Source organism: Alloalcanivorax profundimaris (assembly GCF_015265435.1).
GTDB classification, from domain to species: Bacteria; Pseudomonadota; Gammaproteobacteria; order Pseudomonadales; family Alcanivoracaceae; genus Alloalcanivorax; species Alloalcanivorax profundimaris.
In genome coordinates this window covers 54,910-102,778 of the sequence record NZ_JABJWH010000015.1, presented here as the reverse complement: position 1 = coordinate 102,778, position 47,869 = coordinate 54,910, and the positions used below count along the sequence as shown (strand labels likewise).

At 68.7% G+C, this 47,869-nt stretch carries 43 protein-coding genes and 1 riboswitch (1 of these 44 cut by a window edge); of the genes, 26 read left to right on the top strand and 17 right to left on the bottom strand.

From position 1 onward, the window contains the following. The first annotated feature begins 309 nt into the window (after positions 1 to 309). From HMJ39_RS09585 to cobU, 4 genes are all read left to right on the top strand, one after another. A complete protein-coding gene (locus tag HMJ39_RS09585) occupies positions 310 to 1,986 on the top strand; it encodes an AMP-binding protein (RefSeq protein WP_194297143.1) in 1,677 nt (558 codons plus the stop codon). Positions 1,987 to 2,331: 345 nt separating this feature from the next. Further along, complete coding sequence (locus HMJ39_RS09580) at positions 2,332 to 4,221, top strand: choice-of-anchor I family protein (RefSeq protein ID WP_194297142.1); 1,890 nt, start codon at positions 2,332 to 2,334, stop codon at positions 4,219 to 4,221. A 294-nt stretch (positions 4,222 to 4,515) separates the two neighbouring features. Further along, on the top strand, positions 4,516 to 4,956 hold the full coding sequence (locus HMJ39_RS09575; RefSeq protein WP_194297141.1) for a MarR family winged helix-turn-helix transcriptional regulator: 441 nt from the start codon (positions 4,516 to 4,518) through the stop codon (positions 4,954 to 4,956). 12 nt (positions 4,957 to 4,968) lie between these two features. Further along, a complete protein-coding gene (cobU, locus tag HMJ39_RS09570; protein ID WP_194297140.1) occupies positions 4,969 to 5,493 on the top strand; it encodes a bifunctional adenosylcobinamide kinase/adenosylcobinamide-phosphate guanylyltransferase in 525 nt (174 codons plus the stop codon). Positions 5,494 to 5,589: 96 nt separating this feature from the next. Here the strand turns inward: cobU and HMJ39_RS09565 are convergent, their stop codons facing one another. Genes HMJ39_RS09565 through cobT form a run of 3 tightly spaced genes read right to left on the bottom strand, consistent with a single transcriptional unit; the run spans position 5,590 to position 7,978 of the window. After that, positions 5,590 to 6,318 (bottom strand): adenosylcobinamide-GDP ribazoletransferase, encoded by a 729-nt coding sequence (locus HMJ39_RS09565; RefSeq protein ID WP_194297139.1) that lies wholly within the window; start codon positions 6,316 to 6,318, stop codon positions 5,590 to 5,592. Further along, positions 6,315 to 6,929, bottom strand: coding sequence for a histidine phosphatase family protein (locus HMJ39_RS09560; RefSeq protein WP_194297138.1), 615 nt, complete (start codon positions 6,927 to 6,929; stop codon positions 6,315 to 6,317). The genes HMJ39_RS09565 and HMJ39_RS09560 overlap by 4 nt, the downstream gene beginning before the upstream one ends. Continuing rightward, positions 6,926 to 7,978 carry a nicotinate-nucleotide--dimethylbenzimidazole phosphoribosyltransferase gene (gene cobT, locus HMJ39_RS09555; RefSeq protein ID WP_256245812.1) on the bottom strand — a complete coding sequence of 351 codons (1,053 nt, stop codon included), beginning with the start codon at positions 7,976 to 7,978 and terminating at the stop codon, positions 6,926 to 6,928. The genes HMJ39_RS09560 and cobT overlap by 4 nt, the downstream gene beginning before the upstream one ends. Before the next feature lie 127 nt (positions 7,979 to 8,105). Between cobT and cbiB the strand changes: the two genes are divergently transcribed. The 9 genes from cbiB to HMJ39_RS09510 all read left to right on the top strand — a co-directional run bounded on the left by cbiB (position 8,106) and on the right by HMJ39_RS09510 (position 18,316). Beyond that, complete coding sequence (gene cbiB / locus HMJ39_RS09550; RefSeq protein ID WP_194297136.1) at positions 8,106 to 9,032, top strand: adenosylcobinamide-phosphate synthase CbiB; 927 nt, start codon at positions 8,106 to 8,108, stop codon at positions 9,030 to 9,032. After that, positions 9,029 to 10,027 carry a threonine-phosphate decarboxylase CobD gene (cobD, locus tag HMJ39_RS09545; RefSeq protein ID WP_194297135.1) on the top strand — a complete coding sequence of 333 codons (999 nt, stop codon included), beginning with the start codon at positions 9,029 to 9,031 and terminating at the stop codon, positions 10,025 to 10,027. The genes cbiB and cobD overlap by 4 nt, the downstream gene beginning before the upstream one ends. A 20-nt stretch (positions 10,028 to 10,047) precedes the next feature. Further along, positions 10,048 to 10,255: riboswitch (cobalamin riboswitch) on the top strand. Between the two features lie 139 nt (positions 10,256 to 10,394). After that, entirely contained in the window at positions 10,395 to 12,257 is a 1,863-nt protein-coding gene (locus HMJ39_RS09540; RefSeq protein ID WP_407645807.1) for a TonB-dependent receptor domain-containing protein, read from the top strand. Between the two features lie 17 nt (positions 12,258 to 12,274). Then, positions 12,275 to 13,168 (top strand): cobalamin-binding protein, encoded by an 894-nt coding sequence (locus HMJ39_RS09535; RefSeq protein ID WP_194297134.1) that lies wholly within the window; start codon positions 12,275 to 12,277, stop codon positions 13,166 to 13,168. Beyond that, positions 13,155 to 14,135 (top strand): FecCD family ABC transporter permease, encoded by a 981-nt coding sequence (locus HMJ39_RS09530; RefSeq protein WP_194297133.1) that lies wholly within the window; start codon positions 13,155 to 13,157, stop codon positions 14,133 to 14,135. The genes HMJ39_RS09535 and HMJ39_RS09530 overlap by 14 nt, the downstream gene beginning before the upstream one ends. Continuing rightward, positions 14,135 to 14,932: an ABC transporter ATP-binding protein gene (locus HMJ39_RS09525; RefSeq protein WP_194297132.1), complete on the top strand. Its 798-nt coding sequence runs from the start codon at positions 14,135 to 14,137 to the stop codon at positions 14,930 to 14,932. Before HMJ39_RS09530 ends, HMJ39_RS09525 begins: the two co-directional genes overlap by 1 nt. Continuing rightward, a complete protein-coding gene (locus tag HMJ39_RS09520; protein ID WP_194297131.1) occupies positions 14,922 to 16,244 on the top strand; it encodes a cobyrinate a,c-diamide synthase in 1,323 nt (440 codons plus the stop codon). Before HMJ39_RS09525 ends, HMJ39_RS09520 begins: the two co-directional genes overlap by 11 nt. Positions 16,245 to 16,256: 12 nt before the next feature. Further along, complete coding sequence (gene cobO / locus HMJ39_RS09515; RefSeq protein ID WP_194297130.1) at positions 16,257 to 16,868, top strand: cob(I)yrinic acid a,c-diamide adenosyltransferase; 612 nt, start codon at positions 16,257 to 16,259, stop codon at positions 16,866 to 16,868. Then, positions 16,865 to 18,316 carry a cobyric acid synthase gene (locus HMJ39_RS09510; protein ID WP_194297129.1) on the top strand — a complete coding sequence of 484 codons (1,452 nt, stop codon included), beginning with the start codon at positions 16,865 to 16,867 and terminating at the stop codon, positions 18,314 to 18,316. The genes cobO and HMJ39_RS09510 overlap by 4 nt, the downstream gene beginning before the upstream one ends. A 315-nt stretch (positions 18,317 to 18,631) precedes the next feature. On the opposite strand, the gene HMJ39_RS09505 is transcribed toward HMJ39_RS09510, so the two are convergent. Next, complete coding sequence (locus HMJ39_RS09505) at positions 18,632 to 20,497, bottom strand: LamG-like jellyroll fold domain-containing protein (protein ID WP_161385267.1); 1,866 nt, start codon at positions 20,495 to 20,497, stop codon at positions 18,632 to 18,634. A gap of 153 nt (positions 20,498 to 20,650) precedes the next feature. Next, positions 20,651 to 21,259, bottom strand: coding sequence for an HD domain-containing protein (locus tag HMJ39_RS09500; protein ID WP_194297128.1), 609 nt, complete (start codon positions 21,257 to 21,259; stop codon positions 20,651 to 20,653). Between the two features lie 113 nt (positions 21,260 to 21,372). Between HMJ39_RS09500 and HMJ39_RS09495 the strand changes: the two genes are divergently transcribed. Both HMJ39_RS09495 and HMJ39_RS09490 read left to right on the top strand, forming a co-directional pair. After that, complete coding sequence (locus HMJ39_RS09495) at positions 21,373 to 22,080, top strand: Crp/Fnr family transcriptional regulator (RefSeq protein WP_194297127.1); 708 nt, start codon at positions 21,373 to 21,375, stop codon at positions 22,078 to 22,080. 140 nt (positions 22,081 to 22,220) lie between these two features. After that, positions 22,221 to 22,487 carry a hypothetical protein gene (locus HMJ39_RS09490; protein WP_194297126.1) on the top strand — a complete coding sequence of 89 codons (267 nt, stop codon included), beginning with the start codon at positions 22,221 to 22,223 and terminating at the stop codon, positions 22,485 to 22,487. 103 nt (positions 22,488 to 22,590) lie between these two features. On the opposite strand, the gene cysQ is transcribed toward HMJ39_RS09490, so the two are convergent. From cysQ to HMJ39_RS09475, 3 genes are all read right to left on the bottom strand, one after another. Further along, entirely contained in the window at positions 22,591 to 23,409 is an 819-nt protein-coding gene (gene cysQ, locus HMJ39_RS09485; RefSeq protein ID WP_161385263.1) for a 3'(2'),5'-bisphosphate nucleotidase CysQ, read from the bottom strand. Then, positions 23,409 to 23,957 carry an ADP compounds hydrolase NudE gene (nudE, locus tag HMJ39_RS09480; RefSeq protein ID WP_194297125.1) on the bottom strand — a complete coding sequence of 183 codons (549 nt, stop codon included), beginning with the start codon at positions 23,955 to 23,957 and terminating at the stop codon, positions 23,409 to 23,411. Before nudE ends, cysQ begins: the two co-directional genes overlap by 1 nt. An 86-nt stretch (positions 23,958 to 24,043) precedes the next feature. Further along, positions 24,044 to 25,573, bottom strand: a complete 1,530-nt coding sequence (locus HMJ39_RS09475; RefSeq protein WP_194297124.1) for a flavin-containing monooxygenase — start codon at positions 25,571 to 25,573, stop codon at positions 24,044 to 24,046. Positions 25,574 to 25,706: 133 nt separating this feature from the next. Between HMJ39_RS09475 and HMJ39_RS09470 the strand changes: the two genes are divergently transcribed. Beyond that, positions 25,707 to 26,714: an AraC family transcriptional regulator gene (locus tag HMJ39_RS09470; protein WP_194297123.1), complete on the top strand. Its 1,008-nt coding sequence runs from the start codon at positions 25,707 to 25,709 to the stop codon at positions 26,712 to 26,714. 416 nt (positions 26,715 to 27,130) lie between these two features. Here the strand turns inward: HMJ39_RS09470 and HMJ39_RS09465 are convergent, their stop codons facing one another. After that, positions 27,131 to 28,357 carry a CaiB/BaiF CoA transferase family protein gene (locus HMJ39_RS09465; protein ID WP_161386219.1) on the bottom strand — a complete coding sequence of 409 codons (1,227 nt, stop codon included), beginning with the start codon at positions 28,355 to 28,357 and terminating at the stop codon, positions 27,131 to 27,133. 18 nt (positions 28,358 to 28,375) lie between these two features. Continuing rightward, positions 28,376 to 29,560 carry an acyl-CoA dehydrogenase gene (locus HMJ39_RS09460; protein WP_194297122.1) on the bottom strand — a complete coding sequence of 395 codons (1,185 nt, stop codon included), beginning with the start codon at positions 29,558 to 29,560 and terminating at the stop codon, positions 28,376 to 28,378. 158 nt (positions 29,561 to 29,718) lie between these two features. On the opposite strand from HMJ39_RS09460, the gene HMJ39_RS09455 reads away from it, so the two are divergent. Next, positions 29,719 to 30,624, top strand: coding sequence for a LysR family transcriptional regulator (locus HMJ39_RS09455; protein ID WP_194297121.1), 906 nt, complete (start codon positions 29,719 to 29,721; stop codon positions 30,622 to 30,624). Positions 30,625 to 30,716: 92 nt separating this feature from the next. Here the strand turns inward: HMJ39_RS09455 and HMJ39_RS09450 are convergent, their stop codons facing one another. Beyond that, positions 30,717 to 31,313 (bottom strand): outer membrane beta-barrel protein, encoded by a 597-nt coding sequence (locus tag HMJ39_RS09450; RefSeq protein ID WP_161386216.1) that lies wholly within the window; start codon positions 31,311 to 31,313, stop codon positions 30,717 to 30,719. Positions 31,314 to 31,525: 212 nt separating this feature from the next. Here HMJ39_RS09450 and HMJ39_RS09445 point away from each other — a divergent pair, with 212 nt between their 5' ends. The 4 genes from HMJ39_RS09445 (at position 31,526) to HMJ39_RS09430 (ending at position 35,613) form a co-directional block, all read left to right on the top strand. After that, positions 31,526 to 34,084, top strand: a complete 2,559-nt coding sequence (locus HMJ39_RS09445; protein WP_194297120.1) for a heavy metal translocating P-type ATPase — start codon at positions 31,526 to 31,528, stop codon at positions 34,082 to 34,084. Beyond that, positions 34,081 to 34,446, top strand: a complete 366-nt coding sequence (locus tag HMJ39_RS09440; RefSeq protein ID WP_161386214.1) for a cupredoxin domain-containing protein — start codon at positions 34,081 to 34,083, stop codon at positions 34,444 to 34,446. Before HMJ39_RS09445 ends, HMJ39_RS09440 begins: the two co-directional genes overlap by 4 nt. A 23-nt stretch (positions 34,447 to 34,469) precedes the next feature. After that, complete coding sequence (locus HMJ39_RS09435) at positions 34,470 to 34,898, top strand: DUF411 domain-containing protein (RefSeq protein ID WP_194297119.1); 429 nt, start codon at positions 34,470 to 34,472, stop codon at positions 34,896 to 34,898. A gap of 112 nt (positions 34,899 to 35,010) precedes the next feature. Further along, positions 35,011 to 35,613, top strand: a complete 603-nt coding sequence (locus HMJ39_RS09430; protein ID WP_194297118.1) for a LysE family translocator — start codon at positions 35,011 to 35,013, stop codon at positions 35,611 to 35,613. Between the two features lie 112 nt (positions 35,614 to 35,725). Here HMJ39_RS09430 and HMJ39_RS09425 read toward each other — a convergent pair whose 3' ends face one another. Beyond that, a complete protein-coding gene (locus tag HMJ39_RS09425; RefSeq protein ID WP_194297117.1) occupies positions 35,726 to 36,928 on the bottom strand; it encodes a class I SAM-dependent rRNA methyltransferase in 1,203 nt (400 codons plus the stop codon). A gap of 68 nt (positions 36,929 to 36,996) precedes the next feature. After that, positions 36,997 to 37,215 (bottom strand): DUF1653 domain-containing protein, encoded by a 219-nt coding sequence (locus HMJ39_RS09420; RefSeq protein WP_161386210.1) that lies wholly within the window; start codon positions 37,213 to 37,215, stop codon positions 36,997 to 36,999. Between the two features lie 165 nt (positions 37,216 to 37,380). On the opposite strand from HMJ39_RS09420, the gene HMJ39_RS09415 reads away from it, so the two are divergent. Then, entirely contained in the window at positions 37,381 to 38,622 is a 1,242-nt protein-coding gene (locus tag HMJ39_RS09415; RefSeq protein ID WP_194297116.1) for an MFS transporter, read from the top strand. Here HMJ39_RS09415 and alkA read toward each other — a convergent pair. Both alkA and HMJ39_RS09405 read right to left on the bottom strand, forming a co-directional pair. Continuing rightward, positions 38,583 to 40,046 carry a DNA-3-methyladenine glycosylase 2 gene (gene alkA / locus HMJ39_RS09410; RefSeq protein ID WP_194297115.1) on the bottom strand — a complete coding sequence of 488 codons (1,464 nt, stop codon included), beginning with the start codon at positions 40,044 to 40,046 and terminating at the stop codon, positions 38,583 to 38,585. The genes HMJ39_RS09415 and alkA overlap by 40 nt on opposite strands. Before the next feature lie 67 nt (positions 40,047 to 40,113). Then, complete coding sequence (locus HMJ39_RS09405; RefSeq protein WP_194297114.1) at positions 40,114 to 40,749, bottom strand: TetR/AcrR family transcriptional regulator; 636 nt, start codon at positions 40,747 to 40,749, stop codon at positions 40,114 to 40,116. Between the two features lie 136 nt (positions 40,750 to 40,885). Between HMJ39_RS09405 and HMJ39_RS09400 the strand changes: the two genes are divergently transcribed. Next, positions 40,886 to 41,992: an efflux RND transporter periplasmic adaptor subunit gene (locus HMJ39_RS09400; protein WP_194297113.1), complete on the top strand. Its 1,107-nt coding sequence runs from the start codon at positions 40,886 to 40,888 to the stop codon at positions 41,990 to 41,992. A gap of 3 nt (positions 41,993 to 41,995) precedes the next feature. Further along, positions 41,996 to 45,052 (top strand): efflux RND transporter permease subunit, encoded by a 3,057-nt coding sequence (locus tag HMJ39_RS09395; protein WP_194297112.1) that lies wholly within the window; start codon positions 41,996 to 41,998, stop codon positions 45,050 to 45,052. Here the strand turns inward: HMJ39_RS09395 and HMJ39_RS09390 are convergent. After that, entirely contained in the window at positions 45,033 to 45,686 is a 654-nt protein-coding gene (locus HMJ39_RS09390; RefSeq protein WP_194297111.1) for a hypothetical protein, read from the bottom strand. The two genes, HMJ39_RS09395 and HMJ39_RS09390, sit on opposite strands and share 20 nt — an antisense overlap. Positions 45,687 to 45,700: 14 nt before the next feature. After that, the gene (locus HMJ39_RS09385) at positions 45,701 to 46,441 is read right to left on the bottom strand and encodes a hypothetical protein (protein ID WP_194297110.1); all 741 of its coding nucleotides are present in this window, start codon (positions 46,439 to 46,441) and stop codon (positions 45,701 to 45,703) included. 180 nt (positions 46,442 to 46,621) lie between these two features. Between HMJ39_RS09385 and HMJ39_RS09380 the strand changes: the two genes are divergently transcribed. Then, positions 46,622 to 47,383, top strand: coding sequence for a TSUP family transporter (locus HMJ39_RS09380; protein ID WP_228462262.1), 762 nt, complete (start codon positions 46,622 to 46,624; stop codon positions 47,381 to 47,383). Between the two features lie 82 nt (positions 47,384 to 47,465). Further along, a protein-coding gene (locus HMJ39_RS09375; RefSeq protein ID WP_194297109.1) for a hypothetical protein crosses the window boundary here: on the top strand, positions 47,466 to 47,869 show its beginning. 988 nt of this gene lie beyond the right edge of the window; the window shows 404 of its 1,392 coding nt (coding positions 1–404); its start codon is at positions 47,466 to 47,468; its stop codon lies off the right edge, out of view.

Here is a 47,869-nt window from a genome sequence, read left to right as displayed (position 1 = left end):
CCGTGAACCCGTCCCTGGGGGCTCCCGGTTTGACATCCTGTCAAACAGGGTCCCGGAAAGGGGGCCACGCCGAGACGCTTCGAGGTGGCGTCACGCGCGGCTTCGTGGATTGGATGGGGTTGTAGGAGCGGCTTCAGCCGCGATCAACGGCGGTGCCAACCGCATCGCGACTGAAGTCGCTCCTACGAGGCGGTGCACTTTCCGGTAGGAGCGGCTGGGCGGCATTCCGCTTCAGTCGCGATGCCGCTGGCGCTACCGGTCATTCGGCGTTCGGCGCCAAAGGTTTTTGAGAGTTTAAGGAGAACAAAGATGTCCACCGTTTCCGCAACCGGGTTCGAGCCGGTGCCGGTGCCCGGTTCCGTCTGGGCCGGCGACAGCGTGTCCTATCTTCGTGGTGAAAAGCCGCTGCACGATTATCTGTTCCAGCACGCCGAGGAGGTGCCGGAGCGGATCGCCTACATTTACTACGGTACCGAGATTACCTGGGCCGAGGCCGGGGACGCGGTGCGGCGGCTGGCGGCGCATTTGCGCGAGAAGGGGGTGGGGCCCGGCGACCGGGTGGCGTTGTTCATGCAGAACTGCCCGCAGTACATTTTCGCCCATTACGCGGTGCAGGCGCTGGGCGCCATGGTCACGCCGGTGAATCCGCAGTACAAAGCCGCCGAGGTGGCTTATCAACTGAGCAACGCGGAAACCAAGGCACTGGTGGTGGCCCGGGATCTTTATCCGATCGTGGCCGGGGTGCGTGACCAGGTGCCGACCCTGGCCACGGTGGTGAGCACCGCCTACGGCGACTACCTGCCGGAGCGGCCCACCCTGGCGGTGCCCAAGGAGCTGCTCGGCGAGCCGTCGGCGCCGCCGGCGGGCACCGACGATTTGAGCGCGATTCTGGAGCACACCGCGCCGCTGGACCGCTTCGAGCCGGTGGACCTGTGGAACGACGTGGGGCTGATGACCTTTACGTCCGGCACCACCGGCCGGCCCAAGGGCGCCATGCTCAGTTACGGGTCCAGCCTGTTCAAGATGGCGGTGTCGTTCAACGCCAACCGTATGACCGAGGACACGGTGAGCCTGGGCATCGCGCCGCTGTGTCATATCGCCGGCATGAACTTCGGCGTCTACCAGCCGGTGTACGCGCGCCAGACCCTGGTGATCCTGGCGCGCTTCGAGCCCGCCACCACCATCGACGCCATCGAGCATTACCGGGTGAGCAACTGGTACGGCATCGCGCCCATGTTGCGGGCGATTCTGGATTTTCCCGGCGTGCGGGATCGTGACCTGACCTCGCTGGCCAACAATCCCTGCACCAGCTTCGGCATTCCCCTCACCGAAAAACTGGCCGAGGAATGGAAGGCGCTCACCGGCTGCCAGACCCACGAGGCCGCCTACGGGTTGAGCGAGACCCACACCTCGGACACCTTCATGCCCAAGGACCGCATCAAGTGGGGCAGCTGCGGCGTGCCCATGGCGGAGAACGAGATCCGCATTGTCGATACCGAAACCGGCGCGGAATGCGCGCCCGGGCAAAGCGGCGAGATCGTGGTGCGCAACAAGGCGGTGTTCAAGGGCTATTGGAAGCGCGACGAGGCCACCGCGGAAACCCTGCGCGACGGTGCCGTGCACACCGGCGACGTGGGCTATTTCGATGAGGAGGGCTATCTGTTCTTCACCGGCCGCATCAAGGAGATGATCAAGTGCTCCGGCTACAGTGTGTTCCCGGAGGACGTGGAAGCGCTGATGCTGGATCACCCGGCCATCGCCCAGTCCGCCGCCATCGGCGTGCCCGATGATCAACGCGGCGAAACGGTGAAGCTGTTCGTGGTGCTCAAGCCGGAGTACCAGGGCAAGGTCAGCGAGAGCGAGCTAATCGACTGGGCCAGGGAACACATGGCGGCGTATAAATACCCGCGCCAGGTCGCCTTTATCGACACGCTGCCGGCCACGCCGGCGGGCAAGGTGTTGCGCCGGTTGCTGAAGGACGATTGAGGCGCTGATCGGAGCGTTGCGCGCGCCGCCTTGAGGCGGCGCCAGCGCCTATTCGTCTTTCTTCTTCTTGCCTTTGTCGTAATGCCACTTGATGGCGAAGAACATGCCCGTGCCGAGCACGACGACCTTGAAGGTAATGAAAACTACCGGGATCCATTCCATTCCGACTCTTTCCAGGCGTGAAATATCAGCCCAAGTCTAGGTCAGGCAAACCGCCATTCACATTGGACATAATGTCCCGGAACTTTTCAGCCCCGCCGTTCTTCAAGAAAACGTCATCCCCCTGTCATGGGTTTGCGGCCCACTACCCGGGTATCCGTGAACGAATAATGACGAGGTGTTTTCATGAAACCCTGGCTTGCCCTTGGCGCCGGCACCGTGATGGCATCCACCCTGCTCGCCGGTTGTGGCGGCGACAGCGACAACGACGGCGGCGCCAATCCGCCGGCGGCGGAACCCACCCCCTCCAGCCTGACGCTCAGCTTCCTGGGCCGTCACGCCAGCGGCCAGTTCGATGAATCGGCGGCGGAGATCCCCGCCTACCACGCCGGCTCCCAGCGCCTGTTCGTGGTCAACGCCAACAAGGGCGCCCTGGACATCATGAGCCTGGCCGACCCGGCCAACCCGACCCTGGAAGACACCCTGCTCACCGGCGACATCTCCGCCGGCTCGGAAGTGAACAGCGTGGCCGTGCACGGCGACCTGGTGGCGGTGGCCGTGCAGGCCGGCACCAAGACCGACACCGGCTTCCTCGCCCTGTACGACGCCAACAGCCTGGAGCGCATCAGCTTCGTGCCGGTAGGCGCCTTGCCGGACATGGTGGCGTTCACCCCGGACGGCGGCTATGTGCTCACCGCCAATGAAGGCGAGCCCAACGACGATTACAGCGTGGATCCGGAAGGCTCGATCAGCGTCATCGACATCAGCGACCCGGAGAACCCGGTGGAAAGCCGCGCCACCTTCACCGCCTTCAACGGCCAGGAAGCGGACCTGAAGGCCGCCGGCGTGCGCATCTATGGCCCCGGTGCCAACGTGGCGCGGGATCTGGAACCCGAGTACATCGCCATCGCCGCCGACGGCGCCACCGCCTGGGTGGCCCTGCAGGAGAACAACGCCCTGGCCAGGCTCGACATCGCCAGCGCCACGGTCACCGACATTCTGCCCCTGGGCGAGAAGGACCTGAGCCAGGACGGCAACGGCATCGACGCCAGCGACGACGATGACGCCATCGACATCCGCACCTTCGACGGCGTGGTCAGCCTTTACCAGCCGGACGCCATCGGCGCCTACAGCGCCGGCGGCAACACCTACCTGGTCACCGCCAACGAAGGCGATGCCCGCGCCTGGGGCGAGGACAACAATGCCTACTGGGGCACCGAGGGCGCCGGTTGCGCCGGCGACCCCAGCCAGGGCTTCGTGGAGGAGTTCCGCGTCAAGCACCTGGTGCACGCGGACGGCTTCGACCGCCGCTGCGGCGACGACCTGCCCCCGCAACTGCGTGACCTGGCCGCCGGCGGCCTGCTCAACCCGGACACCTTCGGCTACTGCGGCGCCACCGCCGGCGACCCCGGCGACTGCCGCGAGGACGACGTGCTCGGCCGCCTCAACATCACCTGGACCGAGGGCTACCGCAAACACGAAAACGGCGACCCGATGCTGTTCACCGCCGCCGGCGTCCAGGACGACGCCAACGGCGACCGCCTGATGTACGACACCCTGTACGCCTACGGCGGCCGCTCCTTCTCGATCTGGGACGAGGACGGCGGCCTGGTGTTCGACTCCGGCGACGCCATCGAACAATTCCTGGCCAGTGACGAGTGCATGCTCGGCACCCAGCGCAGCATTCCCTGCAAGGACTACTTCAACTCCGGCCACGACGAAGGCGACGACTTCGACAGCCGCAGCGATGCCAAGGGCCCGGAGCCGGAGGGCCTGACCCTCGCCGGTCTCGGCGACAAGACCTTCCTGTTCCTGGGGCTGGAGCGCATGGGTGGCGTGCTGGTCTACGACATCACCGACCCCACCGCGCCGGTGCGCGTGGAGTACCTGAACACCCGCGACGACTGGGCCACCGAGGACACCGAGTCGGTGCTCGCCGCCGCCGGTGATCTGGGGCCAGAGGGGCTCGTGTTCATCCCCGCCGAGGACGCGCCGGGGGACACCCCGCTGCTGGTGGTGGGCTACGAAGTCAGCGGCACCACCGCCGTGTACCAGGTGAACCTGCAATATCAGTGATCGCCCACCGGGCGGGCGCTTTCGCGTCCGCCCTTTTCCCGCCCCCGGGTCGTCCGACACCGCGATACATTTTCCCAACCCTTGTTCACGCCTTCAGGCTGTGAATCCGGTACACTCCGCTGTTTTGGATGGGGGGAAAATCCACCGGCGGTGTCACCGTCGGGGACATCGCCCCCCACACGTCCATGCTCGCCAAACACCCGGGTTTCGACTAGGTTAGGAAGGGGTTGCATGGAACATCTTTGAAGGTCAACCTTGGTGACCTATAGCGATAAACAGGGGTGGTGAAACAATATGACCGACGACGCTTCGCGGGAGCGCCTGAATCAGAACCTGGTAACCTTGCACTTCGCCTTCCGGGGGCTGGTCGCCGAACCCGACAGCATTCTCAAAACCCAGGGGCTGTCCCGCATTCACCACCGCCTGTTGTTCTTCATCGGCCACAACGACCACCTCAGCGTCAATGAGCTGGTGGACACCATGCGCCTCACCAAGCAGGCCATCCACAAGCCGCTCAAGACCCTGGTGGAAAAGGAGCTGGTGGAGGTGACCCGGGACGCCACCGACAAGCGCGTCAAGCGCCTGGCGCTCACCGAAGCCGGCAGCGAGCTGGAACAGCGCCTCACCGGCATCCAGCACGACCTGCTGAATCACGCCTTCGAGGAAGTGGGCCCGGAAGGGGCCGAGGCCTGGCGGCGGGTAATGGAGACCATGGCCCGCCGCCTGGGCATCTGATTTTTCCCGGCCATGGCCACGGAACTGATCCTCGGCGGCGTGCGCTCCGGCAAGAGCGCCCTGGCGGAACGGCTTGCCGCCGCCCACTCCCGTGTGCTCTATCTGGCCACCGCCGAACCCGGCGACGGGGAAATGCGCGAGCGCATCCGCCGCCACCGCCAGCGCCGGCCGGCCCACTGGGAACTGCTCGAGGAGCCCCTGGCCCTGGGCGATGCCCTGGCGGCCCGCGCGGACGCCGGGTCCTGCATCCTGATCGACTGCATGAGCCTGTGGGTGAGCAACCTGCTGCACGCCGGCGACGCCGTGTTTGAACGGCAGCGGCGGGCGTTGCTGGAGGCGCTGCCGGCCTGCCCCGGCACGGTGATCATCGTCAGCAACGAGGTGGGGCTGGGGCTGGTGGGCATGGACCCGCTCAGCCGCCGCTTCGCCGACGAGCTGGGCTGGCTCAATCAGGCCCTGGCGGAACGGGCGGAGCGGGTCATCCTCACCGCCGCCGGCCTGCCCCTGGTGCTAAAGGGGGCCGCGCTGTCCCAATAGGCCGCGCCGGGTGATCGCGACTGAAGCGGAGCGCCGCCCGGTCGCTCCTACAACGTACCCTTCCTCGTAGGAGCGACTTCAGTCGCGATTCTCTCCTCAAAGCATTAACGCTGCCACCAGCAGCACCACGGCCTCCACCGTCTCCACCAGCGCCCCGGCGGTATCACCGGTGAAGCCGCCCAGCCGCCGGCGCATCAGCGCCGCGCCGCCGGCGAACACGGCGCCGGCCACCAGCACCGCCGGCCCCTGCCCGAGCAGCACCGCCAGCACCACCGCCGCCAGAATCGCCCCGCTCACCGCGCGCCGCGCCGGGTGCCGGGCGGCACCGCTGCCCAGGCCCTGCTCGCGCACATAGGGCAGCGCCAGGAACAGGCCGGCGCAGGCGGCCCGGGCCAGCAGCGGCGCCGCCAGCAACGCCAGGGGCGCCGCCGGAATCAGCACCGCCAGCGCCGCCGCCTTGGCGAGCAGCACCAGCACCACCACCACCACCCCGGCGGGGCCGCAGTAGGGGTCCTTCATGATCGCCAGGGTGCGGGCCCGGTCGCCGTAGCCGCCCAGCCAGGCGTCGGCGCTGTCCGCCAGGCCATCCAGATGCAGGGCGCCGGTGAGCCCCACCCAGACCGCCAGCACCAGCACCGCCACCGGCCAGGCCGGCGCCGACGCCAGCAGCGCCGCCAGCCCCCACAGCAGCAGCCCGATCAGCAGGCCCACCGCCGGATACCAGGCCACGGAGCGCCCCTGGTCGCGCTCGTCCACCGGCGTGGCCACGCGCACCGGCAGGCGGGTGAGCAGGGACAGGGCCAGCCGCACCGGCTCCCGGTTCATGGCGTTGGCTCCAGGGTGCCGTGTTGCACCAGGCAGGCCAGCGGGCCGTGTTCGGTGCGGTCCAGACGCACCCGGGAGCGGTTGGCGTAGGGCACCAGGAAGGCGCCCAGGGCGCGGCCCGGGGCGAGCCCGGTGACGTGGGCCAGCACCATGCGGATCACGCCACCGTGGCACACCATCAGGACACGCTGGCCGGCCAGTTCCTGATGCCAGTGGCGCCAGGCGGCGCCCACCCGTTCATGGAACGCCTGGATCGGCTCGCCGCCGTCCGGCGAATGCCGCTCCGCGTCCCGCCAGAAACGGGCCTGGCTGTCGCCGAAGCGCTCATCCACCTGCTCCGGGGTGAGCCCTTCCCAGGCGCCGAAGGAGATCTCCTTGAAACCCGGCTCCACGGTGCAGGGCAGGCCGCGCTCGGCGGCCAGGGCCTCGGCGAAGGCCCGGCAGCGGGCCAGGGGCGAGGTGAGGATATGGTCCCAGTGATCGTCGTCGCGGACGGCGGCGCCCATCTGTTCCCAGCCCAGGTCACTGAGCCGGTCGTCCCGGTGGCCCCGGTAACGGGGGCCACCGTCCGGCTCGCCGTGGCGCAGTAGATCGAACCAGGTGGTGGTCATGAACCGGCCTCGACGCCGGCGTCGTCGAAGGTGGCCATCTCGTTGTGCAGAGCGCAGGCCTGGCGCAGCAGCGGCACCGCGGCGGCGGCGCCGCTGCCCTCGCCCAGACGCAGATCCAGGTCGAGCAGGGGCTCCGCCTCCAGGGCCTGCAGCAAACGGGCGTGGCCCGGCTCCCGGGAGCGGTGGCCGAATAGCAGCCAGGGGCGCAGTTCCGGGCGCAGGCGCACCGCCGCCAAGGCCGCCACGGTAACGATGAAGCCGTCCACCAGCACCACCTGGCCGCGGGCGGCGGCGCCGATGAAGGCGCCGGCCAGAGCGGCGATCTCGAAACCGCCCACGGACGCCAGCGCCTGCAACGGATCGCGGGGGTCGGCGTGGCGGCGCAGGGCGCGCTCGATCACCGCCACCTTGCGGCCCACGCCGTAGCGGTCCAGGCCGGTGCCGGGGCCGGTCAGCGAGCGCGCCGGCTTGCCCAGCAGGGCGCAGGCCACGGCGCTGGCGCTGGTGGTGTTGCCGATGCCCATCTCACCGCCGATGAACAGGCGCGCGCCCCGGTCGGCGGCGCGGGCGGCGGCCCGGTCGCCGGCGGCCAGGGCCGCCTCCAGCTGTTCCATGCTCATCGCCGGTCGCACCGCCAGGTTGTCGGTGCCCGGCGCGATGGTCTCGTCCACCACCCCCTCGCAGGCCGGCGGCGGCGTCACCGTGCCCAGGTTGACCACCTCCAGGTGGGCGTCCAACTGGCGGGCCAGCACCGAGATGGCGGCGCCACCGGCCACGAAGTTGGCGATCATCTGCCCGGTCACCGCCTGGGGAAAGGCGGACACGCCCTCGGCGCAGACCCCATGGTCGGCGGCGAACACGGTGATCGCCACCGGGTCCACGCCGGGCCGGTCGTCGCCCTGCAGAGCGGCCAGTTCCACCGCCGCGGTCTCCAACCGGCCCAGGGAGCCCGGCGGCTTGGTGAGGCGGGTCTGGCGGGTCAGGGCCCGGTCACGGTGGGCCTCGCTGGGGGCGGCAATGGGCGCTTGCCAGGCGGCGGTATCGGTCACTCGGGCTCCTTTCGGGGTGATGGCGAAAGCGGGCCAATCCTCTTCCCGGCTCCCGGTACTGTCAAGGTGCCTTCGGTAACCGCTTGCCGCTACACTGCGCCTCTTTTCATTGCCCGGATGCCGCCTCATGTGGAGCCTGACCCTCGCCGCCCTCGCCGCCGTGGCCCTCGACCGGGCCCTGGGCGAGCCCCGTCGCGGGCACCCGCTGGTGGCGCTGGGGCGGGCCGCCGGCCGGTTGGAACGCCACCTCAATCGCCAGGCCGACGGCGACCTGGCCCGGGGCGCCCTGGCGGTGGCCCTGCTGGCCCTGCCGCCGGTGCTGGCCGCCCTGGCCCTGACCCTGTGGCTGCCGGCCTGGCTGCTGTGGCCGCTGCAGGGGCTGGGGCTGTGGCTGGCGCTGGGGGCACGCAGCCTGGCGGAGCATGCCCGGGCGGTGGCCGCGCCCCTGGCCAACGGCGACCTGGCGGCGGCGCGCCGCGCCGTGGGCCTGCTGGTGAGCCGCGACACCGACGCCCTGGACACCGAAGGCGTGGCCCGGGCGGCCACGGAATCGGTGCTGGAGAACGGCGCCGACGCGGTGTTCGCCAGCCTGTTCTGGTTCCTGGTGGCGGGCCTGCCCGGCGTCATCCTGCACCGGGTGGTGAACACCCTGGACGCCCTCTGGGGCTACCGCACGCCCCGCTATGAGCGCTTCGGCAAGGCCGCCGCCCGCCTCGACGACCTGCTCAACTGGGCGCCGGCCCGGCTCACCGCCCTGAGCTATGGCCTGTGCGGCCACCTGACCCCGGCGCTGCGTTGCTGGCGGGTCCAGGCGCCGCGCTGGGACAGCCCCAACGCCGGCCCGGTTATGGCCGCCGGCGCCGGCGCCCTGGGCGTAACCCTGGGCGGCCCGGCGCCCTACCACGGCGCGCTCAAACCCCGCCCCTGGCTGGGCCAGGGCCCGGCGCCGGACGCCGCCGCCATCGACGCGGCCCTGACCCTGGTGCGGCGCACCCTGATCCTGTGGCTGGGGCTGGCGTTGCTGCTTGCCTTGCTATTGGGAGCCGGCCCATGAGCGACCCGCGACCGGAGCACGGCGGCCGACTCAACCAGGCCGCCCGCCAATGGGGCCTTCCCCCGGCGGACTGGCTGGATCTCTCCACCGGCATCAACCCCCGGGGTTACCCGGTGCCGGCGATCCCCGCCCGGGTCTGGCAGCGGCTGCCGGAGGAGGACGACGGCCTGGAGGACATCGCCCGCGCCTGGCTACGCCTGCCCGACCGGGCCGGCTGCCTGCCGGTGGCGGGCAGCCAGGCCGCCCTGCAGAGCCTGCCCCTGCTGCGCGCCCCCGGGCGGGTGGGCGTACCCGCACCCGGCTACCGGGAACACGCCGCCGCCTGGCACCGGGCCGGCCACCGGGTAATCCCGCTGACGGCGGAACAGGTGCCCGCCGCCCTGCCGGACCTGGACGCCCTGGTGTGGATTCACCCCAACAACCCCACCGGCGCCGGCCTGGACACGGACACCCTGCTCCGCTGGCACCGGGCGCTGGCGAAGCGGGACGGCTTGCTGGTGGTGGACGAGGCCTTTATCGAGGCGAGCCCCTTCGCCTCCCTGGCGCCGGCGCTGGGCGCGCCGGGCCTGGTGGTGCTGCGCTCCCTGGGCAAGTTCTTCGGCCTGGCCGGCCTGCGCGCCGGCCTGATGGCCGGGCCTCCGGCCCTGTGCCAGGCGCTGGCGGAGAAACTGGGCCCCTGGGCGCTCAGCCACCCGGCCCGCCACGTGATGGCCACGGCGCTGGCCGACACCGCCTGGCAAGACGCCACCCGGCAACGGCTACGCGCCGACCGCCAACGGCTGGACGCCCTGCTCCGCGACCACGGCCTGAACCCACAAGGCGACAGCGACCTGTTCGCCTGGTGCCCCACCGCCGACGCCGCCCACCGCCACGACGCCCTGGCCCGCCGGGCGGTGCTCACCCGCCTCTGGGACACCCCCGCCGGCCTGCGCCTGGGCCTGCCCGGCGACCAGGCCGGCTGGCGCCGCCTGCATGAAGCGCTGGGTTTCGATTGATTCTTGCCGGGACCCTTGCTAGGTTTCGCGCACCTTTCGGTGCCCCCTGACAGGGGGTTAAACGGGAAGTCGGTGCCGCGCCCCGCGCGCCAGTCCGACGCTGCCCCCGCAACGGTGATTGAGAGTACGACCGTCGAAGTGCCACTGTGCCCCGCGCATGGGAAGGCGACGGTCCCGGAGTCCACTCCGCTCATCAGCCCGGATACCGGCCGCGAGGAAGAGGGTACCGGCCTGGCCGGTCCCGACCTGGCGTCGCGGCGGGCGACGGCGGTCCGACACGTTGTTTCATACCGTGTTCCCCGGCCGCTCTCCCCCGCGATGATGATATCCATGCCGTGCGGGTGAGCCGGCAAGAGGGGATCCTTTGATGACTTTCCGTGTTTCGACGGCACTGGCCGTCCTGCCTGTTTGTGTTTCCGTATTGACGCCGGCGATGACGCTGGCGGCCACGCCCGAAGACCATAAACCTTCGCGAAACGAGCCACTGCAAGTGGCCGCCCTGGACCCGGTGGTGGTAACGCCCACCCGGACCAGCCGCACCGCCGACGCTTCCCTGTCGTCGGTGACCGTGATCGATGAAGAACAATTGCGCCACCAGGATCCGGTGGAACTGCGCGATGCCCTGCAAAGCCAGCCCGGCGTGGACATGACCGGCAACGGCGCCTTCGGTAAAACCACCAGCATGTTCCTGCGCGGCACCGGCAGCAGCTCCACCCTGCTGATGGTGGACGGCGTGCGGCTGCGCTCCGCCACCGCCGGCAGCCCGTCCTGGCAATTTCTGCCGCCGCGTCTGATCGACCGGGTGGAAATCGTGCGCGGCCCGCGCGGCAGCCTGTACGGCGCCGACGCCGTGGGCGGCGTGGTGCAAGTGTTCACCCCGGACGGCAGCGACCCGGGCACCTGGCTGGAAATGGGCGCCGGCAGCTTCAACAGCCGCCGTTTCTCCGCCGGCACCGAGGGAGAGCGCGACGGCACCCGCTATGCCCTGGGCATCGACCGTTTCGACACCGACGGCACCGAGATTCGCGAGGGCAGCGAGGACCGGGGCTACGACAATACCGCCGGCCATATGCGCGTGACCCACCGCTTCGACAACAACGCCGAGGTGGGCGCCTTCGGCTTCCGCGCCAGCGGCACCACCGAGTTCGAAGGCAGCACCCCGGAGCAGGAAAAGAGCACCGATTACGCCATTCAGGTGGCCGGGGTGAACGGCCAGCTGTGGCTCGGCGACAACTGGCTGAGCAAGGTCCAGATCAGCGATGCCCGCGACCAGAACGAAAGCTTCACCGACGGCGATCGGGACAGCATCTTCGACACCCGCAGCCGCGCCGCCCAATGGCAGAACGTGATCGTCACCGACAACATGGAATTCGTGCTGGGCGGCGACTTCCGCCGTGATTCCATCGAAAGCACCACCCAATACGAGGAAACCGAACGGGACAACGCCGGCGGCTTCGCTCAACTGCTGCTCGGCTTCGGCGCCCTGGATGTGCAGGCCAGTGGCCGCTACGACGACAATGAAGCCTACGGCCACAAAACCACCGGCGCCGTGGCGCTGGGCTACAAGCTGGGCCTGCATCACCGTCTGCGCGCCAGCTACGGCACCGCCTTCCGCGCCCCCACCTTCAACGACCTCTACTACCCTGGCTTCGGCAACCCGGACCTGGACCCGGAAAGTTCCGAGACCACCGAGCTGGGCGTCCGCGGCCAGTTCCAGCATTGGTTCTGGGACCTGGCGGTCTACCAGACCGACGTGGAGGACCTGATCGATACCAAGCAGGTAGGCGGCAACTACCTGGCGTTCAACGTCAATGAAGCGCGTATTCGCGGCGCCGAACTGAGCGGCGGGCTGGAGCTGGACCAGTGGCGTCTGGCGGCGGCGTTCACCGCCCAGGACCCGGAGGACCGGCAGACCGACAACGTGCTGCAACGCCGCGCCCAACGCAGCGCCCGCCTGGATCTGGATCGCCGGCTGGGCGACCTGTCCCTGGGCGGTTCCCTGGTGGTCAGCGGCCACCGTTATGACGACGCCGAAAACGAGAACCGCCTGGCCGGCTACGGCCTTCTGGACCTGCGCGCCGGCTGGCGGTTCGCTCCACGCTGGTCCGGGCGCGTGGTGGTGCGTAACGTGCTCGACAAGGAATACGCCACCACCCGTAACTTCTCCGGCTGGGAGTACCTGAACGCCGGCCGTTCGGTGATGGCCAGCCTGCGTTACGATATCGACTGATCCGACCCGGGAGCCCCATGGCCTGTCACCCGCCGAAACCCCGTTTTGTCCTCGCCCTGCTGCTGATGCTGCCGGCCCTGGCCGCCTCCGCCCGGGTCTGCGTGGACGACGACGCGGGCCGGCGGGTGTGCCTGGAGCAACCGGCGGAGCGCATCGTGGCGCTGTCCCCCGGCGCCACGGAACTGCTGTTCAACGCCGGCGCCGGCGAGCGCCTGGTGGGCGCGGTCAGCTTCAGTGACTTCCCGCCGGCGGCCAAGGCGCTGCCCCGGGTGGGCAGCTACAAGCGCCTGGACATGGAAGCGGTGCTGGCCCTGAAACCGGACTTGGTGGTGGCCTGGATCAGCGGCAACCCGGAGACCCAGGTGCAACGGCTGGAGGAACTGGGGCTCACCATCTACCGGAGCGAACCGCTGCGCTTCGCCGACGTGGCCGACACCCTGGAGCGTTTTTCCGTGCTGGCCGGCACCGAACGGACCGGCCGCGCCGCCGCCGACCATTTTCGCGACGGCATCGCCGCCCTGCGCCACCGTTACGCCGACGCCGATCCGGTGCCGGTGTTCTACGAGGTCTGGGAAGAGCCGCTGATGACGGTGAACGGCGAGCATCTGATCAGCGAGGCGATTCGGGTGTGTGGCGGCGTCAATGTGTTCGCCGACCTGCCTACCCTGGCGCCGCGCATCGGCAAGGAAGCGGTGATCGCCAAGGACCCGGAGGCCATCGTCGCCGGCGGCATGGGCGAGGACAATCCGGAGTGGCTGGAACTCTGGAAACGGTTCCCGGCGCTCACCGCGGTGCAACGGGATAACCTGTTCTTCGTGCCGCCCTCCACCCTGCAGCGCCCCACTCCGCAGATGCTGGAAGGCACCCGGCTGCTGTGCCGGCACCTGGAGACCGCCCGTGCCCGGCGTTAGCGGCCGGGGCCTGGCGGCCCTGGCGCTGCTGGCCGGCATCGGCCTGCTGGCGGTGGCCGCCGCCCTGGCGGTGGGCAGCGTGCCGATCACGGTGACGCAGCTGCTGGCGGTGCTCACCGGCGGCGGCGACCCGCTGCACCGGGAGCTGCTGCTGTCCCTGCGCCTGCCCCGGGCGCTGGCGGCCTTCGCCACCGGCGGCCTGCTGTCCCTGGCCGGCGCCCTGATGCAGGTATTGCTGCGCAACCCCCTGGCGGACCCCTACGTGCTGGGCCTGTCCGGCGGCGCGGCGGTGGGTGCCCTGGGCGCCATGCTGCTGGGCGCGGCGACCTTCGGCGTGTCCGGCGCCGCCTTCGCCGGGGCGCTGCTCTCCACCCTGGTGGTGTTCGGCCTGGCCCAGGGCGTGGGCGGCTGGACGCCCACCCGGCTGCTGCTCACCGGCGTGGTGGTGGCCGCCGGCTGGAGCGCCGTGGTCACCTTCCTGCTCACTCTGAGCCCCGCCGACCAACTGCCCGGCATGCTCTACTGGCTGATGGGCGACCTGAGCTATGCCCGCTCGCCGCTGGCCGCCTGGCTGGTGCTGGCGCCGGCCCTGCTGGTCACCCTGCCGCTGGGGCGCGGGCTCAACGTGCTGGCCCGGGGACCGCTGCAGGCGGCGGCGTTGGGGGTGGCGGTGCGGCCCCTGGAAATCACCGTCTACGTGCTGGCCAGCCTGCTCACCGCGGTGGCGGTGACCACCGCCGGCAGCGTCGGCTTCGTGGGGCTGGTGGTGCCGCACATGCTGCGCCTGCTGCTGGGCAACGACCAGCGCCTGATCCTGCCGGCCAGCGTGCTGGCCGGTGGCGCCCTGCTGACCCTGGCGGACACCCTGGCGCGCACCCTGCTGGCCCCGGAGCAGTTGCCGGTGGGCGTGATCACCGCCCTGCTCGGGGTGCCCACCTTCCTGTTCCTGCTGTACCGGAGCCGCTGATGGCGACGCTGGAGACCCGCAACCTGGTGATCGACATTCCTGGCCGCGCCGATGGCCGGCCGCTGTCGCTGTGCCTGGCCCCGGGCCAGCGCTGGGGCATTCTGGGACCCAACGGCGCCGGCAAGACCACCCTGCTGCACACCCTGGCCGGGCTGCACCCGCCCCGCGCCGGCCGGGTCTACCTGGACGGCGCGCCTCTGGCCACCCTCAAACGCAAGGCGGTGGCCCGGCGCCTGGCCCTGGTGTTCCAGGAGCGCCAGGACGGCTTCCCGGCCACGGTGCTGGAAACCGCCTTGATAGGCCGCCACCCATTCCTGGCCCCCTGGCAACGGGAAGGGGCCGAGGACCTGCGTCTGGCCCGGGAGGCCCTGGCCGCCCTGGCGGTGGATCACCTGGCGGACCGGCTGGTGACCACCCTGTCCGGCGGCGAGCGCCAGCGGGTGGCCATCGCCACCGCCCTCACCCAGACCCCGGCCCTGTGGCTGGCCGACGAGCCCACCAACCACCTGGACCTGCACCACCAGGTAGCGGTGATGCGGCTGCTCGCCGGCCAGGCCCGGCGCGGCGCCACCGTGGTGATGGGCCTGCACGATCTGAACCTGGCGGCACGCTGGTGCGACCATCTTCTATTGCTGTTCCCGGACGGCCAGCACTGCGCCGGCCCCGCCGAGGTGATGCTCGAGCCCCGCGCCCTGGAACGGCTGTACGGCCAGCCGCTGACCATGACCCGGGTGGGCGGCGCGCCCGTGTTCGTGCCCACCCCCGACCCTGGAGACCCGGTGGACCATGACCGCTAACGAATCGTTCGCCGGCACCGTGCCGGCCGCCCTGATCAGCGCCCCCGGCTCCGGCCAGGGCAAATCACTGATCACCGCCGCCCTGGCCCGGCTGCACCGCAACGCCGGCCGCCGGGTCCGGGTGTTCAAGTTCGGGCCAGACTACCTGGACCCCATGGTCCTGGAGCGGGCCAGCGGCGCGCCGGTGTACCAGCTTCAACCCTGGATGACCGGCGAAGCGGAATGCCGCTGGCGGCTGGCCGAGGCGGCCACGCAGGCGGATCTGATTCTGGCGGAAGGAGCCATGGGCCTGTTTGACGGCACCCCGTCCAGCGCCGACCTGGCGGTGCTGGCGGGCATCCCGGCGATTCCGGTGATCGACGCCTGGGGCATGGCCCAGACCTTCGGCGCCGTGGCCCTGGGCCTGGCCCGCTACCGGGACGACCTCACGGTGCGAGAGGTGATCGCAAACCGGGTGGCCAGCCCCCGCCACGGCGATCTGCTCGCCGAGGGCCTGCCGGCGGACCTGACCCTGCTGGGCGCGGTGCCGCGCCACGAGGCCATGACGCTGCCCGAGCGCCATCTCGGCCTGGTCCAGGCCGGCGAGCTGGACGATCTGGACCAACGCCTGGACCAGGCCGCCGCCGTGCTCGCCGAGGCCGGCCTCGACCGGCTGCCGGCGCCGGTGACTTTCAACGCTCCACGCCCGGCGCCGCCACCCCGCCTGCTGGAAGGCAAACGGATCGGCGTGGCCCGGGACGCGGCCTTCGCCTTTCTGTACCCGGCCAACCTGGACCTGCTGCGCGACCTGGGCGCCGAGCTCCACTTCTTCTCGCCCCTGGCCGACACCACGCTACCGGCGGTGGATGCGCTCTGGCTGGCCGGCGGCTACCCGGAACTGCACGGCGCCGCCCTGGCCGCCAACACCGCCCTGCGCGAGACGATCCGCGCCCACCATCAGGCCGCCAAACCCATCCTGGCGGAATGCGGCGGCCTGATGAGCTGCCTGGAAACGGTGGTGGACGGCGACGACGAAGCCCACCAAGGCTTCGGGCTGCTGCCCGGCACGGCACGGCTAACGCGGAAACTCCAGGGGCTGGGCATGCACGCCCTGCGCCTGGGCGATCACGAACTGCGCGGCCACACCTTCCACCACGCCACCTTGGAAAACGCGCCGGCCGCCCAACTGTTCAGCGAGAAACAAAGCGGCACCGGTGGCGAGCCGGTATTCGTGAAAAACGGTCTGGTGGCCAGTTTCTTCCACGGCTACTTTCCTTCGTCGCCGACGCTGGTGGCCTCTATCCTCGAAGGCCGCTTTCCCCCTTCCCAGTAACAGGAGACCTCCATGCGCGAAGACGCCAAGACCCCGCGACGCCACGCCGAACGCATGGCGAAAAAGCAACGGATCATGCAGGAGCGCATCGCCCGCGCCGACAAGGACCAGGGCGTGCTGCTGGTACTCACCGGCCCGGGCAAGGGCAAGAGCAGCTCCGGCTTCGGCATGCTGGCCCGGGCCCTGGGCCACGGCTACAAGGTGGGCGTGGTGCAGTTCATCAAGGGCGCCTTCAGCACCGGCGAGGAAGCCTTCTTCCGCGACCTGCCCAACGTGGACTACCACGTGATGGGCGAGGGCTACACCTGGGACACCCAGGACCGGCAGCGGGACGTGGCCGCCGCCGAGGCGGCCTGGGCGGTGGCCCGGAAGATGCTGCGTGACGACAGCTACCATCTGGTGTTGCTGGACGAACTGAACATCGCCCTGCGCTACGACTACCTGGACCTGGACACGGTGCTCGACGACCTGCAGAACCGCCCGCCCCTGCAACACGCCGTGGTCACTGGCCGCTACGCGCCCAAGCAACTGATCGAGCTGGCGGACACGGTCACGGAAATGAAAGTCGTCAAACACGCGTTCAAGGATCAGGGCATCCGCGCGCAGAAAGGCGTGGAGTTGTGACGACGTTGATGGTTCAGGGCACCACCTCCGACGCCGGCAAGACGCTGGTGGTGGCGGCGTTGTGCCGGTGGCTGGCGCGGCGCGGGGTGGGGGTGGCGCCGTTCAAGCCACAGAACATGGCGCTGAACAGCGCGGTCAGCGAGGACGGCGGCGAGGTGGGGCGGTCCACCGCGTTGCAGGCACTGGCGGCGGGAGTGCCGTTGCATTCGGATATGAATCCGGTGCTGCTCAAGCCGCAGACCGACCGGGGCGCCCAGGTGATTCTGCGCGGGCGGGTGCACGGCAACATGGACGCGCTCGATTACCACGCGTTCAAGGCGACCGCCCGGGACGCGGTGCGCGATGCCTGGCAGGCCTTATCGACACGCCATGACGTGGTCATCGCCGAGGGCGCCGGCAGCCCGGCGGAGATCAACCTGCGCGCCAACGACATCGCCAACATGGGCTTCGCCGAGCTGGCCGACTGCCCGGTGATCCTGGTGGCCGACATCGACCGGGGCGGCGTGTTCGCCCAGATCGTCGGCACCCTGGAAGTGCTGCCGCCGGAAGAGCGGGCGCGCATTCAGGGCTTCGTGATCAACCGCTTTCGCGGCGACCCGGCGCTGCTGCAAAGCGGCCTGGACTGGCTGGAACAACGCACCGGCAAGCCGGTGCTCGGCGTGCTGCCCTACCTGCACGGCCTGATGCTGGACGCGGAGGACGCGGTGGCCGGCGGCGGCGAGCACCACCACGGCGCGCTCAAGGTGACCGTGCCGCTGCTGCCGCGTATGAGCAACCACAACGACTTCGACCCCCTGCGCCTGCACCCGGGCGTGGAGCTGCGCTTCGCCGAAACGGGCCGCCCCTGGCCGGCGGCGGACCTGGTGATCCTGCCCGGCAGCAAGGCCACCCGCGCCGACCTGGCGTTCCTGCGCGAACAGGGCTGGGACCGGGAGATCGAGCGGCACCTGCGCTTCGGCGGCAAGGTGCTGGGCATCTGCGGCGGCTTCCAGATGCTGGGCGAGCGCATCGAGGACCCGGACGGTCTGGAGGGCGACCCCGGCGGCGACAATGGCCTGGGCTGGCTGGCCCTGCGCACCACCCTGGTTCGCGGCAAGCAGCTGCGCAACGTGAGCGGCACCCTGCTGCCGGACGGCGTGCCGATCCATGGCTACGAGATCCACAACGGCGTCAGCGAAGGCCCCGCCCTGGGCCGCCCCTTACTGCGGCTGGACGGCCGCGACGACGGCGCCCTCAGCGACGACGACCGCATTCGCGGCACCTATTTGCACGGCCTGTTCGATGACCCGGGCACCACCGACGCCCTGCTGCGCTGGGCCGGCCTGGCCGACAGCGCCGCCGCCATCGATTACCACCACCACCGCCAGCACGACCTGGACCGCCTTGCCAACGCCATCGACCAGCACCTGGACACCGGCGCCCTCCTCGCGCTTCTGAACCCTATGTAGGAGCGACTGGGCGGCGTTCCGCTTCAGTTGCGATCAGCGGCGGTGCCATCTCCATCGCGACTGAAGTCGCTCCTACAGCCTCTCCACCCAAATCTACAAAGCCGCGCGGGACGCCACCTCGTAGCGTCTCGGTGTGGGCCCCCTTCCGGGACCCTTGAGAACAGGACGTTCGAAAGGGAGCCTACAGGGACGTACTTGCGGCGTTCCCGGAAGGGGGCCCACACCGAGACGCGTCCCAACTGGAGGGCACTTCCCCTGCAAAACCCGCGCATAAAAAAAGCGCCCCGCGGGGCGCTTTAAGAGGTGACCGGAACGTTATTGGTTGTACAACCACTCGCTGCGATCCAGCACCCGGTTGTTGATGCGAATCTCGGCGATGTCGCCGGCGAACAGATTGCCCGGGCTACCCTGCCAGCTGTTGATGCCGATGTTCCAGGGCTGGCCCGGCTCCACCAGCAGCCCCTGCTGCGGATCCACGCCGGTACGCATGGTCAGGGAACCGTCCACGTACATTTGCACCCGTTCGCCATCGTTCACCAAAGCGATGTGGTACCAGTAATCGCTGGCCACTTCCCAGGACCAATTGTCCTGACCCTTGCCGTTCTGGGAGGTGCTCACCCACTGAAACTCCTTCAGGGACGACACGTTCAGGCCCAGGGACGCGTCGCTGCCGGAGCAGCCCACCTCGTGGTACTGGCAGACCTGGCTGATGCCCGGCTCGTGGTTGAGGATGCCGGACCACTGGTTCTGGTCGCGCATCCAATCGGACGGCAGGCGGACGATGGCTTCGATGGTGTATTGCGGCAGATAGCCCGGCTTGCCGGCGGCGCTGTTTTCAAAGGTCAGGCCCGGCCCGCCGGTGGTCAGGTAGTAGCCGCCGATGTCGTTGTTGCCGTGGAAGGTGGCGGTGCCGGTGGCGTAGCCGAACGGCGGCGCGTCGTCGCGCAGCTCGAAGAAGTCGCTTTGCGCGCCCTGGGGATCGTTGTAGTCCACCAGCTCCAGGGTGTTGCCGTTGCCGGAGGCGTCCAGGAACTGCACCGAGCCGTCGGCGCGGGTGATGCGGTGGTCGTCGTCGAGAATCCAGTAGGCCTGGGTGCCCTCGATGTTGCCCGGGGCGTCGGCGACGGTGCCCTGGTTGAGGTCGGCGAAACGCCGCTCGAAGTTCATCGGCACGCTGAATTCCCAACGGGACAGTTCATCCTGGGGCTGGCGCTCGGCTTCCGGAATGGCGGCCACCCAGGGTGAGTAGGAGCGGAAGTCCAGTTGCTGGGCCGCCTCGTTGAAGGTCACCAGCTGCATCATGCCGTTGCCGCCCCAGAAACCGGACTGGTAATCCACCACCACCATCACCACGTCGCGGCCGTAGTCGTTCTTGCCGATCAGCGTGGCTTCACCGTGGTTGTGGCCGCTCAGGGTGAGGAAAATCTGGTCATTGGAGCGGATCAGGTCTTCCCACAACTGTTGGCCCAGCGGGGTGAACACGGCGGTTTCGCCATCGGAGCCGATGCCCAGCAATTGATGGGTGGTGAGAATCGTGGGGGTCTCCGGATGCTGGTCGAGCACGTCCTGTACCCAGGCCACGGTTTGCTGGGACGGCAGCCAGTCCAGGGCCAGTACCAGGTACTCACGGCCGTCGGCCTGGAACAGGTGATAGCTGTTGAAGCCGGTGTCGTCGGTGCCCTGGAAGGTGCCGAAGTTGGACGCCTGCAGGGATGCCGGGAAGTGCTGCAGGAAGGGTTCGTTGGCCAGGGTGCGCTGGTCGTCCCACTGGCCGCTGTTCATCACGTCGTGGTTGCCGGCCAGCACGCTGTAGGGGGTGTCCGGATTGGCCTCCAGAATCTGCATGGCGGCGCGGGCTTCCACCCATTCCTCGGGCACGCCGGGCCGGTCCACCACATCCCCCAGGTGCACGGTGAACCTGATGTTTTCTTCCTGGTAATGGTCCGCGATCCATTGCGTCTGAACGGTATAACGCTCCGGCGAATAGCGGGAATACTTCTGGGTATCGGGCAGTACCGCCAGGGTAAAGGCGTTGGCGGCTTCACCGTCATTGCCGTCCGGTGGCGTGGTGTCGCCGCCACCGCCGCCGGAGCTGCTGTCGCCGCCGCAGGCGGAGAGAAAAAGACACAACAAAAACGTCAGCCAGGTGGCGCGCCACCGGGCCGGGTGCAGGGTATTCATGATGAGTCTCCCGAGTAAGGACGAGTTACGCGGGGCTCACCTTAAGGATGATGTATGACTCGGCGATGGCCGAAATATGTCGCTGTTTTTGACAGTAAAGGTGTACACACCCAATCCGCGCGCCGCGAACGCGAGCCCGGCGCGCGGCGTCGCTCAGGCGTTCTGTTCGGCGGGTTGCGGATCCAGGGATTTCTTGTAGAGCGAACGCTTGGGGCTGGCCATGACCCGGCGCAGCATGGGTTCGAAGAACGACAGCGGCAGGGTTTCCTGCTCCGGATCGAAGGCGGCGGCGTCGTACTTGGCGCAGAATTCCACGGTGCGCTCGAAGCAGGGATGGTCGCGGAACTGCTCGCGCAGGTTGCGATCCAGGCCCAGGTGGTTGAAGAAATAGTAGCCCTGGAAGATGGCGTGGTGCTTCACCATCCAGTGGTTTTCCTCGCTGACGAAGGGCTCCAGCAGGCTGGCGGCCACGTCGGCGTGGTTGTACGGGCCCAGGGTATCGCCGATGTCATGCAGCAGGGCGCACACCACGTATTCCTCGTCCTGGCCGTCGCGATAGGCCAGGGTGGCGGTCTGCAGGCAGTGGGTGAGACGGTCCACCGGGAAGCCGCCGCAATCGCCTTCCAGCAGCTTGAGGTGCTCGATGACGCGGTCGGGCAGCTCGCGGGCGAAGCCGCCGAACGCCTGGGAGATGATCTTCCAGTCCTCGGCGGTGCCGTCTTCCATGTGGGTGAACTGGGCGCGGGGTTCGTGCTCGTGCATGATGCTCTCCTGGCTGGGGCCCGGCGGGCCCTGGCTCTGTTATTGGTATCTGGCGGATGCCGTGAGGTCAGTCTAGAACCGGCGGCGGCCACACTGTCAACGGCTTTACAATTATGTCCGATCACCGTCTTGAGGTACTGCGCGGTTGTTCCTTGCTCTCCGGCCTGCCGGAGGCGGCCCTGGCGGAAGCGGCGGTGGCGGCGCGGGTGCGGCCGTTCCACGCCAACGAGGTGCTCTACGAGCGCGGCGAGGTGCAGTCCACGCTGTCCGTGGTGGGCGCCGGCAGCGTGCGCATCGACGCCACCAGCGCCGAGGGCCGGGGCATCATGCTGACCCTGTTCGAGGCCGGCGCCTGGTTCGGCGACACCGTGTTCTCGCCGGGCATGCCGAGGGTGTTCGGCGCCACCGCCCACAGCGACGGCGAGCTGGTGGAGGTGCCCGGCCAGGCCTACCGGGAACTGCTGGCGCGCTACCCGGAGGCCTATCCACGCACCCTGGACATGCTCAGCCGGCGGCTGTGGTCGGCGATTTCCATTATTCAGGACAACGCCCTGCGCGACATGCCCGCGCGGGTGGGCCGCCGGCTGCTGTTCCTGGCCGCCATGCACGACCCGGGCAGCCGCGCCAGCGGCCCGGTGACCTTCAAACTGACCCGGGAACACATCGCCAACATGATGGGCATGACCCGCCAGGGCGTGCACCGGGTGCTCAAGACCCTGGAAGCGGAGGGCCTGATCACCTTCAGCTACGGGCAGGTGACGGTGCCGGATCCGGCGGCCCTGCGCGACCATCTGGACAAGCAGGACCAGCCTCCGTATTAGCACGTATGTACCAGAATAACGGCGCAGACCGACTGATGGCACTTTGACATCAAACCTGTGACGAAGTTCTTAGTATTCACACAGCGTTGCGGCAATACTCGGTAGGATTAATTTCCTACTACCGATGAGCTCCACAGCCCATGTTCGAGTTGCCGCTCCACCTTTCCCCGATGTTGCCCAGCACGCCCGCTTTGCACGAAATTCTGGCGTTGCCCCTGGCGGTGTTCACCGCGCTGGCGCTGTTGCTGTGGAGCGGCCGGATTCGTCAGAAGGTATTAGTGAACGTTCTGGCCCTGGGCATCATGCTGCCCATGGTCCAGCTGTCCATGGTGGCGGTGGGCGCGTATTGGCTGAACCTGCAGTTGCAGCCGGTGCTGATGGGGTTGTTGCCGAGCTGGCTGGGATAGACGGCCTGGCAGCGGTCTGATCCCTTGATCGCGGCTAAAGCGGAACGCCGCCCGGCCGCTCCTACAGCGGCATCATCCCGCTGTAGGAGCCGCGATCCGACCTTTATTCCGCCACGGCGGAATGAATGAAGCGCCAGTCGTCGGCGGGCTGGCCGAACACCAGGAAGTGCGGGTTGAGGATATCTTCCTTGTTGTAAACCAGCGGGTCGAAGTCGGTGTTCACCACTTCGCCGCCGGCGGCACTCACCACGGCGTGGGCGGCGGCGGTGTCCCATTCGCTGGTGGGCGCCAGGCGCGGGTAGATGTCCGCCTTGCCTTCCGCCACCAGGCACAGCTTCAGCGACGAGCCCATGGAGGTTTTCTCCACCGCGCCCAGGCGTTGCTGAATCAGGGCTTCCAGAACGTCCATTTGCGTGCCACCGCCGTGGCTGCGGCTGGCCACCATGATGATCGGCAGGTCCCGCTCCCGGCACTGGATGGCCCGGCGCTGGCCGTTCTCTTCCTTGAAGGCGCCCAGGCCTTCGCCGCCCAGATAGCAAACATCGAGCACCGGCACCTGAACCACGCCCAGCACCGGCCGGTCGCCTTCCACCAGGGCGATGTTGACGGTGAACTCGCCGTTGCGCTTGATGAATTCCTTGGTGCCATCCAGGGGGTCCACCAGCCAGAAGCGTGGCCAGTCCTTGCGATCGGCGTAGTCGATGCCGCCGGATTCCTCGGAGAACACCGGAATCTCCGGGGTCAGTTCCGCGAGCCGGGCGACGATCAGTTCGTGGGCGGCGCGGTCGGCGGCGGTGATCGGGCTGTCGTCGTCCTTGCGGTCCACGTCCACGTCGCCGCGGTTATAGATTTCCAGGATGGCGGCGCCGGCGTCCGCGGCGATGCGGGCCACGGGTTCCAACAGGGCGTGCAGGTCGGTCATTAGCGGGTTTCCAGTATCCGTCGGGTCATGAGCAGAGCGGCGATCACCCGCGCCTCGGTGACATCCTCGCGTTCCAGCAGGCGGTCCAGGTCGGACAGTTTCCAGGTGATCACTTCCAGGGGTTCCGGCTCGTCGCCGGGTAGTTTTTCCTCGTAGAGGTCCTCGCCCAGGGCCACGGTGATGGCGTGGCCCATGTAGCCGGGGGAAAGCGTCATGCGCTTGAGCAGGGTGAGCTTGCGGGCACCGTAGCCGGCCTCTTCCTTGAGTTCACGGTTGGCGGCGTCGCGCCAGTCCTCACCGTGCTCGTAGGCGCCCTTGGGCAGGGTGATCTGATAGTCCTCGACGCCGGCGCCGTACTCGCGGATCAGCACCACGGTGTCGCGGTCCAGCAAGGGCACGCACATGACGCCAGCAATGGGCGGCGTGCGCAAGCGCTCGTAGGTGCGCTCCTCGCCGTTGCTGAAACGCAGGTGCATTTCCTCGATGCCGAACAGGCGGCTTCTGGCGATCAGGCGGGTGTCGATGATCTCCGGTTTGCGGTCGTCCATGGGCGCTCCTGAGCGTGGAGCCTAAGCCTAACCGGATCGCGAAAAGAACCCAAGCCGCCGGCCCCTGGCGCGGGGCCCAGCCGCTCCTACGTATTGGTGGGGATGGCGGCAGTGGGGGTGACGGGCCGCGCGGCTTTTTCCCAATGGTACTTGCCGTCGTCCACCTGGCGGGTCTTGAGCCAGTAGCGCCAGGTGGAGTACGGCCAGATCGCCACGTTCTTGCCGTCCGCCTGCTGGTACCAGCTGCTGCAGCCGCCCTGTTGCCAGACGGTGCCGGCCACGTCCTTCTGCAGCTTCTCGTTGAAGGCGTCCATTTCGGAGCGCTTCACGTCCAGGGCGTCCACGCCCTTGGCGTCGGCCTTCTCGATGGCGTCGACGATGTAACGGGCCTGGCACTCGATCATGAAGACGATGGAGTTGTGCCCCAGGCCAGTGTTCGGGCCCACCATCTGGAACAGGTTCGGGTAACCGGCCACGGTGATGCCCAGATACGCCTCGGAGGCCTCCTTCCAGTCCTCCTGGAGGGTGCGCCCGCCCCGGCCGACGATGGGGAAGCCCTGCATGTAGATACGCGGGTCCACCACGAAGCCGGTGCCCAGCACCAGGCAGTCCATCTCGCGCTCGCTGCCGTCACTGAACACGATGCTGTGTTCACGCACCTCCTTCACGCCTTCGGTGACCAGCTCCACGTTGTCCCGGTTGAAGGTGGGGTAGTAACGGTTGGAGATCATGATGCGCTTGCAGCCCAGGGTGTAGCTGGGGGTGAGGCGACGGGCGGTGTCCTTGTCCTTCACCTGCAGGCGGATGAACTGCTTGACGCCCTTCTCCAGCAACATGGCCAGGCGCGGGTGAAAGATCGGCAGCACCCGGGACTCGTTGCTCCAGTAGAGCCGCGCCCGGTGCAGCTTGCGCAGCGCCGGGAAGCGCCGGAACAGACGCTTGCTTAAAGCGCTGTAGCGGCGTTCGTCGCGGGGGATGATCCAGCCCGGGGTACGCTGCACCACGGTAAGCCGCTCCACCTCCGGAGCAATTTGTGGCACATACTGGATGGCGCTGGCGCCGGTGCCCACGGACACCACTTTCTTGCCGCTCAGATCGTAGTCGTGGTCCCACTGGGAAGAGTGGAACACCTTGCCCTGGAATCGCTCCAGGCCGGGGAAGTTCGGGATTTGCGGCACGTGCAGGGGGCCACTGGCCAGCACCCAGTGCTGGCATTCCACCTGGTCGCCGTCGGTGAGATCCAGGGTCCAGCGGGCGCGGGCTTCGTCGTAGTGGGCGCCGATGACCTCGGCGTGGAAGCGGGTGCGTTCGTGAATGCCATGCTTGCCGGCGGTGGCCAGGATGTAGTCCTGGATTTCCCGCCAGCCGCTGTAGCGGGCGGACCAGTCCGGGTTGCCCTCGAAGGAGTAGGAATACAGGTGCGACTGGACGTCGCAAGCGCAGCCCGGGTAGGTGTTCTCGCGCCAGGTGCCGCCCAGTTCGCCGGCCTTCTCCAGCACCACGAAGTCCTCGATGCCGGCTTCGCGCAGCTTGATGGCCATGCACAGGCCGCCGAAACCGCCACCAACGATGGCGACCTTCACGGCCCGGTTTCGCGGGTTCACTCGACTGTTCATATTGTTCTCCCTGTTCACGGGTGGCGCTGGCCCGGTTGGCCCGGGCGCCTTTTCGATGGGTCTACCCTAACTTGGCGGGGGGCGGAAGAAAGCTGTTAGGCTGACCCGGAAATTGATCATTCCGGCCAATGCCATGTCGCAACGCTCCATCCTTGCCCTGATGTACACCGTGGACCTGCTCCGCCAGCGTGGGGTGGCGTGCGACCCGGTGCTGGCCCGCCACGGGCTGGACCCGGCGCGCCTGGACCCCAACGGCGAGATCGAGCGCGACCGGGAACTGGCGGTGCTCACGGAGCTGCTGCCCCTGGCCGGCGACCCGGCGTTCGGCTTCGAGATGGGCCAGCGATTCGGGCTGGCCGGCTACGGCCCACTGACCATGCTGCTGATGACCAGCCGCACCGCCTTCGAGGGCTTCCAACTGGGGGTGCGCTACCAGGCGCTCACCTATCTGTACGGCGAGCTGTCCCTGGTGCCCGGCGAGGAGGACACGGCGCTGATTCTCAAGCCCATCGCCCTGCCCGCCTCGGTGCGGCGCATGCTCATCGACCGGGACATGACCGGCACCTTTCGCCTGGTCAACGACCTGCAGACCCAGCTGGGCCTGGATCTGGCGCCCCGGGAAATCTGGCTGCCCTACCCGGAACCCCGGGACACGGCTTTCTATGAGGAATATTTCCGGGCGCCGATCCGCTTCGACCAGCCCTGGGCCCAGGCCACCATCCGCAACCGGGACCTGGCCACGCCGCTGCCGTTCCATAATCAGGCCGCCCAGGACCTGTACCGCTCCCAGTGCGACGCCCTGCTGGCGCGTCGGGCCGGGGCCCCGGAAGGGCTGGCGGACCGGGTGGCCACGTACCTGGACCTGTTTCTCGGCGACTTCCCGGACGCGGCCCGTACCGCCGCCACCTTCGACCTGCCGGAGCGCAGCTTCCGGCGCCGGCTGGGGGAGGAGGGGCGCAGCTTCCAGAAAATTCTCGATGACGTGCGGCTGGGCAAGGCCCGCGCCCTGCTGGGGGATTCGTCGCTGAGCGTGGAGCGCATCGCCGACCGGCTCGGCTACAGCGAAACGGCGGCCTTCATCCGCGCCTTCCAGCGCTGGACCGGCCAGACCCCGGCGAAATACCGGAGGTTGGGCTCGTAGCCGCGACGAGGAACAGGATCCCAACCCTCCATTGGGGCCGCCTGTCGTCGTGTGCCCCCTTCCGGGAACGCCGTGAACCCCCGCAAGCGGGTCCGGCCACCCATCACAGATGGGCGGCGTTCGGCGGCGCGCGAAGCAGTGCTTCGCAACACGCTTGCCTCACCCATGGGGGCTCCCGGTCAAACATCCTGTTTGACAGGGTCCCGGAAGGGGGCACACGACGACAGGCTACGAGGTGGCGTCTCGCGCGGCTTTGTAGCATTGCGTTGGCGGTTAAATTGCGCGGTAGGAGCGGCTTTAGCCGCGATGAACCAAAAAAAAGCCGCTCCGGAGGGGACCGGAGCGGCCAAGTCAAGGCAGAGATCTCAGCTGTCAGCGCAGCGCGGCCCGAGATCGAAGGCCGCGCGGATTCTGCCTCAGGCGACCACGCCCTCGGCGAATAGGGTATCCAGGTCCGCGCCCTCCAGGCCCAGCATTTCGCCGAGCACCGCGCGGGTGTGCTCGCCGAGCAGCGGCGGCGGCAGGCGGTATTCCGCCGGCGTCGCCGACAGGCGCAGCGGGCTGGCCACGGTGGGCACGGTGCCGGCGGTGGGGTGATCCATCTCCCGGCGCAGGCCACGGGCCCGGGCCTGGGGATCGGCGAACGCCTGCTCCAGGTTGTTCACCGGGCCGCAGGGCACGCCCACCGCTTCCAGGGCCTCCAGCCACTCGGCGGTGGTCTTCATCACCGTGGTCTGGCGCAGCAACGGCACCAGCACATCGCGATGCTCCACCCGCGAGCGGTTGGTGGCGAAGCGCGGGTCCTGGGCCCATTCCGGGTGACCGGCCACCTCGCAGAAGCGGGCGAACTGGTCGTCGTTGCCCACGGTCAGGATCACGTCGCCGTCGGCGGTGGGGAAATCCTGGTAGGGCACGATGTTCGGGTGGGCGTTGCCGAACCGGCGCGGCGACTGACCGGTGGTCAGGTAATTCATCGCCTGGTTGGCCAGGCAGGCCATCTGCACGTCGAACAGCGCCATGTCCAGGTGCTGCCCCTCGCCGGTGCGGTCCCGATGGGACAGGGCCGCCAGCACCGCGATGGTGGCGTACAGGCCGGTGGTGATGTCGGTGAGCGCCACGCCCACTTTCATCGGCCCGGCACCGGGCTCGCCCTCGGCGTGGCCGGTAAGGCTCATCAGCCCGCCCATGCCCTGGATCAGGAAATCGTAACCGGCGCGGGTGGCGTAGGGGCCGTCCTGGCCGAAGCCGGTGATCGAGCAATAGATCAGCTTCGGGTTCACCGCCTTCAGGCTGTCGTAATCCAGGCCGTAGCGCTTGAGGCCGCCGACCTTGAAGTTCTCCAGCACCACGTCGCATTCCGCCGCCAGCTTGCGCACCAGCTCCTGGCCTTCCGGCCGGGTGATGTCGATGGCCACGGATTCCTTGTTGCGGTTGGCGGTCAGGTAGTAGGCGGCCTGGTCGGTATCACCGCCGTCGCCATCCTTCAGGTAGGGCGGGCCCCAGCCACGGGTATCGTCCCCGCGGCCGGGCCGTTCCACCTTGATCACCCGGGCGCCCAGGTCGCCCAGGATCTGGCCGGCCCAGGGGCCGGCCAGAACGCGGGACAGATCCAGCACGCGCAGGTGGGACAATGCTCCGGACATCAGACTTCTCCGAAGCGCTTAGTTGGCGAAGGCTTGCAGGCCGGTCTGGGCGCGGCCCAGGATCAGCGCGTGCACGTCGTGGGTGCCTTCGTAGGTGTTGACCACTTCCAGGTTCACCAGGTGGCGGGCCACGCCGAACTCATCGGAGATGCCGTTGCCGCCCATCATGTCGCGGGCCATGCGGGCGATGTCCAGGGACTTGCCGCAGGAGTTGCGCTTCATGATGGAGGTGATTTCCACCGCCGCGGTGCCTTCGTCCTTCATGCGGCCCAGGCGCAGGCAGCCCTGCAGGCCCAGAGTGATTTCGGTCTGCATGTCGGCCAGCTTCTTCTGGATCAGCTGGTTGGCGGCCAGCGGGCGGCCGAACTGCTTGCGGTCCAGGGTGTACTGGCGGGCGGTGTGCCAGCAGAACTCGGCGGCACCCAGGGCGCCCCAGGCGATGCCGTAACGGGCGGAGTTCAGGCAGGTGAACGGGCCGCGCAGGCCGGTCACTTCCGGGAACATGTTCTCTTCCGGCACGAACACGTTGTCCATGACGATTTCACCGGTGATGGAGGCGCGCAGGCCGACCTTGCCGTGGATCGCCGGCGCGGACAGGCCTTCCCAGCCTTTCTCCAGGATGAAGCCGCGGATCTTGCCGTCCTCGGTCTTGCCCCACACCACGAACACGTCGGCGATCGGGCTGTTGGTGATCCACATCTTGGCGCCGGTGAGGCGGTAACCGCCGTCCACTTTCTTGGCGCGGGTGGCCATGCTGCCCGGGTCGGAGCCGTGGTCCGGCTCGGTCAGGCCGAAGCAGCCGATCCACTCGCCGCTGGCCAGCTTGGGCAGATACTTCTGTTTCTGCTCTTCGGAGCCGAATTCATTGATCGGCACCATCACCAGGGAGGACTGCACGCTCATCATGGAGCGGTAACCGGAATCCACGCGCTCCACTTCCCGGGCGATCAGGCCGTAGCAGACGTAGTTCATGCCGGCGCCGCCGTAGGCTTCCGGAATGGTGGCGCCGAGCAGGCCCAGCTCGCCCATCTCGCGGAAGATGGCCGGGTCGGTCTGTTCGTTGCGGAAGGCGTCCAGAACGCGGGGAGCCAGCTTGTCCTGGCAGTACTGGCGGGCGGAATCCGCCACCATGCGCTCGTCCTCGGTGAGCTGCTGGTCCAGCAGCAGGGGGCTTTCCCAATTAAACGCGGCCTGATTCGCCATGATGTCACCACCTATGCATTTGTTGATATGGGGCGCCGCGGTGGAGCGGGCCCGTATAAGGGCGTCCATGCTATGGACCTGTCATCCCGCTCCGCAAACGATTAATATTCAACCCATTGTGCGTTTTTCTCACTTCATACCGCCACCCGGGAGCCCCCATGCGCCGCAAGATCCCCAGCACCACCGCCCTGGTGGGCTTCGAGGCCGCCGCCCGCCACCAGAGTTTCACCAAGGCCGCCGAGGAACTGTCCCTCACGCAAAGCGCGATCTGCCGCCAGATCAACGGTCTGGAGGAGTTCCTGGGAGTGAAGCTGTTCCGCCGCGGGCGCCAGGGCGTGCACCTGACACCGGCGGGCCTGCACTACAGCCGCCAGGTCGGCGCCCGCCTCAACGAACTGGAGCGGGACACCCTGGCGGCGATGGGCAAGCACGGCACGAATAACATTTTGGAACTGGCGGTGGTGCCCACCTTCGGCACCCGCTGGCTGCTGCCACGGCTGGCCGGGTTCCGCGAGCAACACCCGGACATCACCGTGAACCTGACCAATCGCACCCGCCCTTTTCTGTTCGCCGACACCCGCTTCGACGCCGCCATCTACTTCGGCGACGGCCAGTGGCCGGGCACCACGGCGGTGCCATTGATGCACGAGGAGCCGGTGCCGGTGTGCCACCCGGACCTGGCCGGCGACGGCCCCCTGGACGGCGAGGCCATCGCCCGGCTGCCGCTGCTGCAGCAAACCACCCGGCCTTATATGTGGCGGGCCTGGTTCGATTCCCTGGGCCTGAAGGTGGACCGGGACATGGCCGGGCCCCGCTACGAGCTGTTCACCATGCTCGCCGAGGCGGCGATCCAGAAGATGGGGGTGGCGCTGATTCCGCCGTTCCTGATCACCAAGGAGCTGGACAGCGGGCAACTGGTGATTCCGTTCCGGCACAGCTTCCGCAGCAACGACGCCTACCAGTTCGTGGTGCCGGACAGCCAGCGCGGCAACGAGACCCTGGCCCATTTCCAGACCTGGCTGGTGGACGCCGCCCGCCGCTTCAGCGACGCCCCGGCGGCCTAGCGACATCCAACCTACGGAGCCGCGCACAAAAAAAAGCCGGCGGGCTGGGGGCCACGCCGGCATTCTCGGGGGGAGACGAGAAGCGAAAACGCTTAGAAGTTGTAGCGACCAAACAGGCCGATGTTGTCGGAGTCGTCGGTGAAGCTCACCCGCGCGCCCACGTCCCAGGCCCGGGTCAGATGCACCAGACCCTGGCCGTAGACACCGAAGTTGCCATCGTAGATGTCCTCATAGAGGGCCCCACCGGACAACTCCAGGCTCTCGGTGGTGCGGTGGCGCAGGCCGCCGCGCACCGCGTAGCCCCATTCGGAATCGTCGAAGTCGTTGTCGTCACGGATCACGTCGGCGGTACCGACCAGATCCAGATTGCGCTGCAGCGGGGTGTGGAAACCAACACCGGCGTAGGCGCGGTTACCGTCCACGTCGTCGCTGCCCGGGCTGTCGTAGTCACCGTCGTAGAAACTCAGACCGCCACGCAGAAAGATGTGCTCGTCCAGGGCGAAGGCGCCTTCGCCGGTGAGCACGTCCACGTCCGGACCATGGTCGTAATCCCACTGGTCATAGCCGAACTGGCCGTAGCTGTAGGAAAAACCATTGTCCCGCACCGGGGTGGTGCTTTGCGCGTGGGCACCGAGGCTGGCCAGGGTACCGGCGGCAATCGCGGAAGCGATCAGGGTCTTCTTCAACATTTCCGTGTCCTCGCTCAAGTTAGCGGCTCAAAACGTGGCGCTATACTCTCGCCACCGGGCCCGCCTGGCCAGGGACTGGATCGCGCAACCGGCCGCTTTTATAAAAGTTTGCATTGTCATCCTATTTTCATGCCGGCGGATTTGACCTTGGGGTTACCCCCAGGTTGGATACTGGGCAGCATCCGCCGAACCAACGGCCAAGGAGGTAAATCATGAGCCGGCAAACCCTTCCCATTCAGGGCGCGTCCTGCCAGCACTGCGTGAAGACCATCCACAAGGCGCTGGAGCCGCTCAACGGCGTGAGCGCCGTGAACGTGGATCTGCAAAACCAGACCGTCACCGTGGACGGCGACGCCGACCGGGGCGCGCTGCGCGCCGCCCTGGTGGAAGCCGGCTACGCCGCCGACGAGGACGACGACCCCGGACCAGCGGCGCCGGCCGACGACGACCCGGCCCGTTACACCACCGCCACCGGCGACGCCCCCGCGAAGAAGGCCGCCCCCGCCGAGCCGCCCCGGGAATTGTCCCTGGCGGTGACCGGCGCCCATTGCGCCTCCTGCGTGCGCACCATCGAAAGCGCCCTGGAGGGCGTGCCCGGCGTCGACACGGCGAGCATGAACCTGGCCAACCACACCGCCCGGGTGAGCGGCTCCGCGCAGCCGGACGACCTGGTGCGAGCGGTGCAGAACGCCGGTTACGACGCCACCCCGGTGCGCGACCCGGCCCGCGCCGAGGACGACCGCGAGGAACAGGAACACCAGCTCTACCGCAAGCTGGTGCGCCAGACCAGCGTGGCCCTGGCGGTGGGCCTGCCGATCATGCTGTGGGGCTGGTTCGGCGGCACCATGACCGTGGAAGCCGGCGGCGCCAGCCAGTGGGGCTGGGGCGCGGTGTCGGTGATCACCTTCCTGATACTGGCTCTGCCCGGGCGGCATTTCTTCGTCGGCGCCTGGAAGGCGTTCCGCCATCATAACGCCAACATGGACACCCTGATCGCGGTGGGCACCGGCGCCGCCTGGGGCTATTCCACCCTGGTGGTGATCGCCCCCAACCTGCTGCCGGAGATGGCCCGCCACGTCTACTTCGAGGCCAGCCCGATGATCATCGGCCTGGTGAACCTGGGCCTGGCCCTGGAGCTGCGCGCCCGGGGCAAGACCGGCGCCGCCGTGAAGCGGCTGCTCAACCTGGGCGCCAAGACCGCCCGCCGCCTGGACGACGACGGCGAGCACGACGTGCCGGTGGAAGACATCCGCGTGGACGACCGCTTGCGGGTGCGCCCCGGTGAAACCATCGCCGTGGACGGCGAGGTGCTGGAAGGCGACAGCGAGGTGGACGAATCCATGCTCACCGGCGAGCCCATGCCGGTGGTGAAAAGCGAGGGCGACACCGTGGCCGCCGGCACCCTGAACGGCAGCGGCACCCTGGTGTACCGCGCCACCCGGGTGGGCACCGACACCGCCCTGGCGCGCATCATCGATCTGGTCAAGAAAGCCCAGGGCGCCAAGCCGCCCATCGGCCGGCTGGCGGACACCGTGGCCAGCGTGTTCGTGCCCACCATTCTGCTGATCGCCGTGGCCACCGCGCTGCTCTGGTACAACTTCGGCCCGCAGCCGGTGGCCGCCTACATGGTGGTGGCCTCGGTGACCGTGTTGATCATTGCCTGCCCCTGCGCCCTGGGCCTGGCCACGCCCATGTCGGTGATGGTGGCGGTGGGCAAGGCGGCGGAGTCCGGCATCCTGATCCGCCAGGACGCCGCCCTGCAGACCGCCGCCGAGCTGGACACCGTGGTGCTCGACAAGACCGGCACCATCACCGAGGGCCGGCCTTCCGTGACCCGGGTGATCGCCGCTCCCGACCAGGACGAGGAAACGGTACTGCGCCTGGCGGCCAGCCTGGAGGCCGGCTCCGAGCACCCGCTGGCGCGGGCGATCCTGGACGCCGCCGAGGAACGCGGCCTGAAGACGGCGCCGGTGAGCGACTTCCGCGCCCTCAACGGCAAGGGCGTCAGCGCCCGCCAGGACGACGCCCTGCTGCGCCTGGGCAACCGCCGCTGGCTGGAGCAGGAAGGCATACGCCTGGGCCTGGAGGACGAGGCCCGGCAGCTCAGTGACGAGGCCGCCACGCCGCTGTTCCTGACCCGCGACGACACCGTGATCGGCGTGCTCGGCGTGGCCGACCGCATCAAGACGGACGCCGCCGAGGCCATCGCCCGGCTGCGCGACCGGGACGTGCGGGTGGTGATGATCACCGGCGACATCCAGGCCACCGCCGACGCCATCGCCAAGCAGGCCGGCGTCGACGAGGTGCTCGCCGAGGTGCTGCCGGAGGACAAGGCCCGCGAAGTGGAAAAACTGCAGAAGGAAGGCCGCAAGGTGGCCATGGTCGGCGACGGCATCAACGACGCCCCGGCCCTGGCCCAGGCGGACGTGGGCTTCGCCATCGGCACCGGCACCGACGTGGCCATCGAGTCCGCCTCCATTACCTTGATGAGCGGCTCCCTGCACGGCGTCGCCGACGCCATGGCGATTTCCCGGGCGACCCTGCGCAACATCAAGCAGAACCTGTTCGGCGCCTTCGTCTACAACAGCCTGGGCGTGCCGGTGGCCGCCGGCCTGCTCTACCCGTTCACCGGCTGGCTGCTCAGCCCGGTGATCGCCGGCGCCGCCATGTCCCTGAGCTCGGTGACCGTGGTCAGCAACGCCAACCGGCTGCGTTTCTTCAAACCCCGCGGTCATCACGGCCCGCGTGCCAAGACGGGAGATCGCTCATGAGCGTATTGATCAATGTAGCGGGCCTGGCGCTGATGGCCCTGATCGTGTGGTGGTTCTGGTTGTCCTCCAAGGGCCGCCCGGCGAAACGGGCCGAGGGCGGCGGCGCCATCGACATCGTCGTGGACGACGGCGTCTACGAACCCTCGGTGATCGAGACCAACGCCGGCGACACCCTGACGCTGCGCTTCGAGCGGCGCGACGCCAGCCCCTGCGCCGAGCAGGTGATCTTCCACAAACTGGACGTCAGCGAGACCCTGCCGGTGGGCGAGAAAACCACCGTCACCCTGACGCCGGAGACCCCGGGTACCTACCGATTCACCTGCCAGATGCAGATGTATCAGGGCACCCTGATCGTTCACTAAAGAAGAGAAAAAAGGAGATTTTCATGACCCGTCTGATGATCGCCGCCGGCCTGCTGCTGACCAGTACCCTGGCCGCCGCCGGCAGCCTGCAAGTCTACAAATCACCGAGCTGCGGCTGCTGCACCGCCTGGGCGGAGCACATGCGCGACAACGGCTTCGAGGTGGAGGTGCACAACACCCAGAACCTGCAATCCATCAAGGAAAAAGCGGGCCTGAAGCCGGGCATGGGCTCCTGCCACACCGCCTTCATCGACGGCTACGCCATCGAGGGCCATGTGCCCGCCGAGGACGTGCGGCGCCTGCTGGAAGAACGCCCGGACGCCCACGGCCTCACCGTGCCGGGCATGCCGGTGGGCTCCCCGGGCATGGAAATGGGCGACCGCCGCGACGCCTACAAGGTGTTCCTCTACGGGGACCAGGGCGTGCGAGTGTTCTCCACCCACAATCAGTAGCCCATACCCAGTAGCCATACCGGCGGCGAAGCGTTTGGTGTTTTTATGTAAGCGTTGACGGGAACGGCGCCCCGGCGTGCAATGCCCGCTTCCTGAACGGACGGTGAACGACATGCTTGCGATCGAGGACTGGTTACTGCTGGCGGGGGTGTGCGCCCTGGGGGCAATGACGCCGGGGGCCAGCCTGGCGGTGGTGCTGCGGCACACCCTGCACGGCTCGGCGCCGGCCGGGGTGCGCGCCGGCCTGGCCCACGCCCTGGGCATCGGCGTGTACGCCGCCGCCACCGTGGCCGGGCTGGCGGTGGTGTTGCACCGCTTCCCGTCCCTGGAAACCGGCATCCGGCTGGCCGGGTCGCTGTTTTTGCTGTGGCTGGCCTGGAACAGCTGGCGGGGCGCCGGCGCGGCGCCCGCCGGGGGAACCGGGGGTGGCGGTGGAAGGCCCGCCCGGGACGGTTTCCTGATCGCCTTTCTCAACCCCAAGGTGGCGCTGTTCTTCCTGGCCTTGTTCAGTCAGTTCATCGACGCCGGCATGAGCACCGCCGCCCGGGTGCAGGTGGCGGCCACGGCGGTGGTCATCGACGGCGCCTGGTATTCGCTGGTGGCGCTGGTTCTGGCCCGGGGGCCGATCCTCGCCGCCCTGCGCCGCCACCACGCCCGCGTGGAGCGAGCCACGGCCGTGGTGCTGGCCCTGGTCGCCGTCGTGGTCTGGGTATAACCCCCCCGGTACGCCGTAGGAGCGACTTCAGTCGCGATCTGGCGTTAGAGGTTGCCGCCATCGCGACTGAAGCGGAGCGCCGCCCGGTCGCTCCTACCACACCGGCCGGGAATCAGAAGCGGAACAATAGCCGGGTGAACCAGCTTTTCAGGTAGGCGGTTTCCGGCATGGCCGGCTGGATCGGGTGGTCCGGGCCCTGGCCTTCCTGGCCGATCACCTGCAGGGCGCGGTCGATGTGGCGGGCGGAGGCGCGCACCACGTCGAGCAGCTTGTCCGCCGGCAGGTGCATGGAGCAGGAGGCGGACACCAGGTAGCCGCCGGGCTTCACCAGCCGCACCGCCAGCTCGTTGATGGCGTGGTAACCGGCCAGGCCGTTCTTGAAGTCCTTGCGGCGCTTGATGAAGGCCGGCGGGTCCAGGATCACCAGATCGAATTTCTCGCCGTCGGCGATCAGTTCCTTCATGGCCGCCACCGCGTCCCCTTCCAGGGTGCGCAGGCGGTCGCCGACGCCGTTCAGTTCCGCGTTGCGGTGCATGAAGTCCAGGGCCAGCCCAGAGCTGTCCACGCCGGTGACTTCCCGGGCGCCGGCCAGGGCCGCCTGCACGCCCCAGCCACCGCAGTAGGCGAACACGTCCAGTACCCGGGCGCCCTTGGCCAGCGGCGCCATGCGCGCGCGGGCGGCGCGGTGGTCGAAGAACCAGCCGGTCTTCTGGCCTTCGCGCAGGGGCGCCACGAAGTGGCCGCCGTTTTCATGCAGGTGCACTTCCTCCGGCACCTCGCCCTTGAGGGTCTTGGTGTAGAGCGGCAGGGCTTCCAGCTCGCGGACGCCGGCTTCGTTGCGCACCACGATGTTGGCCGGGTTGATCACCGCGTCCAGGGCGGAGGCCACGGTGTCCAGGTGGGCTTCCATGCCGGCGGTGCCGGCCTGCATCACCAGGGTGTCGCGGTAGCGGTCCACCACCAGGCCGGGCAGGCCGTCGGCTTCGCCGTGAATCAGCCGGTAGCCCGGTTCCGAAAACAGGGTCTCGCGCAGGGCCAGGGCCTGTTCGATGCGTTTCTTGAAGAAGCTGCGGCTGGGTTCCTGCTCCGGGTCGCGGCTGTAGAGCCGGCCCACGATCAGGGAATGGGGGCTGAGCAGCGCCCGGCCCAGGGATTTGCCACGGGCATCCTGGACCAGGGCGGCGGCGCCGGCGGGCAGGTCCTTCACCGGGGTTTCGCCGGTATCCACCTCGTTGGCGTAGATCCAGTCGTGGCCGGCCTTGAGGCGGCGCTCTTCGTTCTTTCGCAGGCGCAGAATGGGCGTTGGTTCGGGCATGGTGGGTCGCTCGCGCAAAACGGCCATCTTAGGGCCTGTCCGAACCGAACGCGAGCGTCCCGGCGGGCTCAATCGTCGGCGACGAAGGCGAAGCGCGGCTGCTCGCGGCCGTCCCGCTCCACGGTCTCCATGAACATGGCCAGCGGTCGCACCCAGAGGTCGCCGTCGCCGTACAACGGGCGGTACACCACCAGCGCTTCGCCGCTTTCCGAATGGGTGGCGGTGCCCAGCACGCGGTATTCGTTGCCTTTGAAATGCCGGTAGCGGCCGGGTCGGGGCGTATCCATACAAGGTCTCCAGCGATCACGGGGCGCGCCAGAATAGCAGCTCCACCACCGGCCCGGGGAGTCGCCGGAGTCTGGAATTTTCCCACATACTTTCGGGTATGCCCGGTGACCGGGCCGGGCTACACTGACCGGACCCAGCGATCACAACAACAAACCGGGGATTCCATGCGCCTTCTCGCAGCGCGCCTGTTTGGCCGGCGCCCGCCGTTCTTTCTGATGGTCACCACCGGGGCCCTGTGCACCGTGGTGTTGCTGGTGTTCGCCCGGCTCAGCTATGGCCTGGTGCTGCCGGCCATGCGCGATGGTCTGGGGCTGAGCTACCACCAGGCCGCCAACCTGAGCACCGCCAACGCCCTGGGCTACCTGCTGCTGGTGATGGTGGCCGGGGTGTTCGCCGCCCGCTTCGGCGGCAAGACCGCCATCCTGATCGGGCTGGCGCTGGTGATCGCCGGCTTCGTGGGCCTCAGCCGGGCCAGTGACTACCCGCTGCTGATCGTGCTGATGGTGGTGCTGGGCACCGGCACCGCCTTCGGCTACACGCCGCTGATCTCCCTGCTGGCCAATACCTACCCGCACCGGCGCGGCGCGGTGATCGGCTTCACCAACAGCGGCGTGGGCATCGGCATGCTGCTGGCCGGCGCCCTGGTGCCGGCTCTAACGGAGGTGGCCGCCGAGGACGGCTGGCGCCGCGTATGGCTGCTGTTCGCCGCCGGCGGCGTGGCGGTGACCGTGCTGGTGGCCCTGTTCCTGCGTAATCCACCCCGGCCCCTGGCACCGGACACCGCCAGCGCCCTGGGCGAGCCGGACGAACCCATTTTCCGCAATCCCCATGTGACCGTGGTGGGGCTGATCTACGGCGTGCTGGGGCTCACCTTCATCGTCCAGACCACCTTCATGTACAGCTTCGCCCTGGACGCGGGCACGCCACCGATCACCGCCGGCCACCTGGTGTCGGCCATGGGCATGCTGTCGATCTTCGCCGGCCCCGCCTGGGGCTGGCTGTCCGACCGGCTCGGCTACGCCAGCGGGCTGATGCTGTCCATGGGCTTGTCCCTGGTGGCCACGGTGGTGCCGGTGATCCATCCGGGCACCTGGGCGTTCGGCTTCCACTTCGTGCTGATCGGGCTGTGCGCGGCGGGCATGTTCTCCACCGTGCTGGCGGCGGCCACGGAGACCGTTCCGGCCCACCGGGCGCCGGTGGCGGTGAGCTTCGTGACCCTGTTCTACGCGGTGGGCCAGTTGCTGGGGCCGGCCCTGGCCGGCCCGCTGATCGAATGGCGCGACGGCTTCCGGCTGGTGTTCGCGTTCAGTTGCCTGGTGATGGCGGCGGGGGTGGCGCTGAGCGCCTACAGCCGCCGCCACCAGGCCTACCGGCCGGTGTCGTCGGCGGCCTGCGAGGCGGACTGATCCGCCAGCCGCTGCCACAAATGCAACACCGCGTAGGCCCGCCAGGGCCGCCAGGCCTCAGCGCGCCGGCGGGCCCGGGCCGGTGAGCGTTCGCCCAGGGCCTTGAGCACGCCGTAGTCCGCGGCCGGGAAGGCATCCGGCCAGGACAGGGCGCGCAGGGCCAGGTACTGGGCGGTCCAGTCGCCGATGCCGGGCAGCGCCCGCAGCCGCTCCAGGGTGGCGTCCACCGGCGCTCCCGGCGTCAGCACCAGGTCACCGTCGGCGCAGGCCCGGGCCAGGGCCTGAATGGCGCCCACCCGGGCGCGCAGGATGCCCAGCTTGCCGAGCGCTTCCGGATCGCTATCCGCCACCGTGGCCGCCTCCGGGAAGGTGTGGGTGAGCGCGGGGAAAGGGGTTGCCAGGGGCTCGCCAAGGTGGGACGCCACCCGGCCGGCCAGGGTCTGGGCGGCGCGAACCGTGATCTGCTGGCCGAGCACCGCGCGCACCGCCGCCTCGAAGCCGTCGAAGGCGCCGGGAACCCTCAGGCCCGGACGCGCCACCGCCAGCTCACCCAGGGCCTCGGCCACCTCCGCCGGCTGGCAATCCAGATCGAACAACCGCCGCAGCCGGGCCAGCACCTCCGGCACCACCGCCGCCAGGGAGGCGGACAGGGTTACCCGCAACTGGTCCTTGCCGGCCACCGGCGTCACCGACAGCCAGCCACGGTGCAACCGCTCACCACGACGCAGCACCACGGTGCGCCGGTAGACGTCGCCGTCCAGTTCCTCGACCCCGGCGATGGCCCGCTGGCCGAGGAAGTCCGCCAGCGGCGCCCAGGGATAAGGCGGCCGGTAGGCCAGCAGGAAGCCAAGGGTATCGGCGGCGCGGCCGGGCCGGCGGCGCAGGCTGGAGGGCTTGAGCCGGTAGCGCTGCTGGAACAACGCATTGAAGCGGCGCAGGCTGCCAAAGCCGGCGGCCAGGGCCACCTCGGTCACCGGCAGACGGGTGTCGGTGAGCAATCGCTTCGCCAGCAGCAGGCGCTGGGTCTGGGCGTAGGCCACCGGAGTGACACCGAACTGGTCCTGGAAAACGCGCCGCAGGTGGCGGTCGGTAACGCCCAGTTCCGTGGCCAGGGTGGCCAGGCCGCCCTCGTCCAGGGGGCCGGCTTCCAGCCGCGCCGCCGCCGCCCGCGCCAGCCGGCCACGGGCGTCCACGCTGGCGTGGCCGGGGGCCAGTTCCGGGCGGCAGCGCAGACAAGGACGGTAACCGTGCGCCTCGGCGGCGGCGGCACTGGGGTAGAAACGGCAGTTTTCCCGGCGCGGCACCCGGGCCGGGCACACCGGCCGGCAGTACACGCCGGTGGAGGTGACGGCCACGAAGAAGTGGCCGTCAAAGCGGGGGTCCCGGGCGCTCAGGGCGCGGTAGCGGACATCGTCATCGAACATGGTCCGATGATAACCCCGGAGCGAACCACGGCACTCGCCGTTTTCGGACTCCGGGGCCCGCCCCGGCCTAGGGGGCGTAGCCGCGCAGAAAAACGCGCACCACCTCGCGCACATGGGCCTCGGTCTCGGCCTGGCCCGGCGGTTGCGCGCAGCCGATCAGCACCTGCATATGCCGGCAGCTTTGCAGCATGCCGAAGAACAGCTCGGCGGCGCCCCAGGGATCGTCCAGGGCAAGCAGGCCCTGATCCCCGGCGGTGATCAACAAACGCTCCATTTCCTTGAGGGTGCGTTCCGGCCCCGCCTCGAAGAACAGCCGGGCCATTTCCGGATCCTGGCTGGCCAGACTGGTCATGAGCCGCTCAAGGCCAATGGCTTCCTCGCTGTTGATGAGTTCCATGAAGGCATGACCGATGCGCTCCAGCACCCGGGGCAGAGCGTCATCGCTCTCCAGGGAAAACATAGGAAAGGGCATCAGGCCCTGGCACTTGGCCTCCACGGCGGCGGCGAACAGCGTCGCCTTGTCGGAGAAATGGCTGTAAACGGTGAGCTTGGAGACTCCCGCTTCGGCGGCCACGGCATCCATGCTGGTCCCCGAGAAACCCTGGGCAAGGAACAGGGCCTTGGCGGCATCCAGAATCGCCTGGCGTTTGGCCGGGTCCTTGGGCCGGCCGCGCAGGCCAGTCTGGGGGTCATTATCGGACATGTCGCTCCAAATGGCCTTCCAAATACTGGACCAGTAAGTTCAATAAAATTACTATACCGGCGAGTATAGCATTTCCGATGCGCTAACCGGCGCTTTTTTTACGTGATTCCACAATAACGCTCCGAGGGTCCACGCCATGTTCCGTCCTCTCTTGCTTGCCTTGACGCCGCTGGCCTTGACGCTGGCCGCCTGCTCCCCGGCGGAGCCCCAGGGCGAGGTGAAGCCCCGCCCGGCCCTGGTGGTGCAGCCGGAGGGCGCCGACACCCTGATGGATATTTTTCCCGGCGAGGTGCGCGCCCGCTATGAGCCGGAGCTGGCGTTCCGCATCGGCGGCAAGATCAGCCGCCGGCTGGTGACCGTGGGCGACCGGGTCGAGCAGGGCCAGCCCCTGGCGGAGCTGAACGCCGAGGACGTGGGTCTGGAACTGGACGCCGCCCGCGCCCGGCTGGCGTCCGCCCGCGCCGACCACCGTCTGGCCGCCAGCGAGCTGGAGCGCTACCGGCCGCTGGTGGAGCGCGGCGTGGTGAGCCGTTCCCAGTTCGACAGCGTGGAAAGCCGCTTCCAGGCCGCCGAAGCCCAGCTCAAGCAGGCCCGGGCGCAGATGGACGTGGCCCGCAACCAGGCCGGCTACGCGGTGCTGGAGGCTCCGGAGAATGGCGTGATCGCCCGGAGGCTGGCGGAGGCCGGCCAGGTGGTGGCCGCCGGCCAGACGGTGTTCGTGCTGGCCGTGGACGGCGACCGGGAGGTGCGCATCGACCTGCCGGAGCAGGACATCGACCGCTTCCAGGTGGGCGACGAGGTGGCCATCGAACTGTGGTCCCGGCCCGGCGACACCTTCCCCGGCCATATTCGCGAGCTGGCGCCGTCGGCGGACCCGGCATCACGCACCTTCGAGGCAAGGGTCGCTTTCGACAACGACGAAGTCGGCGCCGATCTGGGCCAGAGCGCCCGGGTGCTGGTGCACGGCGGCAACGGCGAGGCGCTCAGTCTGCCGCTGTCGGCGGTCACCGCCGACGACGGTGACGCCTACGTGTGGGTGGTGAACCCGGACGACCTGACCCTGACCAAAACCCCGGTGGAAACCGGTGCCTACCACGCCGAGCGGGTGCCGGTGCTGGCCGGCCTGGGCACGGACGCCTGGGTGGTGGCGGCCGGCACCCAGGTGCTGCGCGACGGCCAGACCGTGAAGCCGGTGGACCGGCAGAACCGGCCGCTGCACCTGAACCGCACGGACGGGGAGTAAGCGATGCGCTTCAACCTTTCCGAATGGGCGCTGCGCAACCGCACCCTGGTGCTCTACGCCATGATCGTGCTGGGTGCCCTGGGGGCCCTCTCCTACAGCCAGCTCGGCCAGAGCGAGGACCCGCCCTTCACCTTCAAGGTGATGGTGGTGAATACGGTCTGGCCCGGGGCCAGCGCCAAGGAAGTGTCGCGGCAGGTCACCGAACGCATCGAGAAGAAGCTGATGGAGACCGGGGATTACGACCGCATTACCTCGTTCTCGCGACCGGGCCAGTCCCAGGTGCTGTTCATGGCCCGCGACGACATGCACTCCCGGGAAATCCCGGATCTCTGGTACCAGGTGCGCAAGAAGGTGGGCGACATCCGCCACACCCTGCCCCAGGGCATCCAGGGCCCATTCTTCAATGACGAATTCGGCACCACCTTCGGCAACATCTACGCCCTCACCGGCCCGGGCTTCGACTACGCGCTGATGAAGGACTACGCGGACCGCATCCAGCTGGCCCTGCAGCGCGTGGAGGACGTGGGCAAGGTGGAGCTGGTGGGCCTGCAGGACGAAAAGGTGTGGGTGGAAATCTCCAACACCAAGCTGGCCTCCCTGGGCATTCCCATGGGCGCGGTGCAGCAGGCGCTGCAATCCCAGAACACGGTGGCCGAGGCCGGCTTCTTCGAGACCCCCAGCGACCGGGTGCGGCTGCGGGTGAGCGGCCAGTTCGAATCCGTGGACGAAATCCGCCGCTTCCCGATCCGCGCCGAGGGCCGCACTTTGCGTCTGGGCGACATCGCCGACGTCTACCGGGGCTTCAGCGACCCGCCCCAGCCGCGCATGCGCTTCATGGGCGAGGACGCCATCGGCATCGCCGTGTCCATGAAGGAAGGCGGCGACATCCTGGCCCTGGGCGAGCACCTGGACGGAGAGTTCAAGCGGCTGCAGGAAACCCTGCCGGCCGGCCTGGAGCTGCGCAAGGTGTCGGACCAGCCGGCGGCGGTGGAACACGGCGTCGGCGAGTTCGTGCAGGTACTGATCGAGGCCCTGGTGATCGTGCTGCTGGTGAGCTTCTTCTCCCTGGGGGCGCGCACCGGCCTGGTGGTGGCCTTGTCCATTCCCCTGGTGCTGGCGATGACCTTCGCGCTGATGAACTACTTCGACATCGGCCTGCACAAGATTTCCCTGGGCGCCCTGGTGCTGGCCCTGGGCCTGATGGTGGACGACGCCATCATCGCCGTGGAAATGATGGCGATCAAAATGGAGCAGGGCCTGAGCCGCATGAAGGCGGCGGGCTTCGCCTGGACCAGCACCGCCTTTCCGATGCTCACCGGCACCCTGATCACCGCCGCCGGTTTCCTGCCCATCGCCACGGCGGAATCCGGCACCGGCGAATACACCCGCTCGATCTTCCAGGTGGTGACCCTGTCGCTGCTGGTGTCCTGGATCACCGCCGTGGTATTCGTGCCCTACCTGGGCGACAAGCTGCTGCCCAACCTGGCGCGCCGGGACGACAGCGGCCAGGTGCATGACCCTTACCAGAAACCCTTCTATCAGCGCTTCCGGCGGCTGGTGCTGTGGTGCGTGCGTTACCGCAAGACGGTGATCGTCGCCACGGTGCTGATCTTCATGGGCGCGGTGGCGTTGTTCCGGCTGGTGCCGCAGCAGTTCTTCCCGCCGTCCGCGCGGCTGGAATTGATGGTGGACCTCAAGCTCCACGAGGGCGCCTCCCTGGAAGCCACCGACGAACAGGCCCGGCGCCTGGAGAAGATGATCGCCGGCAACGACAAGATCGAGAACTACGTGGCCTACATCGGCTCCGGGTCGCCGCGCTTCTACCTTCCCCTGGACCAGCAGCTGCCGGCCGCCAGCTTCGCCCAGTTCGTGGTGCTGACCCGCGACATCGAGGAACGCGAGGAGGTGCGCCGCTGGCTGATCGACACCCTGCACGAGGAATTCCCCACCTTGCGCAGCCGGGTATCGCGGCTGGAGAACGGCCCGCCGGTGGGCTACCCGATCCAGTTCCGGGTGTCCGGGGAGCACATCCCCGAGGTGCGCGCCATCGCCCGCTCGGTGGCCGCCAAGGTACGCGAGAATCCGGAGGTCACCAATGTGCACCTGGATTGGGAAGAGCCCAGCAAGGTGGTGCGCCTGAACATCGACCAGGCCCGCGCCCGGGCCCTGGGCGTGAACAGCGCCGACCTGTCCCGGGCCCTGCAGAGTTCCCTGTCCGGGGTAGTGGTGAGCCAGTACCGGGAAGACAACGAGCTGATCGACGTGGAGGTGCGCGGCGACCGCCGCGAGCGCCACGCCCTGGGCCAGCTCGGCAACCTGGCGGTGCAGACCGAATCCGGCCGCAGCGTGCCGCTCAACCAGGTGGCGACCCTGGAATACGGCTTCGAGGAGGGGGTGATCTGGCACCGCAACCGTTTGCCCACCATCACCGTACGCGCCGACATCTACGGCGACGAACAACCCGCCACCCTGGTCAACCGCATCTGGCCGGACCTGGGCGGCATCCGCGAAGACCTGCCGCCGGGCTATCTGCTGGAGATCGGCGGCACGGTGGAGGAATCCGCCCGTGGCCAGGCCTCGGTGAACGCCGGCATGCCACTGTTCATTCTGGTGGTGGTGACGCTGCTGATGCTGCAGCTGCGCAGCTTCTCGCTGGCCACCATGGTGTTCCTCACCGCGCCCCTGGGGCTGATCGGGGTGACCGTGTTCCTGCTGCTGTTCGGCGAGCCGTTCGGCTTCGTGGCCATGCTCGGCACCATCGCCCTGGCCGGCATGATCATGCGCAACTCGGTGATTCTGGTGGACCAGATCCAGCAGGACATCGACCAGGGCCACAGCCGCTGGGACGCCATCATCGACTCCACCGTGCGGCGCTTCCGGCCCATCGCCCTCACCGCCCTGACGGCGGTGCTGGCGATGATCCCGCTGTCGCGCAGCGACTTCTTCGGGCCCATGGCGGTGGCGATCATGGGCGGGCTGATCGTGGCCACCGCCCTGACCCTGCTGTTCCTGCCGGCGCTCTACGCCGCCTGGTTCCGGGTCAAGGAGCCCGCTCGATAAGCCGCACGCCGTCGAGCAGGGCCTGCAAATCACCGAACGCCCGGGTTTCGCTGAACGGCGCCTCCCGGGGCGGGTCGTACACCTCGCCGTTGGTGCCCTGCACCACCAGGTCGATGGCGTAGCACACGCCACGGTGCGCGGCCCGGTAGGCGTGCACCTTGCGGTAGTGATTCATGGCCGCGTCGCCGCCCTGGAAGGTGGTGAAGGTGACCCCGTCCAGGCTGGCCTGGCCGACGCTCTTCGGTCGCGCCCAGGCGTCCGGTTCGGTGCATCCGGCCAGGGCCGCCGGGTCGCGGCTGGCCCCCACATGGAGCTCGCCGGCGCGAATCCGGTCGGAGCCCTTCAGGCGCAGCACCAGCAGCGCCGCGCCCGGCGCCTCCGGCCCCACGCCCGCGCGCCAGCCGCCTTCATTGAAATAGCCGCCGCGGTCCTCGACGCGCCGTACCCGTTCCTTGGGGTAATCCAGGGCGATGCCGTAGTCCCGATTCTCGTAACGGGCCTGGGGCGCGCCGGAGGCGACGGCGGTGCTGCGCGCGCCGCCGTCGCCCAGGGAAGGGCCGCCCAGGGAAGAAGAGTCACAGCCAGCCAGGGTCACCAGGGCCGCCAGCAAAGAAGAAGTGATCAGAACACGCATCGCTCAAGCGTCCCTCACTCGGTGAATGCCACGCCGTCCAGGGCGGTCTGTAGGCGGGTCAGGGCCTCGGCGGCGCCCTCGCCTTCGCCGTCGCCCCGGGCGATCAGATCAATGGCGTAACAGGCTTCGCCGTAGGTGGCGCGATAGCTTTGCACCGTGCGGAAGCCCTGGTCGTCGGTTTCGGTGATTTCGAAGCGGCGGAACGGCACGCCGTCCAGGCTGCGGGTGGCCTCGGTATCGCCGGCCTGCTCTGAGGGCTGGTCCTTGCAATGGCTGAGCCCCTGGGTGCCCCGGCTGGCGCCGAGCTGGAAGCGCAGGTCCCGGTCGCCGGGCACCGCCAGGGTGAGCAACCGCTGGCCGTCCATGTCGTCGCCGGCGAACGCTTTCCAGGCGGCGTCCTGGTCCGCCTGGCCGGCGTTGTCGGCGCCTTCCAGCTCGCCGGCGGCGTGGTTCACCACCTCCAGCTCCCGGGGGAAGGTGACCTGGATGCGGTAGTCGCTGCTTTGGTACACCGCCGCCTGGTCCGCGTTCAGGTCTTCGCCGTGGCCCTGGGCGGAGGGTGCGTCGGCGGTGCCGCCGGCGGTGGCCGGGCTGGCCTCGCCGCCGCCCTGGCTGCCCACCTGGCCGCCGTCACCGGTTTCCTCGATGGGCGGATGGGGCACGGCGGCGTCCTGTTCCTGTTTGTCGTCGTCCGGCGGCTGGCAGCCGGCCAGCAGCAGGGTGCCGGCGGCCATGATGGCGATGGAATAGCGCATGGGGTCCTCCTTGAAGCCTGACCAACATTGGACCTCATGCTAGAAGGAAAGGCGCCCCGGGTGCTTCACGACTTTACAGTCTTTAACCGCCGCGGGCGCTCTTTAACCGCCGCGGGCGCTCTTTCATGGCCACGGGCGCCGGAGTAGAGTGAGCGCCGCGACCACCGGCGGGGAACGGGCTTGGAACTGGAACTGACAACGCTGCTGATGCTCGGCGGCCTGGCGCTGCTGGCCGGCTTCATCGATACCCTGGCCGGCGGCGGCGGCCTGCTCACCCTGCCCGGCCTGCTGCTGGCCGGCCTGCCGCCGGTGCAGGCCCTGGCCACCAACAAGCTGCAGGGCACCTTTGGCTCCGGCATGGCCACCTTCACCCTGCTGCGGCTGCGGCGGTTCTCGCCGGCGGCGGTGCGCCGGCCGTTTCTGTGGGCGCTGGCGGGCAGCGCCGTGGGCACGGTGGTGGTCCAGGTGGTGCACACCGACGCCCTGGAGATCCTGGTGCCCATCGTGCTGGCGATCATCGCCCTGTACTTCCTGCTCACGCCCGGCGCCGGCCGGGTGGAACGGGCGCCGCGTCTGGGCGCCGCCCTCTACGAACGCACCGTGGTGCCCGCCATCGGCTTCTACGACGGCTTCTTCGGCCCCGGCACCGGTTCCTTCTTTTCCCTGGCGGAGGTGGCCCTGCGCGGCCGCGAACTGATCACCGCCACCGCCCACGCCAAGGCGTTCAACTTCGCCAGTAACATCGCTTCGCTGACGCTGTTCGTGATCGGCGGCAAGGTGCTGTGGCTGGTGGGCGCCACCATGATCCTGGGCCAGATGCTGGGCGCCTGGCTGGGCGCCCACGCGGTGCTGCGCGGCGGCCAGCGGCTGATCCGGCCGCTGATCGTGCTGATGTGCCTGGCCATGATCGCCCGCTATCTGTACGGCGTGGTGCAAACTTGAGGCGGCAACGGTTGACCCGGTGTACCGGACCTCTACAGTATTTCCATAATTTCAAAATACTATTTCAGCTCGGGTAGCCATCATGACCGATTACCGCCGCGCGGACGGCGAGACCCGCTACTGGCCCTTGGGTCCGTTCAAGGTCCGTCTGCCGTTCCTGCATTACCGATTCGAGTGGCCCGATTACTTCCAGGGGCTGCTGATGTGCGCGGTGGACCTGGCCGCGATTCCGCTGATGACCGAGCTGCTTGGCATGCCTTTCGAAGCGGCGCTGGCGGTGGTGCTGCTCAACGGCCTGCTCTACCTGGCCCACCATCTGCTGGGCGACCCGGTGGTGCCGGGCTGGATCACGCCGGCGATTCCGCTGCTTATCGCCTACTGCCAGACCTTCCCGGAGGGCCCGGAGCGGGTGCACGCGCTGATTGCCTTCCAGTTACTGCTGGGCCTGTTCTGTATCGGCCTGGGCATTACCGGCCTGTCGCGCAA

Coding starts and splice junctions, on each gene's coding strand:
- HMJ39_RS09585 (WP_194297143.1), top strand. CDS start 310: ATGTCCACCGTTTCCGCAACCGGGTTCGAGCCGGTGCCGGTGCCCGGT.
- HMJ39_RS09580 (WP_194297142.1), top strand. CDS start 2,332: ATGAAACCCTGGCTTGCCCTTGGCGCCGGCACCGTGATGGCATCCACC.
- HMJ39_RS09575 (WP_194297141.1), top strand. CDS start 4,516: ATGACCGACGACGCTTCGCGGGAGCGCCTGAATCAGAACCTGGTAACC.
- cobU (WP_194297140.1), top strand. CDS start 4,969: ATGGCCACGGAACTGATCCTCGGCGGCGTGCGCTCCGGCAAGAGCGCC.
- HMJ39_RS09565 (WP_194297139.1), bottom strand. CDS start 6,318: ATGAACCGGGAGCCGGTGCGGCTGGCCCTGTCCCTGCTCACCCGCCTG.
- HMJ39_RS09560 (WP_194297138.1), bottom strand. CDS start 6,929: ATGACCACCACCTGGTTCGATCTACTGCGCCACGGCGAGCCGGACGGT.
- cbiB (WP_194297136.1), top strand. CDS start 8,106: ATGTGGAGCCTGACCCTCGCCGCCCTCGCCGCCGTGGCCCTCGACCGG.
- cobD (WP_194297135.1), top strand. CDS start 9,029: ATGAGCGACCCGCGACCGGAGCACGGCGGCCGACTCAACCAGGCCGCC.
- HMJ39_RS09540 (WP_407645807.1), top strand. CDS start 10,395: ATGACTTTCCGTGTTTCGACGGCACTGGCCGTCCTGCCTGTTTGTGTT.
- HMJ39_RS09535 (WP_194297134.1), top strand. CDS start 12,275: ATGGCCTGTCACCCGCCGAAACCCCGTTTTGTCCTCGCCCTGCTGCTG.
- HMJ39_RS09525 (WP_194297132.1), top strand. CDS start 14,135: ATGGCGACGCTGGAGACCCGCAACCTGGTGATCGACATTCCTGGCCGC.
- HMJ39_RS09520 (WP_194297131.1), top strand. CDS start 14,922: ATGACCGCTAACGAATCGTTCGCCGGCACCGTGCCGGCCGCCCTGATC.
- cobO (WP_194297130.1), top strand. CDS start 16,257: ATGCGCGAAGACGCCAAGACCCCGCGACGCCACGCCGAACGCATGGCG.
- HMJ39_RS09505 (WP_161385267.1), bottom strand. CDS start 20,497: ATGAATACCCTGCACCCGGCCCGGTGGCGCGCCACCTGGCTGACGTTT.
- HMJ39_RS09500 (WP_194297128.1), bottom strand. CDS start 21,259: ATGCACGAGCACGAACCCCGCGCCCAGTTCACCCACATGGAAGACGGC.
- HMJ39_RS09495 (WP_194297127.1), top strand. CDS start 21,373: ATGTCCGATCACCGTCTTGAGGTACTGCGCGGTTGTTCCTTGCTCTCC.
- HMJ39_RS09490 (WP_194297126.1), top strand. CDS start 22,221: ATGTTCGAGTTGCCGCTCCACCTTTCCCCGATGTTGCCCAGCACGCCC.
- cysQ (WP_161385263.1), bottom strand. CDS start 23,409: ATGACCGACCTGCACGCCCTGTTGGAACCCGTGGCCCGCATCGCCGCG.
- nudE (WP_194297125.1), bottom strand. CDS start 23,957: ATGGACGACCGCAAACCGGAGATCATCGACACCCGCCTGATCGCCAGA.
- HMJ39_RS09475 (WP_194297124.1), bottom strand. CDS start 25,573: ATGAACAGTCGAGTGAACCCGCGAAACCGGGCCGTGAAGGTCGCCATC.
- HMJ39_RS09470 (WP_194297123.1), top strand. CDS start 25,707: ATGTCGCAACGCTCCATCCTTGCCCTGATGTACACCGTGGACCTGCTC.
- HMJ39_RS09465 (WP_161386219.1), bottom strand. CDS start 28,357: ATGTCCGGAGCATTGTCCCACCTGCGCGTGCTGGATCTGTCCCGCGTT.
- HMJ39_RS09460 (WP_194297122.1), bottom strand. CDS start 29,560: ATGGCGAATCAGGCCGCGTTTAATTGGGAAAGCCCCCTGCTGCTGGAC.
- HMJ39_RS09455 (WP_194297121.1), top strand. CDS start 29,719: ATGCGCCGCAAGATCCCCAGCACCACCGCCCTGGTGGGCTTCGAGGCC.
- HMJ39_RS09450 (WP_161386216.1), bottom strand. CDS start 31,313: ATGTTGAAGAAGACCCTGATCGCTTCCGCGATTGCCGCCGGTACCCTG.
- HMJ39_RS09445 (WP_194297120.1), top strand. CDS start 31,526: ATGAGCCGGCAAACCCTTCCCATTCAGGGCGCGTCCTGCCAGCACTGC.
- HMJ39_RS09440 (WP_161386214.1), top strand. CDS start 34,081: ATGAGCGTATTGATCAATGTAGCGGGCCTGGCGCTGATGGCCCTGATC.
- HMJ39_RS09435 (WP_194297119.1), top strand. CDS start 34,470: ATGACCCGTCTGATGATCGCCGCCGGCCTGCTGCTGACCAGTACCCTG.
- HMJ39_RS09430 (WP_194297118.1), top strand. CDS start 35,011: ATGCTTGCGATCGAGGACTGGTTACTGCTGGCGGGGGTGTGCGCCCTG.
- HMJ39_RS09425 (WP_194297117.1), bottom strand. CDS start 36,928: ATGCCCGAACCAACGCCCATTCTGCGCCTGCGAAAGAACGAAGAGCGC.
- HMJ39_RS09420 (WP_161386210.1), bottom strand. CDS start 37,215: ATGGATACGCCCCGACCCGGCCGCTACCGGCATTTCAAAGGCAACGAA.
- HMJ39_RS09415 (WP_194297116.1), top strand. CDS start 37,381: ATGCGCCTTCTCGCAGCGCGCCTGTTTGGCCGGCGCCCGCCGTTCTTT.
- alkA (WP_194297115.1), bottom strand. CDS start 40,046: ATGTTCGATGACGATGTCCGCTACCGCGCCCTGAGCGCCCGGGACCCC.
- HMJ39_RS09405 (WP_194297114.1), bottom strand. CDS start 40,749: ATGTCCGATAATGACCCCCAGACTGGCCTGCGCGGCCGGCCCAAGGAC.
- HMJ39_RS09400 (WP_194297113.1), top strand. CDS start 40,886: ATGTTCCGTCCTCTCTTGCTTGCCTTGACGCCGCTGGCCTTGACGCTG.
- HMJ39_RS09395 (WP_194297112.1), top strand. CDS start 41,996: ATGCGCTTCAACCTTTCCGAATGGGCGCTGCGCAACCGCACCCTGGTG.
- HMJ39_RS09390 (WP_194297111.1), bottom strand. CDS start 45,686: ATGCGTGTTCTGATCACTTCTTCTTTGCTGGCGGCCCTGGTGACCCTG.
- HMJ39_RS09385 (WP_194297110.1), bottom strand. CDS start 46,441: ATGCGCTATTCCATCGCCATCATGGCCGCCGGCACCCTGCTGCTGGCC.